Origin of the sequence: Paenibacillus pseudetheri, from assembly GCF_924513355.1 — a bacterium.
GTDB lineage: Bacteria > Bacillota > Bacilli > Paenibacillales > Paenibacillaceae > Paenibacillus_AQ > Paenibacillus_AQ pseudetheri.
On the sequence record NZ_CAKMAB010000009.1, the window covers coordinates 1 to 56,546 of the forward strand.

Sequence of the window (56,546 nt, forward strand, 5' to 3'; positions counted from 1 at the left end):
TCCGGCTTCCTTCAGATTCCACCTCACGGTGGACACCCTTGCCCTTGGCTAACGGTAGGCGCTCGCCAGCCCCCGTTCGGGACTTTCACCCTAAAGATAACGCCCATGCTGGGCGTACTAAAAAAGAACCCATGAGGCTTACCTCACAGGTTCTTAATATTGCTATCATTTTCTTTGGTATCAAAAACAACTTGGTTCCGACCATTATTCTTAGCTTTATACAGCGCCATATCCGCTCGATAAAATAATGACTCAACACTTACTCGATCGTCCATCCAGCTCCATTCCGCTATTCCGCAGGATACCGTTACACTAGGTTCAGTTTCTTCCATAACGCGTTTGCGTATACGCTCAGCTACATAACCCGCCTGCTGCATTCCCATTAACGGTAAATAAACGGAGAGCTCCTCCCCACCCCACCTCGCGGCAATATCACCTTGACGGATGGAAGATTTCACAATTTCACTAACCTCTTTTAGAATCTTATCGCCTTTTTGATGACCATAGGTATCATTCACGATCTTGAACTGATCAATATCCACAACAATTAAACAACCGCAGAAGTCCGTAGACTGTCTTTCTTTTATCTCTTCGTCCAAATAATGACGAGCATAGAGACCTGTTAGGCTATCTCTATTCGCAAGACGTCTGACTTCAGCATGTAGCCTGGCGTTACCTACTGCTAGACCTATATGTCCCGCCATCGCCTGCAATAGCCTGTAGTTGTCATAGGAAAAATAATGAGAATCTCGATGTGCCAACATAATCGCACCTCGCACTTCTCCACCCACACTAAGAGGTGTGGCAATCAGCGACTGCGAACCGGTAGCATTCATTAGTCGGGAAGTTGTCTTAGGATTATCTATGTAGTCAGACATGATCAGTGACTCACCTGTGGAATACACCTTTCCACCTAAACCTGCCCCTACTTCTAATACTTCATTTTGCAATGAGGAATGGTTGCAGGCTATAACTTCTAGGCCACCCTTTTCCTCATTCATATGTAAGATACAGCAGTAATCTGCACCAAACATTTCAAGTAGCTCTTCAAACGCAAATTGAAAAATATCACCTAAACGCAAGCTTTGATTCAAACGCTGGGTAAGCTCATTACTCATGCGAAGCTCACGGATTAGCTGATTGGAGCGCTCATAAAGCTTGGCATTCTCAAAAGCAGTCCCTGCCGTATCGGCTACCATTGTGAGAAACCGTAAATCAACGTCAGGAAAGATTGGATTATCCATCACCATATGGAATACCCCATAAACCCCCTGCTTACCACCTAACGGAAGCCCTATTTCTACATTTCGGTGATCTTCATCACTAGTGTGCAGTGCAACACGTCCATCCTTGAACGCCCTGGCACAGACATCATCACTGGACATATGGAAAGGTAAGGGTTTGACCTGCGGATGAGTGCTGCGATGATCTTGTGACATATACAGGTCGAGTCTGGCTCCAGGATACATCGCAGAGATGCTATCAATGACTTCCGAAAGTACAGCATCCACATCAATATTGTCATGCATCCGCTGGACAATCTGAAATAACAATGAACGACGATTGCTTTCACGTTCTGCATGAATATGGGTACTTGCAAGATCAGCTACAAATATATGTTCAAATTTATGATAAAAACAGGTACGGTAATGCAGCGACATGGCTTCTGCAGTATCTCGTCCGCCCATTTCATATTGCTGGGTAGGCATTGAACAGCCCAAAAATGCAAAAATTTCATTGTCGACGCGAGTGAATAGCGGTATGGTAAAAAAACTCAGATCCTTACCTTCTACGGTTAACTGAACGGCAGAGATTGTTTCTGAAATCAAGCTAGAAGCCGCTGCCTGTTCCCACCGCTGTATCCATAGTTCTTGTTGATCCAAAATATTGTTTAAATATTTACCTTCAAAATTCAGTACACACCATTCCCATGATCTGGAGAATGGAAGGACATCGAGCCCACCAAACCATTCGTTGAAACTGTCTGCAATCAGATTTGCTAGATAAGGGAAGTCATGCGTTACTATTTCCGTTTCCCTAAGCCAGGCGGTGGGATCTTCGGAATCTCTACTAGCGTGTATATTGTCCTGTAACAGCATACGGCTGTCTTTATGGACGTATGCTTTCTGCTCTGACATAACGAAGATCCCCTTTACATCTTGATTAAGAAAACTATCTTCCCTAGTAACTACTAATTAACTATATTTTACTCCCTTTCTTTGTGCATTGCATTATATTTTCATCATTTCCGGGACTTTTTTTTAGGACCAAAGAACTATCGACAAAGATTGACAAAAACTCTTTTAATAAGCGCTTGACTTTATATACTGTATTCATATAATATTTATTGTTGAACAAGACTGTAACAAGTCTTACTTGGGCGTAACGTTGTGTCACCCTCACGCATTTCGTTACTGCCAGGGCAGCGGCTGAACTTCCCTGGCAGTGTGGAAGCCATTAATGCTAATCACGTATACGAAATGCGGCGCAAATAGGCCCTACCCTGAAATTTCAATTATAAAGGAGTCTACTATAACATGGCACGTTACACCGGACCTAAATTCAAACTCAGCCGCCGTCTGGGCATTTCCCTTAGCGGTACAGGAAAAGACTTGAAACGCCCTTTTCCACCAGGACAACACGGAGCTAACCAACGCAGAAAAGTAAGTAACTACGGAATGCAGCTTTTGGAAAAACAAAAACTGCGTCACATGTATGGTTTGGGAGAGAAACAATTCAAAACTCTCTTCACTAAAGCACAAAAGCTTCCAGGTCTTGCGGGCGAAAACTTCATGTTCTTGCTTGAAAGCCGCTTGGACAACCTAGTTTACCGTCTTGGATTTGCTAACTCCCGTGCTGGTGCACGTCAGTTGGTATCCCACGGACACGTAACTGTTAACGGCAAAAAAGTTGACATCGCTTCTTACCGTGTAAGCTTGGGCGACGTTATCGGTCTTCGCGAAAGAAGCCAAAGCATGGCTTCCATCAAAGAAGCTCTTGCTAACCGTTCCCACCTTCCAGCTTACCTGGAATATGCTGAAGGATCTTTCGAAGGTAAATACATTCGTTTGCCAGAACGTTCCGAGCTTTCCCAGGATATCGATGAGAAACAAATCGTCGAGTTCTACAACCGTTAATATCTCGCTTATAGCGAGTATGGCCAAAGCCTCCGGATTTATCCGGAGGCTTTTTGTTATTCTAATAGGTAATGAACACTCCGACTGCATTCAAAATCGCCAATTTGTGCTATAATAATTCCGTTAAAAGGAGGAATTATCGTCGATGGTTCAAGAGAACAAGAAAAAAAACGTAAAGAAGCCTTCACCCCGCAGATCTGGGCTTAGCAGGTTCGGTTCTGTAGTTAAGTGGATGTTTATTCTTGGCATAATAGGCATTCTGTTCGTCGGTGGTGCAGCAGCAGGATATGTCACTTCCATGGTGAAAGATGAACCTGTTCGCTCTGAGGAAATGATTCAACAACAAGTCGGACAAAATGCGATCACCGGATTCGCATACTTCCGTGATGGCGCACCGATCGGCCAGCTTCGTACAGAAGAAGATCGAAGGCTCATTCAATACAACGACATCCCCCAGATTATTATTGATGCAGTTCTCGCTATAGAGGACAATAATTTCAATGAGCATAATGGTGTGGATTTCAAAGGCACCTTACGTGCCGTCAAACAAAAGATATTAAATGAATCCGTTCAGACCGGAGGCAGTACACTTACTCAACAGCTCGCAAGACGTGTATTTCTCAATCTGGATCGAACGGAAGATCGCAAAGCAAAAGAAATTCTACTTTCACTTAGACTAGAGCGCTTCTTGACCAAGCAAGAGATTTTAACGGCTTATCTGAACAAGGTTCCGTTCGGTAATGGCTCGAATGGCTATAACGTGTTTGGGATTAAAGCTGCATCCAAAGGTATATTCGGTCTGGATGATCTAGACAAGTTGAATATTGCCCAAGCGGCGTATTTGGCCGGTCTTCCACAGCTCCCATCCGCTTATTCAGCATTCAATGGCGTTGGAGAATTCAACGCAAAGGCGTTCAATAGAGCTATGGATCGTCAACAGCTTGTACTTCGTCGTATGCTAGAGGAGAACAAGATCACTACCTCCCAATATGATGAAGCACTCAAGTTTGATATTAAAAGTTCTCTCGCTCCTCACACTAAGAAAGCCTATGCTACATATCCATACCTAATGATGGAGACGGAGCGTAAAGCATCTGAGATTCTTTTGTCACTAAATGAAAAGAAAAACAGTACAGATGATACCACTAGCTCTAGTGATAATGCGGTACTTCTTGAGGAAGCAAGACAACAGTTAATGACCGGCGGTTACCGAGTCTATACTACGATTGATAAGAAAGTATACAGTGCAATGCACAGTATTTCCGAAGATAGTAGTAATTTCACCAAGGACAGCAAAACAAAAGGTGTTGAACAGACGGCTGGCATATTGATCAACAACAAGACCGGAGCCATTCTCGGTATGATTGAGGGTCGCGATTTTAATATCGAGCAAATGAACTACGCAACCCAAATGGTCCGGCAACCCGGCTCAACGATGAAGCCGATTTCAGCATACTTACCTGCCCTAGATGCAGGACTGATTCAACCTGCCGGAATCGTAGATGATGCTCCAATCATTTTGAAGGATGGTGGGAAAGGCTTCCATATCCCTAAAAATGCTAACAATCGCTATCAGGGTTTAGTTACGGCTCGCTATGCACTTAATAAATCCCTCAACCTACCGGCGCTTAAACTATTTAACGAGAAGGTCGGAATAGAGGATGCTTGGACCTTTACTAAAAAGCTAGGGATCACTACACTCACCGAAGATGATTACAGAGCGCAGACTGGAGTTATAGGTGGTCTTCGATACGGTACATCCGTTGAAGAATTAACCAATGCCTATTCCGCCATTGGCAATCAGGGGGCATTTAATGATGCTTACATGATCGAGAAGATTGTGGATTCGGAAGGCAAGATCGTTTATCAGCACAAGGTTAACCCTGAACAAGTATTCTCTAAGCAAACTGCTTATCTAATGACCGATATGCTGCGTACAGTAATCACAGAAGGTACTGCAAGTACAGTAAGAAGAAATTATAAACACTTTAAAGACGTTCCGATTGTCGGTAAGACTGGTTCTACTCAGAACTATGGAGATGTCTGGTTCATGGGCTACACCCCTGATGTCACACTTGGCATGTGGGTTGGTTATAAGGAACAAATTAATACCCTTACAGGAGATACACAAAAACGACAAGCACAGACCTTATGGGCTAAAGTCATGAATGCTGTTATCGATAAACAGCCAGACTTGTTCGTTACAGACAAATTCACACAACCTGAGGGAATTGTTAAAAAGACAGTTTCCGCATACAGCGGTAAGCTGCCAACGGCTCTAACTGACAAATTTACAACGGATCTTTTCAATACGAAATATGTACCTAAAGACAGTGACGACGGTATTTCTAAAGCTAAGTATATTACTTATAACGGCGTGAATTACCTTCCTCTGGAAGGAACACCAGAGGATTTCCTGAAGGAAAAAATCGTCGTTAAACGTGATAAGCCGATTCAGGATTTAGTCAAGGAGCTCTTAGCAGCCTTCCCTAAGATGAAGGATCATAAATCGCTGGAGTATTATATGCCAGCCGATGCTAAGACAGATTTCCCTACTGAAGTCGATCCACGTGTTGACGATGGTGCTGCCCCTTCTGCTCCTAGGAATGTTAGTGTCTCATACAGTACTGGAAAAGCTGTGATCAGCTTCTCTCCAAGCGGCTCTCCAGATGTAGTCGGATACCGCTTATACCGTTCTTTAAACGGCGGGGCATTCCAGAAGCAAGCTGTAATTATGGCTGACGAGAGCAAGGTATTCTCGCCAGGAACGCCTGCGAGTGCCAATGCAACATTCTATGTAAGTGCTGTTGATGTCGCAGGTAATGAGACAGGTTCTGGTAGCGTTGCTGGAGGCATTACACCAACACCGGAAGCAACACCAACTCCGGATCAGCAACCGGAGACAACGCCTCCTACAGACTCTGAGAGTACACCAGGAGAGGATATCGAGATTCCAGGAACCATTCTACCTACGCCTACTTCAACGCCAACTGGCGAAGGTAGCAGTAACGGAAACAGTAATAGTGGCACAGACGGCAATACGACTGGAAACCATTAACCGGTAGTCAACAGAATAACTTCACACAGCAAAACACCGTTCCCTTGAATTCATTAGGGAACGGTGTTTTTTATGATCCATTCTAATCTTCTATCGTTGATAAATCACCAGTTGGGAGATGGAGCTCCCAAGCCTTTAATACACGCCGCATGATTTTACCTGATCGTGTCTTAGGAAGTTTATCCTTAAATTCGATCTCTCTCGGTGCAGCATGTGCAGACAGCCCGGCTTTAACAAATGCCGCGATTTCCTCTTTGAGAGCAGCTGTAGGAGTATAGCCTTCTCTCAGCGAAATGAAAGCCTTGATAATTTCCCCACGCACCAGGTCTGGTTTACCAATTACACCCGCTTCTGCCACAGCTGGATGCTCTACCAATTTACTCTCCACTTCAAAAGGTCCAATACGCTCACCAGAAGAGTTGATAACGTCATCAATCCGTCCTTGAAACCAGAAATATCCATCATCATCCATATAAGCAGAATCACCAGAAATGTACCAACCAGGAATACGGAAATACTCCTCATACTTCGCCTTATTGTTCCAGATCGAATTCATCATGGATGGCCAAGGCGTCCGTATTGCAAGATTCCCCATTGAGAATGGTGGGAGAACATTGCCCCGATCATCTAAAATCGCTGCTTCAATGCCTGGCAACGGACGGCCCATAGAGCCTGGTTTGATATCCATTCCAGGATAATTGCAGATCAGTTGCGCTCCCGTCTCTGTCATCCACCAAGTATCATGAATGCGCTGATTGTAGAATTTATCTCCCCATCGCACCACTTCAGGATTCAACGGCTCACCAACAGACAGAACATGGCGCAGGCTGCTCAAATCAATTCCCTGAATTGAACTCTCTCCTGCCCCCATCAACATACGAAATGCTGTAGGTGCACTGTACCAAATACTAACCTTATTTCGTTCAATCGTCTTATACCAATCCTGAGGGCTAAAGCGTCCCCCTCTCACGACATTAGTCACTCCATTTAACCAGGGAGAAAATATTCCGTAAGATGTTCCAGTCACCCAGCCCGGATCAGCTGTACACCAGTAAATATCATCTGGACGTAGATCCAGCACCACTCTACCTGTATAATAATGTTGAATCATTGCTCTTTGCACATGATAAACGCCTTTAGGTTTTCCTGTAGAACCAGATGTATAATGCATGATAAGGCCATCGTCCAGATCAAGCCATTCCAATTCAAGCTCAGAAGATGCGTTAGCCATCTCCTCTGTAAAACCTAAGTTACCTTGCTCGATATCAGTGGTACCGCCTACTAGAAAAATATGACGCAAATTCGGAAGCTCCTCTCGCTTCACACGATGAAGGAGTTCAGGCGTAGTAACCAAAGCAACGGCACCGCTATCTTCCAGCCGGTCCTTAACTGCTGTCTCCATGAAAGCTTCGAACAGAGGGCCAGCAATTGCCCCAATCTTCAGAATGCCTAGTAAACTAAAATATAGTTCCGGTTGACGAGGCATAAAAATAAATACCCGATCTCCCTTACCGATACCGTATTTACGCAATACATTTCCGAACCGATTCGACCGTTCCTGCAGATCGGCAAATGTATAGGATTCATCCCGCACCGCATCACTGTAGAGCAGGGCCGTTGCCGCTCCCCGTCCTTCTTGAACGTGGCGATCCACTGCTTCATGTGCCATATTAACCTTTCCAGTGTCATACCATGAGAAGTTACGTTCAACATCCTCCCACTTAAAATTGGCTACTGCCTGGGTGTAATCAGACATATTGGAGCTCTGCACACGGCCAGGCAAAATTTCGCTATGGACTTGACCCATCACTCTTGCCTCCCTCACTCGTTTGATTTAAGCTTTAAGGGTAAGACTCTTCTCTTAGATAATGATGTCAATGCAATGAATGTGAATTTTTTATGTCTGAATTAGTATAACATAGCAAACGTTTACATTCCATATTTTATAATCCGAAAGGAGCACGGCTATGGAACATCGTAAAATTCCTGTTTCCCATATGCTTTCATATAAAGGTAGAACAATAACAGTAAGTGGCCCCCGATCACCAGAGGACCTTAAAGCCCTCCACATGCATCATGATCTTGATGCCTTCCGCAAGCCGATTGAACAGCAAGAAGCTCTCATAGAGATTGCTAGCCTGCCAGAAGGACGTATAATTACAGCTGTAGAAGATGGCACTATAGTAGGCTATGTAACCTTTCATTATCCGGATGAAATGGAGCTTTGGTCTCAGGGTGGAATGATGGATCTAATTGAGCTTGGGGCTATTGAGGTGAGTAATGATTATAGGGGAGCCGGACTAGGCCGGCTGCTGATTTCCACTGCTTTTGAACAAGAGCAATTGGAGAATTGTATCGTCTTTACAACAGAGTATTATTGGCACTGGGATTTAAAAGGAAGCGGGCTTGATGTGTGGGCTTATCGTCAAATGATGGAGCGGCTAATGAAAACTGTAAATATGGTTTGGTATGCTACGGATGATCCCGAAATTTGTTCACATCCAGCAAACTGCCTTATGGTTCGTATTGGACAAGAGGTCCCTATGTCCTCACAGGAGACTTTCGACAGGGTTCGCTTTAGACAGCGTTTCATGTACTAAACGAGTATTAAAGGTGCTGTAGCATATATTCTAATATAGAATGTGAGCGCCCCGAGGCTTCCACCGTAAACTCCTTAAAACTCACATTTGCTGACCCGTCAGACTTATCAGACATCGAACGAATAATAACAAAGGGAGTGGCGTTCATCACACATACTTGTGCAACCGCCGCCCCTTCCATCTCCACGCACGCTCCGTCCAATTCCTCTCTTAATTTGGCTACAATCTCCGCATTAGAAATGAATTGATCACCTGAAAGTACTTTGCCAACCAAGTACTTTTGGCCTATCTCGTTACACGCCCTTTCAGCAAGGAGTACCAATGAAGGGTCTGCCTGAAAGACAGAATTATCCTGATAAGGTATTTCACCTTTTGAAAAGCCAAGTGCTGTAGCATCCATATCATGCTGAACACAAGTAGACGATATAACAATATCTCCAATATTCAATTCAGGGTGCACAGCTCCAGCAACCCCAGTAAACAACACACGTGACACACCAAAGGAATCTATTAGAATTTGTGTCGTAACTGCTGCATTCACTTTACCTACCCCAGATTTACAGAGCACTACAGGCTTTCCCAGTATATTTCCTATGTAATAATGAATTCCTGCCTTGACCTTCGTCTCCTTATTCTCCATCCGTTCTAGTAGTAGCTTAATCTCTTCATCCATCGCACCAATTAATCCGATCATTTCAGGCAAAGATAACGCCTCCTCCGATGATTTACTCTGTAAAAAACATAAAAAGCTCCAAAAGGAGCTTTTTACGAAAATACTGTTTAGTTCTTAAATTACTTATTCAGATGATTAACAGACAGGCGGAGAATCGTTTCATGAGGCAGAATAACCCGCGGATTCTCAACCGTCTCTTTCTTCATGAGTTTCGTCAAAAGTCTCATCGCTACCGCACCAAGGTCATACATAGGCTGGGCTACAGTTGTCAACAATGGACGAACCATCGAAGCCATACGGATGTTATCCACACTAATAATGGAGAAGTCATCCGGTACCTTCAGGCCTTCATCCTGAATACTGTGAATTGCACCAATAGCCATCTCGTCGGTTGCGGCAAAAATAGCGGTTGGCTTCTTCTTGAGTCCAAGGAAATACTTCATGGCTTCGACACCAGATTCATAGCGGTAGTTACCGATGCGCACCAAGTCTTCTTGATACTCGATTCCAGCCTGTTCAAGTGCCTTCTTGTAACCATGGAAACGTGCATATCCATTCGCAGGATCCTGGAGTGTACCACTGATCATTGCGATTTCACGGTGACCGTGACGAATCAGAGTATTCACTGCATCAAAAGCAGCGGTTTCATGATCGATGTCAACGGAAGGATAAGTTCCCTTCTCATCCCGTGTAGCACATAGGACAATCGGAACTGCAGAGGTCTGGAAAGCTTGAATATGTTCTTCGGTTACCGTACCACCCATGAAGAGCAGACCATCGACCTGTTTCTCCAAAAGGGTATTGATGACACGGATTTCCTTTTCTTTACGCTTATCCGCATTACACAATATGATATTGTAATGATACATGTTCGCGATATCTTCAATCCCGCGTGCAATTTCTGCAAAAATCGAGTTTGAAATATCTGGGATGACAACCCCAACGGTTGTCGTTTTCTTGCTGGCAAGTCCTCTCGCCACGGCATTGGGACGATATCCCAAACGCTCAATCGCTTCAAAAACTTTCTTCCGGGTCTGCGGTTTCACGTTAGGGTTATTGTTCACAACCCGTGATACCGTAGCCATAGATACGCCTGCTTCTCGAGCTACATCGTAAATGGTTACCGTCAAATTACTCTCTCCATTGCGATAAATTTTATCGTTCGACTAATTAAAAATATGATACGACACTTTGTACAATTGTGCAATGATAACGCTTCATTTTCCTTTCAAAATTTCTTTCAAGGATGAAGACGCACCCCTAAATTACAATTTTTGACTAGTGTAGGTTTCCCTATTCACGAGCACAATAATGTAACTTCTATCTATCGTAACAAAAAGTGAGTGAAAAATCCAACATTCCGTGAAAGTTTTTCATTATTTTCACAGAATGTTTTAATAATTTGCGTTTTTAGTCGTTTGGAACGTTAATTGAGACAGTCTTCGACTAGTTTCTTCCATCCAATTCAAGTCTTTGAACCCCTCAGCTAGTCTGTATAGATCAAGTAACATATCCACTCTAGCCTGAATTGTCTCTCGGATAGCCAACTCTAATTCTTGAAATCCTCCGACAATAACCTCTGACAAAGATTCTTTTAGGACACTAGCTAATTCATTTCTTTCTGTAAACGAAAAATCTTGTCTTGGCACATCCGCGTTCAATTCTTTCACTAACTTTCCTAGATCTGCTTTAATAAACGACAAGGGCTCATAACTAGTACATTCCGGACAAGTATAAACAGGGACATGTGTAATCTTCACCCTCGTATTAAAAATCAATGAATGCATATGTAAGTTCATGAGGCCACCACAGCTGCACAACTTCTCCATTAAGTTATCTGTATACATCTTCTACACCTCTTGCAAGAAATGAATTAAGCACAAAGTATGACTTTTCAATTTCTATATTCGACCTCCCTCGATTAAAACCCTCCTTATTAATTGCATATAATGATTAAATTGGCAATTCGTCTATAATTTACAACCCTCCAGATGACTTCGTATTTTAAATTTGATAGAATATGAAGGATCATGTGATATGAAAGGAGCTTAACAAAATGAGACTAGCCAACAAAAAGGTCATAGCACTCGTAGACGATGAATTTGAAGATTTGGAGCTCTGGTATCCCGTGTACCGAGTAAGAGAAGAAGGCGCTGAGGTTCACTTGGCAGGTTTGGAAAAAGATAAAACATACATCGGCAAATACGGTGTACCTGCAAAGGCAGAGTACTCCTGGGACGATCTTAATGCCGCAGATTATGATGGGATTTTGGTTCCTGGCGGCTGGGCTCCTGATAAAATCCGCAGATATAGCGCTGTTCTAAAGCTCGTACAGGATTTTAATGCAGCTAAGAAACCTATTGGGCAGATCTGTCACGCAGGTTGGGTATTAATTTCCGCTAAAATTCTGGAAGGTGTAACCGTCACCTCCACACCTGGCATCCGGGATGATATGGAGAATGCCGGAGCTATCTGGAAAGATGAAGCCGTGGTTACGGACGGACATATTATTTCTGCTCGTCGCCCGCCAGATCTTCCACCTTATGGAAAAGCATTTTGCGATGCGTTAGCTGGGGAATAAAGTACTATACACATATATTGATAAAAAATAAACAAGCCCTGTTTCTCACTATTTGAGGAACAGGGCTTGTGATTTGATTCGCTCGACATCAGAGCTCCTTACTTAATCCGAATGGACGCTTTCTCCTTGATTTTGTTTGGATAAGAATTAAACCAGAAGGTCAACGGTTGGGGTAGCTTTTCCATGCCTACATTGAAGAGATAGGTTACTGTAGTTCCCTTACTATTTTCGTTAAACGCTTTATATCGCGAGTAACTATCTTTGACAGTTCTGAGCATATGCCCACTTCCAGTGCTATCTTCAAAATAATCACTCAATGCAAAACCTCCATAATCAAGCGACTCCTTATCTTCTTTAGGAATAAAGTAGTCCAATACCAGAATTCCCTGCTCTTCGTCCTCCATCCGCTTTGAAATCGTTAGATTGTTATCCGGTGCCTTTAGAATCTGCTGTGTTTCCGTGTTAATCACAAGCTCGACCTTGGATTGATCTAGAGCGAAGATGCCTTCAACTTCAAGCTTGATTGGATCGTCAGGTCTCATATTGTCATTGTGGTAGATATTCGCACCACTTGCCCATATTTGTTCCACTTGATGATCCCCTTTTCCGATAACCAGCTTAGGCGAAAGCAAACTAAAAATCTTCATGGTATTCTCTTTGCCAAAGGTTTCCCGCATATAAATCCCCGTAGGTCCAATATAGACATTATCCAAATTGATTTTCTGTCCGGCGACAGACAGACTTTCTTTCAGATCAATGACATCACCTTGAAAATAATTATAATCGACTTCCAGTGGAATGTTGACACTCATTTCTTTTATATCCTTGTTATTAAAAACTTGACCAAGAGCATCTGGAAAAAGCGATAATGTGATATTCAACTCCTCTGGTATCTCATCCTGATATTTATCCCAGACGATTTGCCTATACATACGAGTCGTTCCAGGAGACCCAACCTCTTGTGCATTAGTAGTGCTAAACCCGCTGTATCCACTAAGGTGGTATTTATCCTCTGAAGTCTTTCTCAAAGACAAGCCAAAAAGCTGCATCTTCTGATCCGTATTATTCTGAATGGTATAGAGCACAACAATCCCTCTTCGATCGGCCATAATTCCGTTAACCGTCCATTGTATTCCATCTACCTCTGGAGAAGAGATATTCACCTCTTTCAACATACCTGCATCAAGTGCTGATTTAATCGACAGATCATTAGCAATAATAGGTCTAAACACCTCAAGCTGCCCCCAGCTTTTTGGAGGTAACTGTGCGCGTACAGGATTCGCCATCTGATTTGCCCAAGGGACAATAATCAATAAGGCGATAGCTAGGACCGCCAACGCAACAACTGCGTATCTTTTTCTAAAAGACAACCTTTTGCGGTTACCTAGCTGCATCCCTTTGCGAATCGCTGCGTCCAGCTTAACATCCGGGATTTCCTCAGCCTCGACATTGATTTTTTGAAAAAATTCGTTTAGCAGCTTTTCTTCAGGCTCAGCCATGAAATAGATCCCCCTTCCGTTTCATTCTGTCACGCAGTTGTTTCAGACCTTTATTGAGCCATGTCTTCACGGTGCCCTCCGGTTTATCGAGCACCTCCGCAATTTCTGCAAGGGTCATATCCTTGTAATATTTGAGTACAAGTACCTGGCGATACTTCGGCTTTACCCCGTCCAGCGCTTGTTCCATGTCCAATCTGCGGTCGCTTTTCATCTCCATGATCCCTACATCACTTCGTTCAGCTTCTGTGACTGTATTCCTCTTTCTGCGCTTCAACTCATCGTTACAGCAATTGATCAGAATTCGTGTTAACCAGGGAACAAAACGCTCCGGGTCTTTCAAGCTTTTACGTTTAATCCATGCGCGGCAGGTTGCCTCCTGTAGAACTTCCAACGAATCTGCTTCGTTTCGCAAATAGCTGTAAGCAATGCTGTAAAGCTTTCTTTTCTGCCCAGCTACCAGCTCGTAAAATATGTCTTCATCCGTAGCGACAATTTCCATTTCGTCCTTAATAATGTGTTCCATGCTTGTTCCGTCCTCCCCCCTTGCCATCACGCATAAATCATTCCTGTGCAACTCGCTCTATGTATAGACTGCGCCGAAGCGCAAACGGTTTTGTTTTTTTATAACAAACTAGTACAAAAGAAAAAGGCTCGGCAAGAATGCCGAACCTTGATGTGGACTTGATGATGTAGCGCTTGATAGCTATGAAGAAGCTTTCTCCTTTGTTTCCACGTTCGTTCCAAGCGTAATACCGCTTTTCTGAGCATAAGCACTTAGGATTTCTTCTGTCTCTGAGCTTGTACGATGATGGAAGCAAGCTTTGGCAACCCTTGTAGCATCTATAGCCAGTGTATTCAGGGTACGGTGTTTAACCTTCAGCAGTGCCTGCGGCGACATGCTAAGATCACTGATCCCTAGCTCCAGCCAAAGTGGCAAAGAACGCTCATCTGCCGCCATTTCACCACATACACTTATATCTATTTTTGCATTACGGGCTGCTTCTACCGTCATACGGATCATTCGAAGAACCGCTGGATGATATGGATGATACATATGCGCAATTTGTTCATTCATACGGTCTACGGCTAGTACATATTGCACCAAATCGTTCGTACCGATACTGAAAAAATCAACTTCCTCCGCCAGTAAATCCGCAATCATAACCGCAGCTGGAACTTCAATCATAATACCGACTGGGATATTCCGATTAAACGGTATGCCCCGTAGCTCCAGTTCAGCCTTCACTTCTTCCAATAGAGCTTTTGCTGCCTGTACTTCTTCTACAGAAGATATCATAGGGAACATTAGCTTTACATTCCCGTATGCACTCGCCCGCAAAATGGCGGTTAGCTGAGTTTTGAACATATCTTGTCGATTCAAGCTGATTCGAATGGCACGATAGCCAAGAAACGGATTCTGTTCTTCTGGTAGCTGGAAGTAATCCAGATGCTTGTCCCCGCCTATATCCAGCGAACGGATCACAACCATATTGCTGCCTACCTTCTCGACAACCTGTTTATACACTTCAAATTGTTCATCCTCCGTTGGAAAAGAACTGCGATCCATATAAAGAAACTCTGTACGGAATAGACCTACACCCTCGGCTCCATACTTGAGCGCTAAATTTAGTTCTTTAACTGAACTGATATTACCGGCCAATCGCAGATTAACGCCATCTTTAGTGACGGCATCGACGGTAGCGAGCAATTCCAGTTGTTCTTTCTTTTTATGCTGCTTATTCCGAAGTGTAACATATTCATTGATCGTTACTTCATCAGGATGAATTTGCACAGATCCGGTGTCTCCGTCTATCACGAGCATATCTCCGGTCTGAATAGGGTTAGACAAATTATTCTCCAAACCTGCTACGAGCGGAATGCCCAGTGCACGGGCCATAATAGAGGAATGTGAGGTTTTACCGCCCATCATAGTAACAATACCTAGAACATAAGTTGGGTTCAAGTGAGCTAACTGGGAAGGAGACAACTCCTTCGCAACGAGAATATACGGCTGCGTATCCGATGGCAATGTGACCTCAGGAGCACCTAAAAGATGCTTTAACAGACGGTTGCCGACATCCTTGATATCAACCGCCCGCTCCTTCATGTATTCATCATCTAGCAGATCAAACATCGCTACAAAATGATCAATTGCTTCCTTAACAGCCACTTCCGCCGCCTTATACTGGCGTTCAATAATCCCCCGGATTTCGCTCATGAACACCGGATCATCCAATATCGCCAGATGAGCATCAAAAATGCTGGATTCCTCCGGACCGACTACTTCTCTGAATTCTTTTTTGATGAATTCAATCTCGTCCTTAGAGGTACGGATACCTTCGTATAAACGCTCAAACTCCTTAGCTAGATCCACTGGGTTCACTTGTGTGTCTGGTAAGCTCCACTCCCAGTTCGGTAAGACAAAGGCCTTCCCGATAGCTACACCTGCTGCTGCGCCTATGCCTTGTATCATCCTTCTATCCCTCCAACGTTACTTTCATGTAAGACTACGGACATTACTGAAGATTGCCCCTTCTTAACATTTTTAAATGGAGCATAGCTCCATGACTTTACTCGATCAGGATTCGTAATCACCATTGGTGTAGCCAGTGAAGCCGCATGCTCACGCAAATAAGCGAGGTCGAATTTAACCAGCAATTGACCTGGCTCCACACTGTCGCCTTCTTTTACAACCGCCTCAAACGGCCCTTTAAGCTGCGAAGTGTCGATCCCAATATGCATAAGTACCTCCAGCCCCTCCGGCGTAGCAATACCAACGGCATGCATTGTAGGATAGACGTGCATAACCTTTCCGAATACAGGTGAAGTAAGCTCCCCTTTTTCCGGCAAAAATGCAACTCCATCACCCACTAGCTTCGCTGCAAAGATGTGATCCGGTACTTCCTCAATGGGCATCATTCTACCCTGCATCGGAGAACTGAACAGCACCTGCGGCAAATCACGAAGCATTAGTTTATTAATCTCCTCTCGGATCAGCTCTGAATACGTACCAAATACTACCTGAACATTCCCGCCACCGAGTTTGATAATCCCAGCAGAACCAAGACCTTTAAGCGCCCCTGTGTCAATAAATCGATCATTATGGACGGTAAGCCTCAAACGAGTGATACAGGATTGTACTTGTACGATATTCTCCTTGCCACCAAGCGCCTCCAAGATCAGTGGTGCCTGATAAGGAATGTTACCTGCCCAATCACCAAGTTCCGAACCTTCTTCACGCCCTGGTGTCGGGATCTGAAAACGACGAATCGCCCAGCGGAACAAATTATAATATACAATCCCATAACCAATACCGATCGGAATCAAAAGCCAAGCCCTCTGCGACAGATGCATATTCAAAAAGAAGTCAATGGCTCCTGCCGAATAAGAGAACCCGTGATGAATCCCAAGCATATAGGTCAGCACCATAGCGAGACCGGACATTACAGTATGTACCGCGAATAAATACGGAGAAGCAAACAAAAACGCAAATTCGATCTGCTCCGAAACTCCGGTTAGAAAACAAACCAACGCCGCCCGCATGAAAGTCTTTTTAATCTTAGGCTTCAAATCCTCGCGCGCTTCCTGAATAATTGCAAAAGCAATCGCTGGCAGTGCGAACATCATAATCGGAAACAAACCTGCCATAAAAATGCCCGCTGTAGGATCGCCTGCAAAAAAACGTGGCAAATCCCCCTGAACGACAGTGCTACCATCAGGAGTTGTAAAGTTTCCAAACTGAAACCAAAACACATTGTTTAGAATATGGTGAAGTCCGAAAGCTGTTAGTACTCTATATAGTACTCCATAAATAAAAACGCCAAAACCGCCTGTCTGCAATATTCCCTGAAAAAGATTATTCAGCCCAATCTGCAGCAGCGGAGATACTCCTAGCATTACCCACGCGAACCCAGCGGAAAACAAGCCCATGAACAGCAAAACAAAACGCGACCCTCCAAAAAACTGGATCGCCTCTGGAAGCTTAATATTTTTAAACCGGTTTTGCGCGATACCGGCAACGATCCCCAGCAAAATTCCGATTAGTGTTGCAGGTTGTACAAGCCCGTCTCCCATTTGGGTGACAATCCGGTCGTAAGTGAACATCCCAGCCAGCGCTGCAAGACCCGCCGTTCCGGCTTGATTGGATAACCCCCATGCTACACCTACAGCGAACAAATAAGGCATATAATAAAATATCGCCTGCCCCGCGTAAGTAGCCACTTCAGACACCGAAGAAAGTCCCCATGCAGACCAAGGTAAGCTGCCCAAACTAAGCAAAATGGCTGCCGCCGGCAGTACCATGGTAGGAAGCATTATGGCTCTGCCCAATTGCTGCAATGATCCGAGCCAATTCAAGGCTACCCTCTCCTTTCTTTCTATATTGAATGGTAAGCGCTGCGGGGGTTTTTGTCAAAATAAACTGAAGGAAAAGATCAGGGTATATTTAAAACAAACACTCTCTCACTCCACAATAAAATCGCATTTAAAAAACATTTTTCCGGGCATAAGATTAGAAAGAACTGATGTAAACAATGCTAAAGTTGGTAAAACCAATAAAAAGTTACTCCGTATGGATGTGCATCTCATAATGCTCCAAGTGAATGAGTTATATTTATTGAATTAAGATTAGTCTGCTGACTGAGTCTCTTTCTTTCGCTGCCACTGATTAATAAAGTGGTTAAATGTACTTTGTATTTATATCTTAGAAACACTGAGATCCATATAAATGTACTTTGTGCAATTATTTTTAATCATTTCCCCCTTTTCCTACCTTTGATGTGTAATAAGTGTACAAAGTACAACTAAACCACAATAGAATAGAGATATTACCAATATAGATGTATAAAGTGCAATTATTTTCCCACTCCTACCATATTTGATCTGGCCGCATAGCTTTCACTTCGTATTGTCGAACCCGTTTCCCCGTAATTACAGGCTTTAACAGCCCTTTCTCACTTAACGAGTGTAACAATCTGCGTGCCGTCCGAAAGTTAATTCTGAAATGCGTGGTCACATCCTTTGGACGGATCGCCCTACCCAGTCGCCAAGCCAACCGCAGAACCTCCTTCTCCTCAGACAAAATATCCACGCCTGCAGATTTGCGCGCCAAATGAGGTGCCAGCACCAATTGCAAAAGCATCCGGCACACCTCGGGGCGGTGCTGAAGATCATCAACAGAAAAATGAATCATTTTCCACCCCATTCCGGTCAGAAAAGTGTCCCGATTAACTGCATAGTTGAATCTCTCGCGGTCCATGTCCTTCACATGGCTTTGAAACCCGTCACACTCAATCCCGAGACTGCCGCCGCTCTGCGGAAGAAAAGCGAAGTCCAGAAACTGAGATTTACGGTTCCAGTCGTACACTTCGTATTCTGGATGCAAATCATCGAGGCTTTCAAACAATGGCCACCATACATTCTGCAAGAACAGTTTCTCAGCATAATTATGCCCTCTAACAAGCCTCCCCCTTCGTTCTCCTGATCTTTCCGACAAGTGCTTGTCAATGAACATACCATGTGCTTCTTCAAATTCCATAATAGTATCCTCCCCTGTAAAAATAAAAAAAACGCCCCTCACCGCAAATCATGCGGATAAAGGACGTTCTTCGTCTAACTTTAGTATAACAAGCTCAGTTAGTGATTTGCATTAAAAATTGTATAACCTGAACAGCCAATCGTAATCAAACGATGCTTTTGATCTTGGCTGTTCTTTAACAGTAAAGTTGCAACTACTTCAACGTCAAAAAATTTAGTTCGCTGGTTTGTTTAGTTCGTTCTTTTGTCTGTCGGCTCGTATGTTCGTCGGTTCGTTCGTTCGAAATCCCTTGACACACTCTCTGATCATCACTTTATCGGTAGTCAGAAAAATGTTTAACCACCGAACACTACGTCCGATTACGCCCATGCATCGTGATTGCTTCTTCGACCTTGATACAACGGTCCATAATCGCCGTCATACCGTGCTCAGCGGCGATTTCAGCGGCCTCCTTGCTGATTATGCCCTGCTGGAGCCAGAGCACACGTGCGCCGATTTCAGCGGCCTCCTGTGCGACCTTAGCGCAGTATTCACTTCGGCGGAACACATTGACAATGTCCACCGGCTCTGGAATTTCAGCTAACGTATGATAGCACTTCTCTCCCAGTATTTCACCATCAACCAATGGGTTTACAGGAATGATCCGATATCCCCGACTTTGCATAGCTCCCGCGACCATATAGGAGGTACGGTCTGTTTTGTCAGACAGGCCAACAACTGCAATATTACCTGCAGAAGCAAGGATATCTCCGATCTGTTCCCGGCTTGGATTCTCAAAGCTCATAGATAGTGCCCCTTTCCATAGTTACACTTTATGATCCTTAATTAACTGAAGCTAAATTCGCTAGCTCCCTTACTTTTATTGTACCCACTCCACATTCGCACCAAGCGCACGCAGGTGATCAAAATATTGCGGATACGACTTAGCGACATGGTGAGCATCTTTGATCAAGAGTGGTTTACGCGCTCGTAAACCTACTACTGACAGCGCCATAATTACACGGTGGTCATAATGCGCGTTAATGGTCACACCACCTTCGACGCCTTCAGGCATGCCGTGAACGATAATTTCATCGCGGCGTTCCTCAACATTGGCTCCTGCACGGGTCAATTCTGCCAAGTAATCAGTTATACGATCACATTCCTTATACCGAAGGTTCTCAACGTTATAGAATCTTGAAGTGCCTTCAGCAAATACTGCAGCAGCTACCATAGCCAGCACTGCATCGGTGGCAGCATCTCCGTCGAATTCAACAGCTTTTAGAACGCCGTTCCCTTGTACGTGAACTGTTCCCTCTTTATGAGTAAGCGGTACTTCCATCATACGCAACACATCAACAATGGCTCTTTCTCCCTGCTTACTCTGTTCCACAAGCCGATGTACCTTAATATCTGACTTGGTAACAGCAGCTGCTGCTAGAATAGCCGCAGAGCCAGGATAGTCACCTTGAACGGTATACGTTTTTGCCGCATAGGCTTGACGACCTGGCACTTTAAAGGACATATAATCATCCGCCGCATGAACCACAATTCCAGCCTGCTCCAATACTTCTAGCGTCTGACCTACGACAACCTTTGATTTCAAATCATCAAGGACAATAATTTCACTATCTTCTTCTAGCAATGGTGTCAGGAATAGTAGAGCGCTTAGGAACTGGGAGCTGACAGCACCTGAAACTGTAATTCTACCCCCAACAGGTTTGCCTCCGCGGATTGTGATCGGCAACTTACCTTCATTATGCTCTACCTTCACACCAAGCTGTTCTAGAGATACGATCAGGTCGTCATGTGGACGTTTGCCCAATGAGTCAGGATACGTATTTACAAAGGTAACCTCAGGGCTTAAAGCAGATACAGCCATTAGAAAACGTAATACTGCGCCAGCATTCCCCACATTAAGTTCCTTAACATCCTTAGGTTTGCGTCCAAAGCCTTGAATCACAATCTTCTCATCATCTTCTGTGAGTACAGCTCCCAAATCTGCAATACAACGACGGATGGCATCGCTATCTTCACTATGTGCCGGATGATAAATCGTACTTACGCCTTCTGACAATGCGGCAACCAGCAAATAACGAGTGGTATAGTTTTTGGAAGAGAGGGCTCCAAATTCTCCTTGCAGGGATGGCGTTGGCCTAACAATAACGTCCATAATATAAACTCTCCTTAGTAGATATAGTTGTATGTAGCGCTCGTTTGACAGGGTATTCCATGCCTGTGTTATCATTAAACCATTCTTCTGATGAAAAGAGGTCACTACCATGCATAATGTTCCACAAATCACACCGCAAGAATTGCGGCAGTGTCTAAAGACAGGGGAAGACCTTGTACTCATCGACGTTCGTGAAGACGAAGAGGTTGCCTTCGGGATGATTCCCGGTGCTCAACATATCCCCATGGGAGAAATTCCACATCGCACAGAGGAAATTCCAAGCGGTGCCAAAGTAATCTTTATCTGCCGTTCCGGTGCTCGTAGCCAGCGTGTCTGCGAATATCTACAGCAGTTTGGCATTCATGCTACAAATTTAAACGGCGGTATGATTGAATGGAATGAGACACTCTCTTAAAAGCTCAGCCGCGGTAATGCATTAAAATATGTTGCGACACTTCTGCCGCTGTCAGTCCCGTTGTATCGACCGTGTAATGCGCGAACAGGTAAGCTTCATGGCGGTCTTCCATGATACGTCTAACCCGTTCTTCTGCATTGCCGGCGAGCAGCGGACGATTCTGATCTCCACTAACACGGGCAATAATCTCTTCTTCCGTTGCCGTTAGCGCAACCACATGCCCTTTACTCAGCATTAACGCTTTATTCCCCGGCGCCAATACCGCGCCACCACCAGTAGATATTAATTTATTCTCAGACTCTAGCATACGCTTTAGTACTGCTGTTTCCACGCTTCGAAAATATTGCTCTCCATCTTCCGCGAAAATTTCTGCAATGCTTCGACCTTCAGTTTCAACAATGACATGATCCAGATCAACCAGCTCGTAGCCTAGTTCCTCGGCCAAAATAGCACCTACTGTTGACTTCCCCGTTGCCATCATCCCTACTAAAATAATGTTCTTATTTCTTTGCTCTTCGTTCAACTTTTTAAATTCTTCTGTATCCCCAGCCATGTCTATCCTCCAACCGCGATATTTGTCATATCATAACACAGGGTCAAAACATTAGACAATCTGCTTCACATAGTAAATACACATCAAAACTTCAACAAAAAAGGCCCGAAAGCCTCCCCATTTCTGGTGAAGCAATTCGGGCCACTTTTTTAAAATATAAGAAAGTACAAGTTTCACGTTATACATTAACCTTATATTTCTCGCATAAACGCTTCTTACCGTCCTTTAGGGACGCCGAAGGCGTTTTTGCTTGTAACTGTAACAAATTAAATTATTCAGCTGACATCCAGTTGTGGTGGAAGACGCCTTCTTTGTCTACACGTTTGAACGTGTGTGCGCCGAAGTAATCGCGTTGTGCCTGAAGCAGGTTCGCAGGCAGTCTTTCTGTACGATAGCTATCATAGTAAGCCAATGCGCTGGAGAATCCAGGTACTGGAACACCCATCGTTACAGCTGAAGCGATAACTTTACGCCATGCGGATTGGTAATTATCCATAACATCCTTGAAGAAAGGATCAAGCAACAGGTTCTTAAGATCTGCATTGTTCTCGTAAGCATCCGTGATGTTTTGTAGGAAACGGGAACGGATAATGCAGCCACCGCGCCAAATTTTAGCCAACTCGCCATATTTCAGATCCCAACCGTATTCGTCGGAAGCTACGCGCAGTTGAGCGAAACCTTGAGCATAGGATACGATCTTGCTCGCAAACAATGCTTTACGCACGTTCTCGATGAATTCAGCTTTGTCACCATCAAATGGTGTAGCTTCTGGTCCGTTAAGCACTTGGCTTGCTTCTACGCGCTCATCCTTCATTGCAGATAGGAAGCGTGAGAATACGGATTCGGTAATCATAGACAAAGGTACACCAAGATCCAGTGAGCTTTGGCTTGTCCATTTACCAGTTCCCTTTTGGCCAGCGGAATCAAGGATCACGTCAACCATTGGTTTACCAGTTTCTTCATCATACTGGGCAAAAATATCTGTAGTAATCTCGATCAGGTAGCTGTCGAGCTCACCGCTATTCCACTCTTTGAAAATGTTGTGAAGTTCTTTTGCATCCAGACCTAGAACGTCTTTCAACAACTGGTAAGCTTCACAGATTAATTGCATATCACCATATTCGATACCGTTGTGCACCATTTTAACATAGTGTCCCGCACCGTCTGGTCCGATATATGTACAGCAAGGCTCACCGTCTACTTTAGCTGAGATTGCCGTTAGGATTGGTTCTACTAGCTTATATGCGCTTTCTTGACCGCCAGGCATAATGGAAGGACCTTTTAGTGCTCCTTCTTCTCCGCCGGAAACGCCAGTACCGATAAAACGGAAACCTTTGTCTTCCAGCTCTTTGCTGCGACGAACCGTATCAGGGAAATAAGCATTTCCTCCGTCGATAATAATGTCGCCTTGATCAAGATGCGGAAGCAGTTGCTCGATGGTAGCATCAGTAGCTTTACCAGCTTGAACCATGATCAGAATTTTGCGCGGTGTTTCCAGCGAAGCTACAAATTCCTCAACGGAAAATGTGCCTTCTAGGTTTTTACCTTCCGCCTCAGCAAGAAGATCATGTGTCTTCTCCGGTGAGCGGTTAAACACGGATACGGAAAAACCTTTGCTTTCGATATTTAGAGCCAAATTCTTGCCCATTACCGCCAAGCCAATAACGCCGATTTGTTGTTTTGCCATCTGGTCCTCCACCCTTTGCACCCTATATTTTTGGGAAATCCATTTCTCGCAGTATAAGAATACCACCCTTTATCAGAGACAGCAAAGCCTGCCCTGCGAATAAAGATCAAATTCATCGACAAAACCTTTGCCAATATGAAAATGATCACAATGACTATTTTAACGTTTTTAGCGCCAGAAGTGAACCCCTGTCTGCAAGTTCTCAAACAAATATAAGACACCCCGAAAATTCGGGGTGCCCCTAAGCAACTTATTTCGGCACCTTGTTTACCATTCTAACATATACAATTCCTTCGTCAAAAAGGTAAGCTGAGCTCGGCATTTCTCGGTGCGAATCATATCCTCAGCCTTAAGTGCATCATTTAATCGATCCAGCTGCTCATCCACTTCAATCCTACGCTGGCGAATTCGTTCCTCTCCTTCAACAGAATAATAGAGCTTGGTCAGCTCCTCATCCGTGAGCATAGGACCCTTCTGGTATAAGACTCGCTGCTGATAACCCGAGATTTCGACAAGACGAATCACTTCGCCGAACAAAATATTTTCAATAATAATCTGGCGATCCCGGAAGCGCTTTACAATGGCATGGCCTCGCATGTCCCCAATTAATTTCTCCATCCATTCTGACAAGCGCGCATCACGAATCATATAGTCACCCACGAGTTTATAGCCATCTCTGATCCTTTGAAAACGTAATTTCACCAGTTTACGACCCGTACGGACCGAAATTACAAAGACCTGTTCGTTCTCGCTCCAATATAGGGAATAACCTTTTTGAATCAAATCCTTGATCAGGTCCTGGATATGCTGTCTGTCGAAACGCAGCTCCAGGTTACAATACTCCACCTCGTCGTTTTTGTTCACGGCACTCCCCCCTAACTGCTTCACATCTGCAAAGCCAACAGACTTGTTCAATTCTAGAGTATTTATGGCAGCCGGACCTCTTCAAGTAGTAGTTACTTTTGCGTTCGTCTTAGTCTTATTTTATACTCCAGTTTATGTAGCGGTAACTTGGTTTATTGACTATTTTTACCCGCAACAGACTTTCTCCAAACGCTGATTGAATTTTTTTATTTCTTTTAGTCCTTTAATTCCTAAAAAAAGCCGCTGACAACTAGTTCTCAGGTTGTCAGCGGTTTTCACATCTAAGGTCAACTAGTTTTAAATTTCAACTTCGTTCTGTGCACAATTAGTAAATGCAGCCCAAAGAGTATCAACATTACAATTGCACTCATCAGAAACGGAACACCGTGACCTACATGGTCCCATAGTCTCCCTGATATCACTGGTCCTGCCACCATCCCTGAGCCTTGCAAGGTCAAGAAAATCCCCCACACAGTCCCTCGTTCCCCCTTAGGCACTTGCTTAGCCAGAAAGGCATTCCATGCCGGGAGAATAAGCGCGTAGCTTATACCGACCAATGCCACCGCGATAAAAGCAAGCGGGAGCCAGCGTACCTGTGAGAACAGGGCAAGGGAAAAGGCGGCGAGCAAAAAGCCAATGTTCAGAAACACAGTTGTTCCTATTCGGTCCACCAGCTTACCTGCTGGAATTAGAGCAAGCACCGTAATTCCCCCACCTGCAATCAGAAGCAGACTAAACTGATTTGGACTCACATGAAGCTCCGTACGTGCAAACAAGGTAACCACAGGCGTCATCAAGCCAATGGCAAAAGCCTGAAGAAATAATGCGGGATATAGTATGCGACTAACTTTAAGCGTTGTTCTGACCTGATGCAGTGTTCTTTTTATACTTTCTAACGGACTAATTTTTTTACGTTCAACGACTCCACCAAGCCCCTGCATGTCCCTAACAACTGCATGTGTGCCACTCGAGGAAATTCTCTTAGGTAGAAATAGGGCAACTACAACTACTACAGCAGCACAACCAAGCAGGACCAAAAAGGCTACACGATAGCTTTGTCCCCCCTGATCCATCAAAAAATTCACTACAATCGGACCGATTCCCGTTCCCGCGAGCGATGCCATCTCTACAGCACCCATAGCTGCACCACTGCTGCCGCTTTTAGTAGATCCCGCCAATTCCGTTATTCCGGTCATCACACAAGGCCAAAGCGGGGATGTCCCGATTCCAAGAATAAGACAGGCAATCGAGAGCGTAATTGCTGTTTTGGCATATATTATCATTCCAACAGCTACCAGGATCAACAACAAGGCACTTGTCATGGTCCAGCGAAATCCAATGCGCTCCATAACCCAGCCAGAAGGACTGCGGAATAGATTATCCCCCAAATACTGGAGTGCAAAGGCAAAGCCTACTACCGTAACAGATAGACCCAAAATATTCTCCATATATACGGGTAACAAAGCGACAAGTAGCGACCCTTTTACAAACTCAACTAAAAAAATAATAACCCACATCTCCATGATAAATGGCGACGTCAAACTGATATGTGTACGTTGCGCAGCTTTCGTGGACATTATATCACCTCCAAATCCTAGTATTCTGTAGATTGTTTTGTTATACTGATGCTTGCCTTAAATTTTAATATTCGCGAAAGGTTGTGACAGTATTAAATGAATCAACACCGTACTCCCCTCTTCACAGCTTTAAAAAAGCATGCCGCCGGCAATCCCGTTCAATTTCATATTCCGGGGCATAAGAAGGGGCTAGGAACCGATGCCGAATTCCGTGAGTTTATCGGCGATAACGCTCTATCCATCGATCTAATCAACATCGCACCGCTTGATGATCTACATCAGCCAACTGGAGTAATCCAGGAAGCTCAGAAGCTGGCTGCGAAGGCTTTCGGTGCCGACTATACGTATTTTAGCGTACAGGGCACGAGCAATGCCATCATGACGATGATCCTCTCTGTCTGCTCACCTGGTGATAAAATAATTGTGCCGCGTAACATTCATAAATCTGTGATGTCGGCCATTATCTTCTCCGGAGCCAAGCCTGTGTTTGTCTCGCCTGTTCAGGATGAGAATCTCGGGATAGATCACGGCATAACGACCAGTTCGCTGGAACGAGCGTTAAGGCGTCATCCAGACGCCAAAGGAGTTCTAGTAATCAATCCAACGTACTTCGGTATATGCGCCGACCTACGTTCGATTGTCGACCTGGCTCACCGTTACGGTGTACCCGTATTGGTGGACGAGGCACATGGAGTACTGATTCATTTTCATGAGGATCTGCCGGTATCGGCCATGCAGGCCGGAGCGGACATAGCTGCCACTAGTGTGCATAAACTTGGCGGCTCCATGACGCAAAGCTCGGTACTGAATCTTAATGCTAAGACGGGTCTGATTAACCCGCAACGGGTACAGACCATAATGAGCATGCTGACTACAACGTCTACCTCATATATTTTATTAGCGTCTTTGGATACATCAAGACGTAATCTCGCACTGAACGGTCATGAAATGGCAGAAAGAACCATCAGACTGTCCAACTACGCACGGGAAACGATCAACACGATCGAAGGCCTGTACAGCTTTGGAAAAGAAATCCTTGGGACAGAAGCAACATTTGATCATGACCCAACTAAGCTCAACATTCATGTGCGCCATTTAGGGATCACAGGATACGAAACCGAAAACTGGCTGCGCGAGAAGTACAACATCGAAGTAGAACTAAGTGACATGTATAATATTCTTTGCCTCATTACCCCAGGTGATACTCAAGAATCAGTAGATAAATTATTAGCTGCACTTCGGGTTTTGTCCGCCATTCATTATAGCAAGGGTGAAATCTACGAACTTAAGGTTCAGGTTCCGGAAATTCCACAGCTTGCTCTGATTCCAAGAGATGCTTTTTATGCGGATACGCAGTTAGTTCCATTCCGTGAATCTGCAGGCTACATTATTGCAGAATTTATATATGTATATCCGCCTGGAATTCCTATTCTTCTCCCTGGCGAAGTGATCACTCAGGATAACATCGATTATATTATCGACCATGTGGAAATTGGACTTCCGGTTAAAGGTCCTGAAGACCGCAGCATCACTAACATAAAAGTGATTGTAGAAGCCGATCCAATATCCTAAGATCCATCATTTCCCTAAAAAACTTCATTGATTTATACAAAAACCCGATACCATAATAAGTATCGGGTTTCTGTATATAAACATCAACTGTCATATACACAATAGAACAGCTAAATTTAGTCGCTAAAATCTATTCTTGCTGAGCAAGCAGATTGTTGTAAGCTTCTTCAACAGCTTTCCATTCTTCTTCATCTTCGATATTGTACAATACCATTTCTTCGTCTTCTTCTTCCATTCGCAGAATAATGCCATCTGCTTCAGGATTTTCCTTTTCTAACAGCAGCGCGTATAGTTTCTCACCGATGTCGAAAGTTTCAACTAATACCATCTCAACATCTTCGCCCTGCTCGTTCGTCAAGGTCAGCACAAACTCCTCGTGCTCATGGTCGTGATCATGCCCGCAACCGCATGCTTCACCATGCTCATGTTTGTGATCGCTCATTGTAATACCTCACTTTAAATTGTATTATCCTACATCTGGTATACTACCACGTTAGATTAGTTCAGGTCAATTTAGAACCCTTAATTAAGAGCTGTAATTACCTTTTCTGACACAAGAACGTAATCCGCATTTTTGGAAGCTTTCATGTAGAATCCTACCCGATATTTGCCGGTTTCTTTAAAATCATAAGTAAACTCCGAAGTCGGAAACCAGAAATTATCCTTCTGCGAGCCTTCAAGCTCCTGCGACTGAATATCCTTAACATTACCAGATGGGTCCGTGATGGCTACTTTTACAGCTGAAACCTCTTCTGTTAAGCTATCTACCTGTGTTAATATTTTAATCTTAAGTTTGCCTACGTTTACGTTACCAAAGACCGTATTATCCTTAAAAAGAACAATGTGTACATTAGGCTTAAGAATCGTCACTTTTCCAGATCCATCCCAATTCACTACCCCGCCTGCTTCTCTAGCGGGAATATATGTTTTTCCATCAATCAAATAACCGCTGTCCACAATTTCCGTCCCGTTGTTCCATACCCTGATTTTCTTACTCACAGAATCGGCGAACAATAAGGAGCCACCCATCAAGGAAAAAGCAAACACACATAAAGTGACTTTTTTCCATCTATTCATTTGAAACCCTCCAAATAATTCATGCTATTAATGTATACTTACTTTGTCTCAGCAAGTTGCGCTAATTGTAGGTAAATATTTCATTCATCTTCCGAAAAATGATATTATGTACTTGTTTAAAGTTGATATATTAGCTAACAGCGATTTCGGGAGGGTCCTTCTTATGAGTCTGAGCCTACAAATGCTAGGAACTGGTAACGCTTTTGCAAAAAACTATTTTAACAATAATGGTTTGCTACTAGCTGATGATTATTCCCTACTGATTGATTGCGGAATTACTGCTCCGCTTGCTATGCATACCATCGGGAAATCCTTCCGCCACGTAAACGCTACTCTAATTACGCATATTCATGCGGACCATGTTGGAGGTCTGGAAGAGCTAGCACTTACGCTAAAGCACGTATACGGGAAAACAATGAGATTACATTTACCTGAGACGCTTATTGAGCCACTTTGGAACAACACCTTAAAGGGTGGATTATATCAAAAAGATGCAGTAGCCTCCCTGACCGATATCTTCGAGGTTACACCTATGAAACCCGGAATTACGTACAAGCTCGCTCCTTCTCTTTCGCTCGAGATCATACGTACGCCGCATATTCCTGGCAAAGATAGTTATTCCCTTCTAATAAATAACGAGATTTTCTACAGTGCGGATATGACTTTTCAGCCGGATCTGCTTATAAGCCTTGTCCGTGAGCGCGGCATCCGAATGATTCTGCATGACTGTCAGCTTGGTGGTGCGGGTGTTGTTCACACCACGCTGGAGGAGTTAATGTCTTTACCTGAAGATGTTCGACGTATCATCAAGCTCATGCATTATAGCGATGAACAACCTCAATTCGTCGGGCTTACTGGAGAGATGGAGTTTATTGAGCAGCATGTAACTTATAAACTTTGACTATGATTAAAAAAAGACCGTACATTGACGTCCGATGACGTATGTACGGTCTTTACCTTTAGAACTATGAGAAACTCGGAAGATTATCCAAATTGTTGGTTGGATCCCCATCCGCGTCACCGCGAATATAAGTTTCTCCGTCTTTACCTTTAAAAGCATTCACTCCGGCAATATTTCCGGCCTGTACTTCTTGAAGCGCTTGGTCATACGCCAGGACACGTCCTGTAGAGGTCTGGAAACTGGTTAAATCTCCGTCCCCATTTTTCTGTACAGCTACGAAACTTTCGCGTTCGTTATTTGGCACTTCAGCTCGCCCCTTACACTTGGATTTGCCATCATAAGGCACATCCTAGCTTGCGTAATGAGACGGTAAATTATGTGTGCAAATCTTAAAGTGTTTTCTGCATCCGTACATGTAGAATACCTGCGTCATAAAAAGGTTCCGTAGAAATCACTTCATATCCTAGCTTTTTGTAGAAATTCTCAGCTTGGCACTGTGCATCAAGAATCGAAGCTTCCAGTCCAAGCTCCCGAGCAAGCTCTTCCATAGCTAGCAATAAGACACGTCCATATCCTTTAACTCTATAATCTTTCAGTACGGCGATACGCTGCATTTTGGCTGTACCTGTTTTGTAGTAAATCAATCTTCCAGTAGCCACAGGTACTCCTTCATCTATAATCAGAATATGGTGCGCATTCGGACCGATAACATCGTATTCATCAATTTCTTCCTCAACCGGTACCATTTGTTCCTCTACAAATACTTTAGTACGAATATCCAGCCCCATTCGAAGCTGTTCCTCTGTAGTTACCTGTAAAATTTCTGCCGCCATGTTAGTCCCAAGCTCCTCTCTCTATGTATCCAACGATAGTTGTCTATTATATAAAAATTTGACTAGAAAGAAAAGCCTGAGCATGAAAAAGTGCCTTCTACGCTGCTCTAATCTACAGAATATACTTCTTCAAGAATCGAACGATTGTATGTGTCTTGCATCACTGGTGACAATGGAGGGTACTGACCTTTCGGCTTTCCATCTAGGTTAGTCATTTCTTTGATTTCCATGACTTTTGCTGGCTTCGCCTCTGAACATCCTCCCAAAACCATCAGTAACAGCAGACAAACGCCGACTTCCCATTTCAAAAATTTAGACATGGTTTTACTCCTTTCACCGTTCAACTGCGGTTATTCTCATTACAGCTTTGACGGTTCAGGAGTTTTATAAACCATTGGGTCACTTCATTGCCCGATTCTAACCCTTATAGATTCACATTTCCAACAGCATGGACCAGATACATCATTCCTGCCAGAAAGCCAGCTAATACAAAATAAGCGATACCGTATTTCCAGCGTGAGCTAGCCGGTACATCGTAATACTTATCGTTCTCGTAAACCGAATAGCTGATATCACAATTCATCTTAAGATGAAGCCCATCCTCTAAGGTCACAGGCTCTAGCTGCGAGATACGTACCTTTTCAATGATGCATTGCTGCGGAAGCGTAGCTCTACCAATGTAGTTCAGTTGATCCCATCTCACCCCTACATACTGCTGTCTTTCCAAATCACTGTAAGTAGTAAAAGGTAAATCTCTTCTATGTTCTGGTCCTGGAATCATGTAGCCTGCATCACTAAGTGGCTCCACTGGAATTAAGAAACCCTTCGTTACAGAATAAAGGCGGTTGTTAGTGCGTCTCTTGACATATTTGTTATACAAATCGTAAGCAAATAACGCCCAAATAATAAAGAATAAGATCGAACGCATATAGATGATGATGGCTAAACCGCCCACTAGACCCACAAGCCACAGCCAACGTGTAACCGCAGTAGCAATACGACCACCGTCAAGCGGGTGAATCGGCAGCAGATTGATCAGATTAAGCAAAAAACCTATATAAGCCAAGGAATAGAGAAGTGGACTATCCATGTAATAAGCCGCCCCAAAAACGGCTGTTGCCCCAATGGTTCCTAAAATCGGTCCTCCAAAAGCAATATAAGCTTCCGTCTGGGCATTCAGCGGCTGTTTTTTCATTGTAATTAAAGCTCCCAAAAACGGTATAAATAGTGGAGCACTTACTGGAAGCCCGATCCGTTTCGCTGCTATTACATGTCCTAATTCATGGACTAGCAAGAGCAAAACAAAACCCACGGCAAACCCCCAAGGATAAATCAAAGCATAGGCCCATATTGAAATCATCATTGATATTAACGGCCCGGCAATTTTACCTATTTTCAGTACAGACAAAATCGCCTTTCCTTTAAACAGGAGCATCGCCGCCCCACCCCCCAACCATTTCCATGGCGTGGAAGAATTCTTTTTCTGCTCATTTTGCGGCAAGATCTCAAGCTCCTTTTTCTTTCAATTTTTATCTAACTGCTGTGCATTACCATCCATTTTATCATAAGCGCTTAAGGAGTATTTCCATAAAAAGCACTTGGCTAAGTATACGTCGCAACTTTTAAAATCGTTTCAATGTCAAACAAACAGATAATGGATGATTTTCACTACTACTCAAGAAAAAAAAGTGATTCCGCTTCAATATACAACCTCCACCTCAGACAAAATACCTAAATTTTATGGTTACCCTATAGGCTAACGCCGTGAACGTTATAGGCTACGGACCATAGACTGTTATTAGAGTTATTCAATTGAGGAGGTTATTTATGGATACAAATACAAATTTACATCAACAGGTCAGTTGGAATTGTATGAACAAATACGTTGGTATTACAACGACTGACGGTCAGTCCTTTGATGGCTTTATTGCCCATGTAGATCAAAACTATGTTACCCTTGCGGTTCCCAGCAACGAAATGGTAGAACGTTTAAACGGAATGCCTACACACGAATCAGCTTATAGACAATTTGGCTTCCGGCCTGGCTTTTTCCCAAGACGTCGCTTCTTTCCACGACGCATCCCTTTTTTTGCTATAAGCGATATATTTTTGCTCCCGTTCTTTATCTGACGTGGTGCTAGGGGATGGAGGGGCATCCCCTATTTTATTATTCTAAAGACTATGTAAACTATCATCCCTAAACATTGTAAAAAAAGAATTGCCATCCTACTCTATCGTATGGTATTATGAAATTCGTCGCAGGACGGTAGCTCAGCGGGAGAGCACTATCTTGACAGGGTAGGGGTCATGGGTTCGAACCCCATCCGTCCTATAGAAAAAAGCCTTGAGATTCAAGGCTTTTTTTGTTTTCTATCAACTTATCATTCAAATGGATTTCCCCGTGATACGAATTTGATACGAATCGTTATTTGTTTTTTGTATCAGTTCGTCAGATCCTCTGGGAAAATATCATCACTTCTACCCTCTAACCAATTCCTGAATACCGCCTTACTGATATATAATTCCCTTCCTGCCTTTGCAACATGAAATGGTGCGTCCCCTAAAAACTCATATAGCTTAGCTTGACTCAATTTCATTATTTCCTTTACATGCTTCGGGCGGAGTGTCATTGGGAAGCTTCCCCAATTAAGTTCTTGGTTCTCCGTTGTCTCTTGCAATATTTTCGCCCTCCTCCTTACGTTCTCTTTCCACTACCAAATTCAGTTCGAGTGCCAGTTTATAAAAAGCTCTCCACCTAATTTTGATGTACGTGGGTGCGCTTATCGGTGGCTTAAATGAAAAGTTATAAACTTTCTGATCAGTGATGTAATCATGCTCAGTTGTCATATAGCGTTCTTTGATTAGAAACCCTTCCATTTTAGGCATGCGGTTCACTACACGTTCAATTCTTTCACAGAAGCTTTTTCGATACGATTGAGAATCCACATTATAGATGGCAATATTGGCAGTCTGGTCACTCGTGATATTTGTAGGTCCACTCGGCCTATCCTCATAAGACCCAGTAACGTTTGCCTCCCTTTCCTCGAAGGTCAAAAACTTATTCTCCCTGTATTTATATAGCGCTGCTTCAACCGCAGCCTGCGTCCGCTCTCTATCTATCTCAGGCAGGAAGCTTTGTTGCACCTGCTATCACCTCACTGTAAAAGAATCCCCCGACCGAAGCCGGGGCGTGTACCCTCTTAGAACGGCAGATCATCGTCACCTTCAGGTATCGGCGGACCGTTTTCACCAGCAGGAGCTATCTCCTCCATAGTGAGTTGATCCTTGTCTTCTAGTTCAATCGTACCGTCTGGATTAACCTTGCCTCGTACGTCCTCTCTTGGCTCTTCACGATCCTCTTCATCGTCATCACCTCGGAACTCTTCAATGCTCATTTGAGATTCAGCGATTTCCAAGACTACATCTGATCCAGCCTTCCGATAGAATTCATAAGAATGTTCAGAGGATGTATCACCCTTGACAATAAACTCCAACACAGTTTTCTTAGCATCCTTCGTACTCTTGCTGAACTCAGTGCCTGTTCAACACCTTCGATGTTCAATACAACCACCGATCTCGTCATAGCATTAAGCTCTGGTTTACTCTCGTCATCACCCTTTACATGGAACTGCACAAGCTCCTTTTTGGAGTCCTTTGTTTATTGAAGTGTGCTGCTATTTGAATTTTCATTTATTATTGCTCCTCTCAAATTTGGGTTTATACTGTTCCAGTTCCGCTCACTAGAAGCGCTCTGTCATTCACAAACTCTACTGCCCTTATACTTGTTACGATAATCAGCTTGCCATTTTGATTGATACCAAACCCAATTTCGATCTTCTGGGGTGACTCGATAACAACACTGAATCCAATTTTTCGGCTCATGCTCCCCCTCCTATGGTGTTATTGGTGTGCCAGAAATCATTATCGTTCCGCCCGTCTTGCTAAGAATCGAAGCACGTGTTTGTTCTTTATCTTCCTCATCTTCAGCACCCTCAAAACTTGCATTTCCATAATCCATAACTGAGTTAATCAAATCTATCTCCTTGGCGGAAAAGTAAATTTGCCTTCCCTTCATCTCTTATATCCTCCTTGTATAGGGAGAAAGGATTGTTATTACCTCTCTAACCCTCTTATCCGGCTGCCGCTACGCTGGGTGGTTCGGTCTGACTCGATGGCCTAACGGCCTAATTAAGTACGTTTCCTTCCGAATTTGACATTTCAAGAAGTGCATCATATTCAGTCTTTTCCAGCTCAACAACAGTTCCTTTGAATTGTCGTTCTATATTTTGAGTTTGACTTAACAGCATAATTCCAGAGTTTGTTTGAAAGAGTCCTATTAAATCGCCGTTTGGCATAACAGCTTTAAAATGTCTCACCGGATTGTCTATATCCTCTCACCCCTTACTAGAATAGTATTGTGGTGTTTCTTCGAAGTGTAACGTAGTGCTTTAACCAAAATCGCTTTCTTTAATTCGAACGTACATTCGTGTATATTTAATACATACCAATTAAAGGAGGATAAATTATGAACTCAATTGATTTAATTCTTTTAAATTTCAATGAAGTACGAAGAAGAAGTATTAAGGTTTGGACATCTATTCCCCAAGAAAAACTAAATTGGAAACCTGATGACGAGGCAATGACTTGTATAGAGATGATTAGGCATGTTCTAGAAGGTGAACATTATTACCATCTAGCTATCCAAAATCAAGGCAGTCTGGCTGCATTTGATTCTCCTTTCGAAAACCAACCTTTTTCCACTGTAAATGCAGAATTGGAATTTGCAGAACCATTTAGAAATCACTTCATAGAAACTATTAAGTCATTTTCTGAAGAAGATTTAACAAGTATCAAAATTGATCGTTCTGATTCAGGTTACATAAGAAGTTTAGGTGACATGTTGCTAAGAGTCGCCTATCATGAATCAGTCCATACTGGTCAATTGCTGGATTACTTAAGAATGGCAAGGGTTCCAAGAGTACGAGTTTGGGATTAATTTATCTCACAGGTGTAATCACTTAGGTGTTATGCCTTTTCTTTTTTTGTTACTACGCGTTTTGCGTCTACTGCTCAGTATCTTCGTACTGTGCAATACTTAATTATTTTGTGTTAAACTTAATTTAGATTTTTTTGGTGATTTTAATTGAAAGGAATGAATGAGTTGAAAATATCTGCCCGAACATTCTTTATCACTATGTCTTTAGTATTTGTAATAACCATCATAACAAAGAGCTTTCGAGTAATTTTTTCATCTTCAGTACTTGATAAATCACTAAATATTGTAGTAATTGTTCTTCTTTCTGGTTTTGTTGGCGCCTTTATAAGAGAATTACTTCTGCCAAAAGAGAAATAGGCTACTATATAGATGGCATCTTTATTTCGCAGTTTGCGTCTACTGTTTATCTACTTGGTATGCCTGTAGTGTCATATATGCAGACTACTGGTGTACCTGTAACTGTGTCATGACTTCTTAGCTCCTTCCTCAAATACCGCGTCTGGACCTTCGTTATTATCCCTCGCGCATCTTGCTGAGTCAGGCATATATAAAAGCAGGTGTCTCCGGTAACTTCGCAGTACCATCTGTTTTCCTCATCATCAAAATGACTTGCTGATTTACATGCCATCTGTCTTCTCCCCTTCCACATATCCCATCGAAACACCTGCAATATCTACAGTATTTTCATCTGTACTGTAAGCAATTATTTCGTTTAAAGCTGTCTCGTGCCGGGCTATGGTCTGCTGTGCCTCTATCAATACTTCGTTCAGGAAGAACGCCTGTTTATAGTGCTGATTGCTAATTACAATAGCTTCGTCTCGGGATCGAAAAGCCATATCTCGGGATTCACAAGCAGATCGATTGCCTTCCTGGAGTTCCTTAATTTGTGACTCTTCTAGGAGGTGAAATAAATACGCAATGTCTGCCTTTTCAATCGTGAACCACCATGGAGAACCTACTTTAAAATTTTCCTCTTTATCTCTTCTACTCCGTTCTGGTGTCGGTAAGGAAACTTTTCCTGCTTCGCTCATTTGCCCCATACCTCCTTATGGCATGCCTTGCAAACTTCCAGTTCATTGCCGTTGAACTTATTTTTCATGACCAGTTCTGAATGATGCTCATTACAGAGTTGGCAGAGTGGACGACCACATCCGGGACATTTCTTGAGTTCAGTCATGAGTGCGATCTTTCCCAGTTCCAGAGTCCTTGCTGCCCCTTTGCTGGGATGGGTAGAGGCAGTTGTTTAACGTTAGTCATTTCCCATGCATATCGTCCAGGAGTGAAGTCCCCAAATTCATATTCAGGGGAGTAAATAAGCTTCCCACCCTCAAGTTCATATCCGTCTGTCCAGGTGTCTACTGATTTCAAATATTCGGACAATTTGCATATTGCCACCACTGCACCAGTAGGAAGGTTATCTTCCGTATATCCATGTCGCTCCAGCGCTTTGCGGATTTCAGGGTCCCGACAGGCTTCCTTATCAATCTTCTTACCAGCGTGTATTGCCAATTCTCCTCTATGCTTTGTAGCCCAGCTACATGTTTCAAATTGTTTCTCACCATGAGCTATAAGCGTTGCCCAGGGCTGTATGATGGTTATAGCTTTCATTTCCCCCTCTCCTTTCATTGGTAATAATCACTAAATTGGCGAAAGTAAGTTAGTTTAGTGATGAACCGAAATAGACTAATGCACATATATTAAATGTAAAATAAATGTTATTGAGGAGATGTTCATTTAAAATGAGTGTTAATATTTCTCAAGATATAAACTTAATCGGATCATATCCAACGCCTGATCAAATCAATCAACGAAATTATCTAAACTCTCACCAAGATTTGATGCTAGACTTTGTAACAAAACAACGCGCAGGTCAAAACCCGCCTCTCCCAGATGATCCACATAACTTTAATGGAATGAAAAGAGATTTACTCCCTAGTCAAGTTCAATCTTTAGTTAACTGTGCAAATGTTCCAATAAATTTGCAGAGTTTTGGATTTGTTTTTGCAGGGCCTTCCCAATTTGGTCCATTCAAAGCAGAATTAGTGAAGATAACATTTGTTGATGTGCCGCATGGGATTTTTGGAACATTAATGATGATGGACTCCGGTCTAATACAACCTGTGGTATTTAAGTTTTATCAAGTTTGGGCCGTTTCACTAACCTGCTAAAGGTGTTATCTTTATTATTTCTCGCAACAAATGGGAATTTTTTATATCGAGAACTCCATTTGTCCTATAGCTGATTTGTAACGTTCCAAAGCCAATTGATTTCCAGATCCAACACATATTTCTGGAAGATTAGCTATAACCAGTGCTTTAGCAAAAGGTGGAGGTACAGCATTACCACATCGGGCAACCTGTGCGCTTTTGGAATACTTCTTGCAATCAGCATCAACCTCAATAATGTAATTGGATGGGAATCCTTGAGCTGCGAACTGTTCATGTGGCTCAAGCATTCTCATACCGATATCTACAATCTGATATTCCACACCATGGATCGTCACTAGCCCAAATCTATCTTTGGTAACTACCGTTTGCAGGGGATCTAATAAATCCTGTCCAACGCTAGAACCGTAATAAGCAATCAAAAAGGCTCTAACTTCTCCGATATGCAACCCTCCAGCGGTCACTGTATGGACTGGTTCATCTGTTGCATGTCCGATATTAGTTCCCCGCAACTTAATCATGTGGCTTGTAACGATAGCATTATGATCTACCGTTGTGACTATGGAAAGCGGTTCGTCTACTGCGTTACCCGGTCCTTTATATCCGCCATCGTAGTGCTTAATCAAGCAAGCTGCGGCAAGAGCGAACTTGTTTCCAGCTGTTGTAATCGTTCCGATCGGTTTATCAAGATCAAGAGCTCGTGGAGCTTTCCCCTCCCTTTCGGTGTAGCCCATTTGAATTAGCGTAGGACTAACAAGCAAGTGCTCTGCTTTGGTAGTGATCGTAGTTAGTGGGTCTTCCACATCGTATTGCAGGCGGTCACCACCAAATCCAGTCTGACCAATACGAGCAATATAAGGAGTTACTGGACCCCAACCATTCTTTGACGTGATGCTCTTAAATGGCTCTTCGATAGAATCGCAATAATGATGATTAGATCCACTATGGTTCACCCGCACTATAAACGGATTAGCATTATTGATTACGAACTTCTGAATACCCCGAGCGATTCGACGTAAAGTGTTATCTGCCAATGGCTTTTTACGTTCAAAAATGGATGGGCAAGGAAGCGACCAACCATGGCATGATGCACACAGTGACTGCTAGTTCTTTATATCCCAGAACAGCCTCATATCTGTTCACTGCGAAGAGCAGGGTGAGGATACAGCAGCTACAGTAGTCGATCACATCATTCCGCATAAGGGCACATTGGGTTATGTCGAAGATATCTAATGCGAGCGAGTCTCCACTTATGATCATAACCACGTTGTTATGATGTACCTCTCTGCTGCTCTCTAAGTTTGGTGTGCTTGCTGCAGTAAGTACCTGACTCTATCAGTTCAGGACAGCGTGGATAGGAGCACGGACGCTTAAGTTAGCGGGGCACATTATAACCCTCCCTCGACCACTGTTCTCACCCTGTCCATACCTGCCTTGATCTGGGCTTGAATATCTTTGACTTGCTTCAATGCTTCAGTCTGATCAACTCTTGGGTTCTGAAGCTTAGTCTGTACCCGTCTGATCTTTGCCTGTAATTCCCTTACTTCCATATCTGTATAGAAGGCTACGTACTCATGCTTGCAATGTGGGCAAGTGAAGTACGTCTTCTCTATGGCTCCTGGTAGCCTTGCTGTTTGAAAGCCGTTCACCTCAAACTGTTTATTACAACCTTCGTTACAAATGGCTGGCATGGTCTTATTATTTCTTTCAGTACTCATTGACTTCACCCTTTCTTTGAAATACAAAAAGACCACTCTTTTATGAGCAGCCTTTATACATGTTTTTATGTGGTTGTATATTCATAAGAATATGTGTCTCTTATATATCTTTATATATTACTTTCTTTAATGTTTCTTTTAGTTATCTTAGGGGGAGAACTCTCCCCCACTAATGGTGGAGAATCATACCCCACGGTGGTGGAGAACTCTCCCCCAAGAGTATTCATGATGTATGTATATCGTGTATATTCATCCATTGGTAAAGGCATAGAAAAAGCACCGACTAGGGTGCTTATATATTTCCTTTTGAGAAGTCTTCTTGAACATCAACTTTTGAGGTCACCTTAATGTACGCGTCTTCCTCGTCATCGCCATAAGCATTTTCACAGAAAGCTCCCTTTGTTGCAGTTACTTCCCATGTTCCTCGAACGCGTTTATATTGGATATTCCAACCACGATATGTTTTCTCTGCTGCCAAAACACTCACCTCCCAGCATCAAATTTCGACACTAGGTGACTGATTCCTTTATTTGCAACTCAACTAAAGGAAAAGCACCTGTTAGGGTGCCTTATCTTTGTAGCATTATGCTGATTTCTTCATTAATATTTTCCAGCATTATTTGGCGCTGCCATTGCTCTTTTTGAATTCTTGAAAGTTCTGCATTCTTTTCATTGAATGCTCGTTGTATCGGTTGTACAAATGATTCCATGAAATCAGAATGTTCAGGTGTTCCGATCAGTCTCATTTCCACTCTACTAACAACCTGGAGACGGGTGAACATTTTGTTGATTTCTTCTTGCAGGGCATCAATCTCAGTCGAGTCCGCTAATTCAGCCTCAATTTCTTTTTTTCATTTTAAAAGTTCGTCATTGTTTAACTGTGCCATAAAGAACCTCCTACCGCCATAATTCGACGCTTGGAAAATAACCCCCTTATTCCATTAAATCCCTCAAGAGTCTACTGCTTCCAAATCTCTAACTTACCTATCAACCCGCTTGATTCTGTCGCTATAACACAAAGTCGTATGCTACCAACTTATAATAATTATTATTTCGTTACTATGTTTCAATTTTTAAATTTTATATTTATCACTGTATTTTAAATTGAAGAGAAGATGATCAATTACTGCGCGATATACAGTCATAACGAGTAAGGAAAAAGTAAAAATATATAATACCAATAGCAAAGGATCGGCAGGATGAATATTCGTAGCACTTTGATCTTTTGTGAATAAGCTTGGAAGAATTATTTCAAGAGCTTTATAAATAATACTCGGAATTGTGAATATCGGTGCTACGTATGCAGAAGCTGTTTTAATTTTATTTAGATGCTCTTCAATTTTTTTCTTATCATCTTCTCTACTAACCTTATTTTTTAATTGGGCTACTTTCCATTTCTTTTTTATACTATGGTTTATCACATTCAAATGGATCACTAAGAAAAAGACTACCTCTTCAAAACAGAACACCAACAAAAATTTGTTGAAAAACAACTGCAAAGGTTCGAAATCTCCCTGAATTATAAAGGCAACACTTCCAGCTATAAAAGTAAATATAATAACCGAAGGCACCGTAAGAACAACAATTATTCCACGTATTTTCTCAGTAGCTAAATCGTCAAAATAAAGAATTGATAAACTTAGAAAATATAATATAAGTGATATCCATATATTTGCCCTTACATTAAAAATAAAGTAGAAACTAAAAAACAAAGATGCAAGAATAAGAAGAGGGAAAAACAAAGGCTTTTCTTTTGCTAACCGTTTAAAACGCTTCAGTACCTGCTGCAACATTGCATAACCCCTTTATATCAAAGTAAGCTCAATTCTATCAGAAAAAACTAAATTTCCCATACAAATAATTACAGAAAACATCAATTATTTTATGATTATCCAGCATCAGTATAGATGACTATGTTTGCATGAAACATAGCTTTGCTCTGTACCTCCAAAAGGAGCGGCTTCTTATCTATTCGTGAATGATAGAAACAATACACGCTGAGTAATAGCTCAATAACAATAGAAGAGGATTCGAACCTCCACTATCGACCGTTACCAGCCGAGGTGCTACCGTTACATCAACCACACATATAATACCTTGCTCAAGTGTAATCCTATTGCCTTTGTTGTATCATTAGGTTAAAGAGGTGGGAAGTAATGAAAATAAATAAAAGTGGACTTATTTTTCTCTCCTGTATCATCTTGTTCTTTGTGTATGGTTACAATTCCCGCAGTACAGTAGCAATTGTTAGTGTATCCGAGATTAAAGAAAACAGTATTGTTTTAATAAATCAATTGGGTGAAAAAACTAAGGTAAACGTCCCTTCTCGATTTGATACAAGCAAGTTGAATGAAGAATCTGATTACTTTGTTAAATACGATTCTAGTATTTTTCGTCGGAATACTCTTAAGAAAATTGAGGAATCAAAATAATCCTTCTCTTTAATAGAAAACAAAAAGAACAGCTATCCCGCAAATGATACCCTTGCGACTCTTTGTAGGCTTTACGCTCTTGGCTACCTATCGCCGTCAAACAGGTACTGGTTTATGTCGGGTGCTGCTCTTTCTTGATTTCCTACACTACTAATATAACTGATCAAAAATCTAATGGCTGATAAGATTCTATTATTTTTTTAGAAATATTTTAGCTCTTTTTTATATCATTTTCAATGACGTTAGTATTGGATTGCTTCATTGGTACAAACTTTGTTTATGCGTGCAGATTATTTTACCTAATAGGCATGGGACCTCCCCCTACCGGTATATCTGGATCATTAATCATTGGAAGTACTTCAATATCAGAGTGTCTAACGCCTATGATAGAAACTGAAGTGTCTATTGCTGTATTTCCCATTTTGGGGAATCCAACCCAACCTAGAGGAATCGAAGTATCAGTTGGGGTCCCATTTGTATTTAGGGCTGTTATTGATGTCATGATATACGTGTTTCTATCTTCTGAATTATTTATTTCAACCCCTCCAGCTGATGGGAAAAATATTCTATCTGTTAAATTCACTTGTGTACTATGCTCCTGCTTTTTAACGTAGTTCTCAATACTCCCATTCTTTTTAATCCCTATACAATACCCAGTTAAATCCCAACTGCCTAATCTCTCCAAATCAGTTCCATTAAGTTTAATTTCCCAAGTAGATTGATCCTTTGGAAAATTAGCTATCAACCCAGTTCTGTAGTCTTCTTTATTTAATTGCTCTGAGCTGTACTCTCCTCCTATTATTTTTAACTCTACTCCACCACCTACAAGTAAATAATCTGGTTCTGGTGAACATGTGAGTCCATCCTCTCTACGAACAGTTTTATTAAATATCTTTATATCCCACTGATCATGCGGATCATATACAGTGATAAGAGATAGATAGAGTCGTTGCTTATGATCACTAGTGTTTTCATCAATTTTACTTGAGAATTTAACAGTCCAAGTATTACGTGATGAGGGGTAAGATGATGTTGGTATGCAACTTGTTTGACCAAACTGACCTCTACCAAAACCGATATTGTATCCTCCACCAATTATTTTATAACCTTTTGGTAACTCTTTTTTATAAACATGCGAGTATGGTGTTATATCTAATGCATGGATAAAAACCCTTAAAAAAAGAGCATCTAATACATTTGTAGTAAAATGGATATCCAAATCCTGTTTATCTGTGGCGATTAACAAAATGGCATCACCATTGGATACTTGCCTTACTGTGATCGTTTTCTCATCGCTTATCACTTTACCAACTTCAAGTTGACCACTAATAACTTCTCCACCAATAATTCGGAAAGACTCAACTGTAGGATACGAATCATTTGCTCCTGTAGGAAGATAATAAACTTTAATTGTTGTTAAATCCCCTTCATTGGTCATGGTATATTGCAGACCATAAATGGGTTTAACAACTACAGGAGAACCGGTTGGGTCATTTCGGTCAGGTTGGTCAGTTCGATCATTGGGACCGGGGTTATCAGGAAAAAAAACAGCCGAACAATGCGTTAACACCCTTGCCATCGTTTGCTCCCAAGCACGAACTATATCAGGGCTTATATTTTCTTGCAGAAACTCAACAGTTCTAGACATGCTCATTTCTTGTACCTCTTTACGACTTATGTGACCCTTAAGTTCATTAAATTTTTCCTCAGAGTCTGATCCGCCAAAATCAAAAGGAACTGGAATACCTTTAATGGGAATTGTAAACTTAAATTTAAATCCTTTTTCCGTTTCTTTTTTCACGTCTTCATAGCTCGACTGCTCAAACCAACTGATAAGATTGGTGTGTAACGTTTCACTTTCATTTCGAATAATTCTATTCATGATCCCGTTACTTTGCGTTAGAATTTTATTACATTCCTCCATAAGACCCTGACAATAAGACATCGCTGAATCACTCCTAATAATCTTTTTTAGTTATTATTTATCAAGAGTATTCTTATTATTCACAACAATTTTCTTATCAAGCTATATATTATAATAACTTCTTGATCATTCCCATAAACCTCTATATCCACTAATCATTAGGAGGATGATAACGTGATTGAAAACAAATTAAGTGAGATTATGGGACGTAAGCGTCTGAAGATATCTGATATTATTGAAAAAACCGGATTAGCCCGTAATACGGTAGCTGAGCTCTATCACGGTCGAGCTAAGCGTATAGATTTGGAGACTTTAGATAAACTATGTAAGGCTTTAGAATGCGAGAGTCTAAGTGAAATTATAGAGTTTCGACAGGAGGTTGAAACGAAGATATGACTGCATTCAAAGATGATTCGCTGAAGAAAAACAAATGGTATTTTGTCATTGAGGATGGTGTGGGCAAAGATCGCAAGCGTATTAAACGTAGAGGTTTCAAGCGCAAGCTAGACGCTGAAGAAGCTGAACGTGAACTACTCAGCCAGTTGAAGGGTGGCCTTGATTTATAAGCTTCTAAAACACTGTATAGCAAATTCATGGAGGATCATTTAAACGACAAGAAGACCAGTGTCAAAGAGAGTACTCTTAAGATGTACAAAGCGTTGGTAAACAATCATATTTTACTAACTCTAGGCGATTTAGAACTCGGAGAGATCAAGCCACGCCATATTCAAAATTTATACAATGAACTCTTTGAATCTGGGAAACTCTCTTATGTGAATATTCAGAAGGTCCACTCCATCATCAACGAATCTCTAAATAAAGCTGCTGGACACGACATGATTATTAAGAGTCCTGCTTTGGCCGTAAAACGCCCGAAAGCAGAGAAAAAAGAAATGCTTTATTGGTCAGAGGAAGAATCACATAAGTTTCTCCAGTCAGCAGCCAATGACCGATATTATTACCCTTTCTACTTGCATTGACTACCGGCATGCGGCAAGGTGAAGTTCTTGGCCTACGCTAGAAGGATGTTGACCTGGACAAGCGGACTATCTCTGTCGTGCAGATTCTAAGCCATGATGGAAAAACTTTTCAGACGGGAGCTAAAACGGATGCTGGAACACGGTCCATCGGTATCGATATTACGACCGTTACAGCTCTGAGGACGCTTAAGCATCGTTGTAATGAGGAGAAGATCGGAGATAAGCACATTTACCAGGATCATGATTTGGTAATATGGTACTCCAGTATCTCCCCGTAACCTTAACCGTTCATTCAGTAAACTGGTTGAAAAAGCAGAGGTCAACCAAATCCTTTTTAAAAGTTAGTTATATACTATAATTTTTGAACAAAATATGTTTAAAGAGCATTAAGCAAGCTTTTTTGTCCATCTTTGTATGATGCGCTTAATTAGTTTTTTGCTTAATTGTATTGTAACACCCCATTGAGACAGAAGGAAACATTGTGAAAAAAAAGCTCATCTAGAGTACTATAAATACGGACAGCTAGATCTTACTGGCAGGGCATATTTTTATTTAAAGGAATCAAAATCCTATCTACCAAGCCTCTCTCTACTTACCTCAAATAAATGATTATTCATTTGGAAACCTTTTATCAAAGAAAATGTATCTTGAATAGTATTCCAACTCATAGTTCGTTTTTTAAGCTCAGCAGAATCCCAAAACACATACTTATTATCCAGGTCTTCAAGGAGTTCCCTAAATTTTTCCTCTGCAGATTGATAATATTTTTAATTTATCGATGTTAATAGAAACTAAATTATTTTCATCAACCATTCACTCCAACTCCTTGAGTAATAATGAACCTACGTTTTAATTATACAGTTCAGAATAATAAGGAAAATAAAAGAAATATAATTCTAACAGATATCGAAAATACCCCACCAGTATATTCACTGACGGGTTTTATTTATCCAGACCGGACCTATTAATTTTTTTGAATATGCACAAGCATTCGATCCTTCCTCTCATAAAATATATTATCTCCTAAGAGAGGTTAGGTGTATTTAATGAGTATTCAGTTTTTGGATATGCGCATCTCACAGACTAGTGTAGTGGATACACCTGGTATTGATTTGGTCCGTTCGGGTGCAATTTTCGGTGACATTGGACTCCAAACCTCAAGTGCTACACCTGCAAATGCACACTTAGTAAGAGTCACATTAAATGCTTATGTAAGGCTTAGTGTTGATGTTAGCGTTATAGTTCAAAACGATGTTACTTTTAGCATTTACCGCAACAATGTATTAATCTTTAGTACAACCTACCCAGGAAACATTAATAATACAGTGACCCAATATGAAATGGTAGGAATAACCGCTGTAGACTTCCCACCGGCTAGTGATGTGCTTGCAGGCCAAATTCAATATACTATCATTGCATCAGCCATTAGAACTGCAACTCTAGGAGCACGAAGTTTTAGTGGGATTGCAGTAGCAGGTAATGGATAAATAACAATCGTTCAAAGTAGTGTCCCCGGAAACTTCGGGGATGCTTTTTCATCCCATTAGATGACCTTTAAGAATCCCACCGAGCTCATTAGTATATTTAGTCAATCTTAAGCTAATTTCGATGCGCATTACATCACGGGTTAGTCCAAAGCGTTCCTGATAACCCCAGCATAAGATTTTGTAATACGTGATAAATTCGTCTTGCTCATCCGCCAACATTTTTATATTCCGCTGCTTCAGCTCTTTCTGCAGTCGATAGGTATCTTGCACGATCTTGCGCTGTATGCGTCTGATTCGTCATAACCTTTGTGAGAGTAGGAATACTCCTACTCCCTTAATGATCGTATCTTCGTACTATTCATTACTACTTTTTAATAATGAAACCTATCTTTGGGATAATTCGTATTAATTTTTAAATATTTTTTTGAGGATGGTTATTATGAATCAAGAAAACTTAACTTGTAAAGCTTGTGGAAGTACTACCTTTGCTAAAGGTGAAGTGAACGCTGTGGATGCTAGAGTAATGCCAATCGGTAAATTTTTTACTTTAGGCTCCCCGGTTATATATACATTTTGTAAAAAGTGCGGAGAAATCGCCGCAATTAAAATTACAAAACCCGAAAAATTTTAAGCCTACATAACAGCCTCTTTTCAGAATTCTCTAATGAGCAGTTTCTACTGCGACACTGTTCTACTCACACTCTGTCGTAATTCTACTTGGTACACCAAGCATTGTGATTGCATGATAGCATAAGATAAGTCCAAAAAGAGGAATTTAAAAACCGCGAAAATCCTTGAATATACAAGGATTTTCGCGGTTTTTTTGTTTTTTAAAAGCCCCATATGGGCTCGCGGCAATAACCCAAAAAGAAGTCTTTTTATATGTTAGAAAGAACCCCGATATTTATCTATTTTGAACGCATCAATAGATATAGAAAGTAAGGCACACTCAGCATTGTTACAATAATCCCTGCGGGAATATCCGACTTAAAGCTGACCGTCCGAGCAATCGTATCCGCTACAAGCAGCAATAGTGCACCAATAAGCGCTGAAGTTGGTAGAAGTACTTTGTAGTCGTGACCTACCAGCTTGCGAGCCACATGCGGACTAATCAATCCAATAAAAAAGATCGAGCCCCCGAGCGCTACACAGCCAGAAGCAATGCCTACAGCCGCGATCGCCAGTCGCAAAAATTTCTGCTTTACAGCGACTCCTAATCCTATCGAAATGTCGTTGCCTAACACCAAGACGTTCAATGTCCTGAAATTGGAAAGAATATATGCGAATAGCAGCAATACCCAAGGTGCCAACAAGCTGATATAAGACCACTTGTCCCCCCATAAATATCCAGCTTGCCAACGCTGCGCAAACTCATACTTCTGGTCATCAAGCTTTAAAGTCAGGAATAACGACAGCGCACTAAACCCCATATTGATCGCAACACCAGTCAAGACAAGTCGTGTAGAAGAAATCATACGACGTTTTCTATAGGCTAGAATATAGATCAGAGCTGCTGCCAGCAAACCACCTAAGAATGCCATAGACGGCAGTAATAATGTTATAGCGGTGCCTTGAATGCTTACGGTTGAGATCATCAGCAACACCATAAGACCTGAACCTGAGCTAATACCAAGCATGCCGGGATCAGCCAGATCATTACGCAGCAACGCTTGCATAACTGCACCTGCCAGTGCCATCCCAAATCCAACAAGTATCGCTAATACGATCCGAGGAAGACGAAACTTATAAACAACGAGATTATGCTCCTCTGGACCTTGTCCAAGTAATACTTGAAATACTTCAAGTGGATTAAGAGATACCTTTCCCATATTAAGACTAAGAATAGCTCCTGCAATAAGCAGTATTATGAGAGATAGAATCCATATTGAAGCCTTATGCGATTTAACAACATTCATTTGAAGGCTCTCCTCTCTTTGCTCGCAATTAGCAAGAAGAAAGGAACACCAATCATTGCAAAAATAATGCCCAGTGCTGTCTCTGCCGGACGATTAATCAGCCTTCCCGCGATATCCGCCACAACCATAAGTGCGCCGCCGTAAATGGCTGATGCCGGAATAATATAACGATAATCTACACCTACAAAAAAACGCATAATATGCGGTATAATCAACCCTACAAAGCCGATTGGCCCTACAAGTGCAACAGCTACACCCGCTAGTAAAAGGACCGCAAGCGTAGCTATCATCTTAACAAGAACGATCCGTTGCCCGAAACCTTTCGCGATCTCTTCCCCCAAGTTTAAAACAGTGATAGAGCGTGCAATGAATAATGACAAAGCCAGTCCACCTAAGAACCAAGGAATAACTAGCTTAATTTCCATCCATGTTGCTCCAGCCACACTACCCGAAGTCCAATAAGCAAGTGCACGACCAATTCCATAGTTTAATGAGATAAATGATCCCACAGCTCCAAATAGCATTGTAATTGATATTCCAGCTAGCACCAATCGTTGAGGTGTCATTCCTGAACGATTCAATGAAGCGGCAAGATACGTTAATCCTGCACCAAGTCCTGCACCAATAAAGCTAACCAGCAAGGTTGTTGTCTGCAGTTGCCCTGGAAGAAAAACTAGTGTAACGGCCATTGCAAGAGCTGCTCCTGCATTTACTCCCATTAATCCGGAATCTGCTAAGGGATTTCGCGTATAGCCCTGCATAACCGCTCCTGCTACCGCGAGACACATACCAGCAATAATATCAGCCGCCGTACGCGGAATACGAAGGGCATGAATAATCTGATGCTCGGTCAGTTCAGGATCAAAATTAAAAATCGCTGTCCATGCTATCTTCAGGCTCATGGAAGCAGAGCCAAAAGAGATAGAGGCTGCCACTGAAAACAGCAGCAGCAATATCCCTAGGAGTAAAAACAGACCGAAATACGATTTCCCTCTTAAATTAGGAATAACAGTTGTTCTATCATCTAGCTTTCTATTTTTTTTCATACGCTGACACTAGCTTCTCAACTACAAAATCTAGCTGCTTATCAAGTGAGTAGATATCGGAATAATATGAAAAGTCAAACCCAATTTCGATCAATCTACCTTCTTTGATTGCTGGAATGCTGTTCCAAATGGGATTGTCCGACAAATCATCAGCCCCATCCCATACAGAGCGAAATACGAAATCTCCTATATACTCAGGTAACACCTCTAAGGAAACAAACCCTCCAGTAGCCTTCTCCCTGCCATCAATCTTCTTCTGAAGAATCTCTGGTGCTTTGAGTCCTAAATATTCATAAATGATCTGAGAGCCCCTTCCGTAAAGCTTGCTATCGATCACCGCCATCTCTTTTTTGCCGCCCTCGATAATGGTTACTGTCTTATCTAAAATTCCAAGTTCATCAAGCTTCTGCTTACTTTTCTCCAACTTCTCGTGGAAATTATCTAATAAAGCTTGTGCCTCCTGCTCCTTGCCAAATACCTCGCCAATCTTCATTATACGTTCATCCGTCGCCATTTTTTCATAAGGAATTGGAATAGTCGGTGCAATATCCTTAAGGATTTCGTAAGTTTCTTCAGAAGCAGCTATGATCAAGTCCGGCTTTACTGCCATAATAGCCTCTGGATTAGGCTCATACCATGAGCCAAGATCTTCAATACCCCCCAGCTCTTCTGCAAAGGCCGCTCCTTCAAAGACACTCGAAGTACCTACTGGCTTAATGCCGAGGGCAACAAGATCCCCTTGAAGGTATAACACGACAACCCTCTTTGGATTAGCTGGAACGACAATATCTCCCTTTACCGTAGAGATGGTTCTTGTCTGAGCCTCTTTATTGTTATTGTCAGTTGCAATTGAATTATTGGCTGATGATGATGTAACTTCAGAAGCTTTGGATCCCTTAGAATTCGTGGCATTAGAACCAACGTTTGCAGATCCGCATGCACTTAAAAGCAAGGTAAAGCTAAGCAGCATCGCTACTATAAAACTTGATGTCTTTGTTATTCGCATAGGTGAAGACCCTCCGGTTATTTTATTATGATAACGGTAATGATAATGATTATCATATTCAACAACATTATATCGGGAGGATATGTTCTCGCCAATGGAGAATCTGGCGGTGGTAAATGGACGATTCTCCGATGAGCTCACCTGCCTGCTTTCCTTGCGGAATCGGATGGGAGCTTGACCATTATATTTACTGAACATACGGCTGAAGTAATATACATCGCTATATCCAACTTCTTCTGCAATATCGCGAAGTGGAGCATCGGTACATCGTAATAGCTCTTCTGCATGTTCAAGCCGGTATCGTATCAAATATTCTATCAGGCTGAACCCCGTCTCCCCTTTAAAACGCGTTGATAAATGACGAGGACTATAATTAAATTGCTCCGCTATAGATTCTAGTGATAAATTGTGACGATAATGCACTTCAATATAACGGACAACCTGCCCAATGACATCCGGTTGCCTGAGGTTAATTCCATCCTTTGTAAACTGCTTCAATAATTCATGTATAAACTGATAGAACAAACCTTTAACTTGAATTCTGTCCAATAAGCTTCCTTGTGCCCAAAGTTGTTCCATTGCCATTAGTTGATAGTGCAGTGGCAATGGCTCCAAAGACTCAAAGCCATACTGCATCCGAAATGGATTGCTTCGTTCCAAAAGTCTTGCTAAATCCTTTCTTCCTGGTAAGGAGGCTCTATAGAATAATAAATAGTATTCAAAAATCTTCCCTGCCTCTATGCTTAGTCTCATACCCTTTCCACCATGCACAATAAAATGACGGTCTGCGTCGTAATCTATGCCGTTGAGATTCAAGCTGGCCGCACCCCGCACACAGTAGATAAATCCACATGCAGGTAATATATAGTCTTGCAGCTTGTCCCCAGGCTCCATCACAGCATGTCGAATATCCAGCACTTTCACGGCAGCATAATTCCATGCGGCAATATGATCTTCCAACTTCATTTTGCATTTCACTCCGATCCGTTTCACAATCTATTTAAGTTATAACATCCTAAACAATGATAATGATTATCAATTAGTATTAGGCAGCTCTTCTATTTTGTCAATCGCTGTTTATTTGAACTAAACAGGAACAATCTCTCAATATTGCATCCCCTATAATTTAGCATTAATATAAAATAATGATATTTGTTAAAAATAGGTAATGAGTATCGTTTTGAGCATTATTGCATTTTCGCAAACTCACTAAGGAGTAGGAGTGTTTTTTATATGTTATAGGGGAAGACGAATATTGGGACCAATGACTGAAGCTGATGCTCTACGTGAATGGTTTACTCTTTCTGGTACAGTAAAGGACATTTACATTATTGAGGTTGATGAGAACAATAAAGTAAGACGCCAGATCGGACCCACAAAGAAGAAAAAGAAATAAGCATAGCCTGCAGCAACCTACTATAACTTGGTTGAAAAAAAGAAAACGTAAAAAAGCCCCACCGACCTTTATAGGTTGATGGGGTATTTTATTAAAAAGGAAATTTAGTAAGAGAGAATATTAAGAGTACAATCCCAACAATCGAAGACAGAGCAGCCACTTTATCTTTAGTTCTAAAATAGGTAGCTCCTCCATTAAAAATCAGTGCTCCGAACAGCCTTAGTGCTTTCAGCAAAAAATCCCCTCCCGAAATTAATGGGCTAATGAATTTGCAGCTTACTCGATATTACAAGAAAAAATGTAGCCAATGGGCCACAAAGCAATGAAATTAAAAACCAGTTTAATCCACTCCTATTTTTACCTTGCGCTAACCCGGCATTTATTAATGCTAATGTACCCCATCCAACAAAATACCCGTTATCCATCATGCACACGACCTTTCAGCATCATTTTATAGGAATACGAATATCCAATATAATGGTTTCATTATACATAGATTACCATTCCTGTATCTGGTAGAATTAATTAGTATTTACTATCAGATTTAGGGGGATATAAGATTGAAAATAAAGGCTTATTTATGTATCGTTGCAACTATTGTACTTCTTACAGGATGTGGTAGTTCCAAATCAAATTTAGAGGAAAAGAATACAACATCTACAGAAGTTACTCAGTCTGAAGCAACAACTGACTCTTCAAAAACAGCTGCTGCAACACCAGTGCCAGAGAAGAAACTTTCAAAATCCGAGAAATTAGCTCTCGATTATGTGGAAATTTTCCTGAATGGTTCAGATATCGAAGCGAAAAAGAAGTTCGTATCCGAAAATATACTTCCTGATGTACAACCAATTTTTCAAATGACTGAATCTACCGAAACACCTGAGAATAACAAACTTAAGAACGCTTCAGTTATAGAATCAGCTGATTATACAAACAAAGATGGTGAAAAAGACAAAATCGTCCTAATTAAAGGTGAAAAGTCGTCCTCGAGTAGTGAACTTATAATTTTTATTAAGGATGATAAAATTGGTTGGGGATATTCGTCTAATGACAAGAATAAAGAACCCTTTAACGAAATGAGAAAATTCTTCAAAGAGCCTGTAAATAATACCTCTGATTCAGCTACAACCGAACAGTCTCCTGAAGTGACACTTAAAGAAATTAGTAATTTTGTCATTTCAGATATTTGGAATGTTGGATTTGTTGATATTAGTTGGTATGCAAGTTCAGGAACTAGCTCGACAGGTGAAGCCATAGATATAGATTTTACAATTGAACAATTAGGAAAAGCGATGAGTACAAAATTAGAATACGATAATTACATCAACAACCTGGATACAAAATACGATTCAATTAAAAACATCTGGTCTAAGCTCTCTGGTGAAATTGATCGTATGTACAAGCAAATCCAAGACACTCCTCCTATAGCAAATGATGCTACCACCAAATTAGATACAGGAATATTCAATCAGTACATGGATGCTTTTAGTGATGAGGTAGATAAATTATCCAATTCTTAGATTAAAACAAAATCCCTGCCAACCACCCAGGTTGCAGGGATTTTTTATACATGCTGAGATTTCAACAACTACTTTATTCTTGTGGCAATAAAATGTTTGATATTTTATTAACTCTTTCAAAATAGCTCATAAATTCAACTCCTCTGATCAAGATAATAATCCATTTATCTTCTGTGGATTATTAATAATTCTTTTTAAATCTGCTTCCAATAATCATTTAGCACTTGGTTCTATTGAAGTTAAAAAAGGTTTTTGCCCTATTCTACTATTATAAGAAACAAAGTACTCCTCATTTATATTAATTAACTTAAATATTCCTTTTGGGATTGTGACTGTAGTTTGATCACCACTCATATTTTGTACTACTATTTCTCTTTTATCTACTGACACTACATTAACAACAGCAGATGTACTTGCCATCAAAAAGTACCATACTATAAATAAAAAAATGATCAAAGGAAGAAATGAGAATACTCTACGATTATTCATATCTATCACCTCAGAGTAAGGAGCATCAAATGGACATGATCGTTACCTCCTATCCATTTCCGAACAATTCTTGTATGTATTTTTCCGACATATATTCTCTAAACTCTTTATCTAATAAGTGTATTTCATCTTGTTTTATCCACTGGTAGTTAAAAACAGTTCCACAGTCCTCTCCTTCACCCTCTCCAGTGAATCTCCACTTTTCGGGTAATCTTGTTTCTAGAATTAGAAGATAGTCATGTCTTTCGACATTTGCATCTATATAATCCTTATAATAATTTTGTGTTCCTATTTTCTTTACTAATTTAAATTGTTTAAGTCCACTTTCTTCTTGTACATTAAGATAAACTAATAAGGTCTTTTCTCCAGCTTCATTGTCTTGCAAAATAAATCCGTATACCTTCTTTCTAATCGGTTTCCCTTTCCTCATCGTATCCCCCTATTTCGCTTCTCATAAATGAAAAATAAAAAAGTACTTGATATTTGATCAAATACTTGATTAGTCGTACGGCGTTATGAATATATGTTCCCTTGTAGTCATCTGCGTTTACGCCGTTCAAAAATACCATAAATTTACTTTATTGTATTCTGAAAACCTAAATTAAACAAGAGTGCTCTCGTTTTTAGTCCATACACTCCTCGGATAATATCCAACTGATTTGCTAATGCCAACCAGTAAACGGCTGCTTGTCGCAGACACATTTCACTGATCCTTACTTCCTCCCACTCACTCCGCTTCTGTTTAGCACATTACAATCTATTGTGCATTTTATATAGAGAAGCTAAATAAAGAGGGGTGGATCAGAATGGCAACTCGTCAGCCTGATTTAGTATTGATCACTTGGAGCAGAAATCCTTTGGTTCGTGGCTCTGCACGTAGGATTATTTCTGTCCGCATCATTGGAAATGCTGAGCCTTGTCGACCTAGCTTAAGACCCAATGGGCTACTTGACACCGCCTTAGCTTGTTTATTAGATAATGACGTTGGTTTTAAAGTGGTGTTTCGTAAAAAAACCTCAAGGATTAGCGGCTATTTGCTGCTACAACGCCATTAATATTTTTCTAAGAGCAGTGAAATTACTGCTCTTTTTTTAGCGGTGTATATATATTAAATGGAACCTGAATCTGATTGAAATTAGGTGAGCCCATGAACCTACAAGATGTAAAGGAGTGCTATGATTTAATTGTAAGCCTAGGTATGTCTTGTGCTCCTGCTATAAATATGCAAAGAAATAACTTGAGAACATTCTCCATGCCTCTCGACTGGATGATTTCTTATTCATTAACTGATGTAAACAGACTTTATAAGAATAGATTTCAGAATTTCATGGAGTTAACAAATCTGCAAATGCTTGAAGAGACACACTTTTTTCTAGAGGATGGAGTACCTGCTTATCCTAATGGGGACAAGAATGCTTTAGTGCAATCATATTTTATTCAGGATACCTTTTATAACATTATCTCGGTACACGATTTTCCAATCACCTTGGGTAAACATTGGTCTACTACCTATCCATCTTATAAAGCAAAGCTGGATTTACGAATTAAGAGATTTTGGGACAAATTACTATGCAGTAAAAAAATTCTATTCATTAGATGGTTCGCCACATACGAACAGGCTGTAGAGCTGCAAGCGATTTTGTTTGATATATTAAAGCCGAACGAATTCAATGTCCTTATTGTTAATCCCGTTCGTGAATTAACATCAGTACGAGAAATCAATTGGAATATTAATCATATTTGTGTATTAGAATTTCCTGATGATATGAACGATTATGATAGCTGGGATTATATTTTAAAAGATATACAAGTAACTAACCCTTAAAATTTCACATAAAAAAATGGCCCTCTTCTGGGTCATTTTTGTTGTATAAGACTACATAAAGATATCCCAGAACATTAATTGGGTAGGTGCATAGAATACCGTATAAAATATTGGGAGGTAATACATTGAATAATTATCAAATGCATCAAATGAACCAAATACCCCAATCCATTATAGTCTACCCAGTCGATGCATATGTCGTAGAAACTCTAAAGAGCGTAATGGGCAAACAAGTTGTTCTTGAAACCACTCGTGGTGGAATCAGTGGATGTGTCGTTGATGTTAAACCAGACCATGTAGCTTTAGATACACGAGGTAGAAGATTTTTTGTACGGATTTGCGAGATCGTTTGGATAATGCCAGAATAAATCAACGACTATGGGAGCTGGAAACAGCTCTTTTTTACTATCAGAGATGCTTCGATTTTACCGAAACTTAATACGTTCCTTTCTAATACGGTTTTATAATTTTTGAATAATGATTTGATTACCAGGACGATCGACCCAGAAAATTGAATTCCCGACCTTCTCTACACCTTGCCCACTTCCATAGGTAGGAGGTTTAATTCTCTCTATAAACTTGAAAGAATAACCATCAAAAAAAATGCCTTGATATCCACCTTCATCTCCAAATGTTTCTGAAAGTGAGTATCTTTTTTGCAGTCTGAAATTGGCATCAAATCTTCTAATCTCATTTTTGTCATGATATATTATCCAGAAAAACCCTTTAAATTTCGCTAAAGATTCTGCAGTTCCATCACCGATATCGAATACTTGGACTTGTTTTAAATCCGGCAATCTGTACTTGACTATTCTACTAATTCGTTCATTTTCTGGTGGTGCTGAATTGAAATTATAGACTGTGGCATATAGAAAACCACTAGAAACATAACAATCTCCAAATGACATAAACCGATTATGACTGTCCTTTC

Annotated in this window: 66 protein-coding genes, 1 tRNA gene and 2 pseudogenes (1 of these 69 running past the window's edge); 24 read left to right on the forward strand and 45 right to left on the reverse strand. The window is 41.6% G+C overall.

The window, feature by feature from the left end; all coding sequences use genetic code 11:
- Nucleotides 1-143 precede the first annotated feature (143 nt).
- Nucleotides 144-2,138: a sensor domain-containing diguanylate cyclase gene (locus L1028_RS10305; protein ID WP_234533507.1), complete on the reverse strand. Its 1,995-nt coding sequence runs from the start codon at nt 2,136-2,138 to the stop codon at nt 144-146.
- A 399-nt stretch (nt 2,139-2,537) separates the two neighbouring features.
- On the opposite strand from L1028_RS10305, the gene rpsD reads away from it, so the two are divergent.
- Nucleotides 2,538-3,137: a 30S ribosomal protein S4 gene (rpsD, locus tag L1028_RS10310; RefSeq protein ID WP_042126823.1), complete on the forward strand. Its 600-nt coding sequence runs from the start codon at nt 2,538-2,540 to the stop codon at nt 3,135-3,137.
- Between the two features lie 145 nt (nt 3,138-3,282).
- Nucleotides 3,283-6,195 (forward strand): transglycosylase domain-containing protein, encoded by a 2,913-nt coding sequence (locus L1028_RS10315; protein WP_234533510.1) that lies wholly within the window; start codon nt 3,283-3,285, stop codon nt 6,193-6,195.
- 82 nt (nt 6,196-6,277) lie between these two features.
- Here L1028_RS10315 and acsA read toward each other — a convergent pair whose 3' ends face one another.
- Nucleotides 6,278-8,002 (reverse strand): acetate--CoA ligase, encoded by a 1,725-nt coding sequence (acsA, locus tag L1028_RS10320; protein WP_234533512.1) that lies wholly within the window; start codon nt 8,000-8,002, stop codon nt 6,278-6,280.
- A gap of 160 nt (nt 8,003-8,162) precedes the next feature.
- On the opposite strand from acsA, the gene L1028_RS10325 reads away from it, so the two are divergent.
- Nucleotides 8,163-8,795: a GNAT family N-acetyltransferase gene (locus L1028_RS10325; protein ID WP_234533515.1), complete on the forward strand. Its 633-nt coding sequence runs from the start codon at nt 8,163-8,165 to the stop codon at nt 8,793-8,795.
- A gap of 7 nt (nt 8,796-8,802) precedes the next feature.
- Here L1028_RS10325 and L1028_RS10330 read toward each other — a convergent pair whose 3' ends face one another.
- From L1028_RS10330 to L1028_RS10340, 3 genes are all read right to left on the reverse strand, one after another.
- A complete protein-coding gene (locus L1028_RS10330; RefSeq protein WP_234533517.1) occupies nt 8,803-9,498 on the reverse strand; it encodes a 5'-methylthioadenosine/adenosylhomocysteine nucleosidase in 696 nt (231 codons plus the stop codon).
- An 89-nt stretch (nt 9,499-9,587) separates the two neighbouring features.
- Complete coding sequence (gene ccpA, locus L1028_RS10335) at nt 9,588-10,598, reverse strand: catabolite control protein A (RefSeq protein ID WP_042187330.1); 1,011 nt, start codon at nt 10,596-10,598, stop codon at nt 9,588-9,590.
- A 264-nt stretch (nt 10,599-10,862) separates the two neighbouring features.
- Nucleotides 10,863-11,315 carry a hypothetical protein gene (locus L1028_RS10340; protein WP_234533519.1) on the reverse strand — a complete coding sequence of 151 codons (453 nt, stop codon included), beginning with the start codon at nt 11,313-11,315 and terminating at the stop codon, nt 10,863-10,865.
- 209 nt (nt 11,316-11,524) lie between these two features.
- Between L1028_RS10340 and L1028_RS10345 the strand changes: the two genes are divergently transcribed.
- Nucleotides 11,525-12,049, forward strand: a complete 525-nt coding sequence (locus tag L1028_RS10345; RefSeq protein ID WP_234533521.1) for a type 1 glutamine amidotransferase domain-containing protein — start codon at nt 11,525-11,527, stop codon at nt 12,047-12,049.
- 98 nt (nt 12,050-12,147) lie between these two features.
- Here L1028_RS10345 and L1028_RS10350 read toward each other — a convergent pair whose 3' ends face one another.
- The 7 genes from L1028_RS10350 to aroA form a co-directional block, all read right to left on the reverse strand.
- Complete coding sequence (locus tag L1028_RS10350) at nt 12,148-13,548, reverse strand: hypothetical protein (protein ID WP_234533522.1); 1,401 nt, start codon at nt 13,546-13,548, stop codon at nt 12,148-12,150.
- On the reverse strand, nt 13,541-14,071 hold the full coding sequence (locus L1028_RS10355) for a sigma-70 family RNA polymerase sigma factor (protein WP_234533524.1): 531 nt from the start codon (nt 14,069-14,071) through the stop codon (nt 13,541-13,543). Before L1028_RS10355 ends, L1028_RS10350 begins: the two co-directional genes overlap by 8 nt.
- Nucleotides 14,072-14,251: 180 nt before the next feature.
- Nucleotides 14,252-16,021 (reverse strand): phosphoenolpyruvate--protein phosphotransferase, encoded by a 1,770-nt coding sequence (gene ptsP, locus L1028_RS10360; RefSeq protein ID WP_234533526.1) that lies wholly within the window; start codon nt 16,019-16,021, stop codon nt 14,252-14,254.
- Nucleotides 16,018-17,904, reverse strand: a complete 1,887-nt coding sequence (locus L1028_RS10365; RefSeq protein ID WP_234533528.1) for a glucose PTS transporter subunit IIA — start codon at nt 17,902-17,904, stop codon at nt 16,018-16,020. Before L1028_RS10365 ends, ptsP begins: the two co-directional genes overlap by 4 nt.
- 511 nt (nt 17,905-18,415) lie before the next feature.
- On the reverse strand, nt 18,416-19,084 hold the full coding sequence (locus L1028_RS10370; RefSeq protein WP_234533529.1) for a PDDEXK family nuclease: 669 nt from the start codon (nt 19,082-19,084) through the stop codon (nt 18,416-18,418).
- Nucleotides 19,085-19,433: 349 nt separating this feature from the next.
- Entirely contained in the window at nt 19,434-19,868 is a 435-nt protein-coding gene (locus L1028_RS10375; RefSeq protein ID WP_234533531.1) for a CoA-binding protein, read from the reverse strand.
- A gap of 75 nt (nt 19,869-19,943) precedes the next feature.
- Nucleotides 19,944-21,236 (reverse strand): 3-phosphoshikimate 1-carboxyvinyltransferase, encoded by a 1,293-nt coding sequence (gene aroA, locus L1028_RS10380; protein WP_234533533.1) that lies wholly within the window; start codon nt 21,234-21,236, stop codon nt 19,944-19,946.
- Between the two features lie 109 nt (nt 21,237-21,345).
- Between aroA and L1028_RS10385 the strand changes: the two genes are divergently transcribed.
- On the forward strand, nt 21,346-21,651 hold the full coding sequence (locus L1028_RS10385; protein WP_234533535.1) for a rhodanese-like domain-containing protein: 306 nt from the start codon (nt 21,346-21,348) through the stop codon (nt 21,649-21,651).
- A gap of 4 nt (nt 21,652-21,655) precedes the next feature.
- On the opposite strand, the gene L1028_RS10390 is transcribed toward L1028_RS10385, so the two are convergent.
- From L1028_RS10390 to L1028_RS10405, 4 genes are all read right to left on the reverse strand, one after another.
- The gene (locus L1028_RS10390) at nt 21,656-22,204 is read right to left on the reverse strand and encodes a shikimate kinase (RefSeq protein WP_234533537.1); all 549 of its coding nucleotides are present in this window, start codon (nt 22,202-22,204) and stop codon (nt 21,656-21,658) included.
- A 271-nt stretch (nt 22,205-22,475) separates the two neighbouring features.
- Nucleotides 22,476-23,891 (reverse strand): NADP-dependent phosphogluconate dehydrogenase, encoded by a 1,416-nt coding sequence (gene gndA, locus L1028_RS10395; RefSeq protein ID WP_234533539.1) that lies wholly within the window; start codon nt 23,889-23,891, stop codon nt 22,476-22,478.
- A gap of 267 nt (nt 23,892-24,158) precedes the next feature.
- Nucleotides 24,159-24,755: a hypothetical protein gene (locus L1028_RS10400; protein ID WP_234533541.1), complete on the reverse strand. Its 597-nt coding sequence runs from the start codon at nt 24,753-24,755 to the stop codon at nt 24,159-24,161.
- Nucleotides 24,756-25,042: 287 nt separating this feature from the next.
- Nucleotides 25,043-26,332 carry an MFS transporter gene (locus tag L1028_RS10405; RefSeq protein WP_234533543.1) on the reverse strand — a complete coding sequence of 430 codons (1,290 nt, stop codon included), beginning with the start codon at nt 26,330-26,332 and terminating at the stop codon, nt 25,043-25,045.
- A gap of 96 nt (nt 26,333-26,428) precedes the next feature.
- Here L1028_RS10405 and L1028_RS10410 point away from each other — a divergent pair, with 96 nt between their 5' ends.
- Nucleotides 26,429-27,904, forward strand: coding sequence for an aminotransferase class I/II-fold pyridoxal phosphate-dependent enzyme (locus L1028_RS10410; protein WP_060622234.1), 1,476 nt, complete (start codon nt 26,429-26,431; stop codon nt 27,902-27,904).
- A gap of 130 nt (nt 27,905-28,034) precedes the next feature.
- On the opposite strand, the gene L1028_RS10415 is transcribed toward L1028_RS10410, so the two are convergent.
- Together L1028_RS10415 and L1028_RS10420 are read right to left on the reverse strand one after the other, a co-directional pair.
- Entirely contained in the window at nt 28,035-28,346 is a 312-nt protein-coding gene (locus tag L1028_RS10415; protein WP_042187300.1) for a DUF1292 domain-containing protein, read from the reverse strand.
- A gap of 80 nt (nt 28,347-28,426) precedes the next feature.
- The gene (locus tag L1028_RS10420; protein ID WP_234533545.1) at nt 28,427-28,981 is read right to left on the reverse strand and encodes a copper amine oxidase; all 555 of its coding nucleotides are present in this window, start codon (nt 28,979-28,981) and stop codon (nt 28,427-28,429) included.
- Between the two features lie 163 nt (nt 28,982-29,144).
- Between L1028_RS10420 and L1028_RS10425 the strand changes: the two genes are divergently transcribed.
- Nucleotides 29,145-29,882, forward strand: a complete 738-nt coding sequence (locus L1028_RS10425; protein WP_234533546.1) for an MBL fold metallo-hydrolase — start codon at nt 29,145-29,147, stop codon at nt 29,880-29,882.
- Between the two features lie 64 nt (nt 29,883-29,946).
- Here the strand turns inward: L1028_RS10425 and L1028_RS10430 are convergent, their stop codons facing one another.
- The 4 genes from L1028_RS10430 to L1028_RS10445 form a co-directional block, all read right to left on the reverse strand.
- Nucleotides 29,947-30,186, reverse strand: a complete 240-nt coding sequence (locus L1028_RS10430) for a DUF3892 domain-containing protein (protein ID WP_234533547.1) — start codon at nt 30,184-30,186, stop codon at nt 29,947-29,949.
- Nucleotides 30,187-30,271: 85 nt separating this feature from the next.
- Complete coding sequence (locus tag L1028_RS10435) at nt 30,272-30,715, reverse strand: GNAT family N-acetyltransferase (RefSeq protein WP_234533548.1); 444 nt, start codon at nt 30,713-30,715, stop codon at nt 30,272-30,274.
- A 107-nt stretch (nt 30,716-30,822) separates the two neighbouring features.
- A complete protein-coding gene (locus L1028_RS10440; RefSeq protein WP_234533551.1) occupies nt 30,823-31,035 on the reverse strand; it encodes a hypothetical protein in 213 nt (70 codons plus the stop codon).
- Between the two features lie 104 nt (nt 31,036-31,139).
- Nucleotides 31,140-32,216 carry a site-2 protease family protein gene (locus tag L1028_RS10445; RefSeq protein WP_234533553.1) on the reverse strand — a complete coding sequence of 359 codons (1,077 nt, stop codon included), beginning with the start codon at nt 32,214-32,216 and terminating at the stop codon, nt 31,140-31,142.
- A gap of 326 nt (nt 32,217-32,542) precedes the next feature.
- Here L1028_RS10445 and L1028_RS10450 point away from each other — a divergent pair, with 326 nt between their 5' ends.
- Entirely contained in the window at nt 32,543-32,845 is a 303-nt protein-coding gene (locus L1028_RS10450; RefSeq protein WP_234533556.1) for a phosphatidylinositol kinase, read from the forward strand.
- A 130-nt stretch (nt 32,846-32,975) separates the two neighbouring features.
- A tRNA-Val gene (locus L1028_RS10455) sits at nt 32,976-33,047 on the forward strand.
- A 109-nt stretch (nt 33,048-33,156) separates the two neighbouring features.
- Here L1028_RS10455 and L1028_RS10460 read toward each other — a convergent pair.
- The 6 genes from L1028_RS10460 to L1028_RS10485 form a co-directional block, all read right to left on the reverse strand.
- Nucleotides 33,157-33,393: a hypothetical protein gene (locus L1028_RS10460; RefSeq protein ID WP_234533557.1), complete on the reverse strand. Its 237-nt coding sequence runs from the start codon at nt 33,391-33,393 to the stop codon at nt 33,157-33,159.
- Nucleotides 33,362-33,859, reverse strand: coding sequence for an ArpU family phage packaging/lysis transcriptional regulator (locus L1028_RS10465; protein WP_234533559.1), 498 nt, complete (start codon nt 33,857-33,859; stop codon nt 33,362-33,364). Before L1028_RS10465 ends, L1028_RS10460 begins: the two co-directional genes overlap by 32 nt.
- 56 nt (nt 33,860-33,915) lie before the next feature.
- The gene (locus L1028_RS10470) at nt 33,916-34,212 is read right to left on the reverse strand and encodes a hypothetical protein (RefSeq protein ID WP_234533561.1); all 297 of its coding nucleotides are present in this window, start codon (nt 34,210-34,212) and stop codon (nt 33,916-33,918) included.
- A gap of 220 nt (nt 34,213-34,432) precedes the next feature.
- The gene (locus tag L1028_RS10475; RefSeq protein WP_234533563.1) at nt 34,433-34,597 is read right to left on the reverse strand and encodes a hypothetical protein; all 165 of its coding nucleotides are present in this window, start codon (nt 34,595-34,597) and stop codon (nt 34,433-34,435) included.
- Between the two features lie 10 nt (nt 34,598-34,607).
- Nucleotides 34,608-34,790, reverse strand: a complete 183-nt coding sequence (locus tag L1028_RS10480) for a hypothetical protein (RefSeq protein WP_234533565.1) — start codon at nt 34,788-34,790, stop codon at nt 34,608-34,610.
- 109 nt (nt 34,791-34,899) lie between these two features.
- Nucleotides 34,900-35,070 (reverse strand): hypothetical protein, encoded by a 171-nt coding sequence (locus tag L1028_RS10485; RefSeq protein WP_234533567.1) that lies wholly within the window; start codon nt 35,068-35,070, stop codon nt 34,900-34,902.
- A gap of 170 nt (nt 35,071-35,240) precedes the next feature.
- Here L1028_RS10485 and L1028_RS10490 point away from each other — a divergent pair, with 170 nt between their 5' ends.
- Nucleotides 35,241-35,711 carry a DinB family protein gene (locus L1028_RS10490; RefSeq protein ID WP_234533569.1) on the forward strand — a complete coding sequence of 157 codons (471 nt, stop codon included), beginning with the start codon at nt 35,241-35,243 and terminating at the stop codon, nt 35,709-35,711.
- A gap of 617 nt (nt 35,712-36,328) precedes the next feature.
- Here L1028_RS10490 and L1028_RS10495 read toward each other — a convergent pair.
- A complete protein-coding gene (locus L1028_RS10495) occupies nt 36,329-36,742 on the reverse strand; it encodes a hypothetical protein (RefSeq protein ID WP_234533571.1) in 414 nt (137 codons plus the stop codon).
- A gap of 142 nt (nt 36,743-36,884) precedes the next feature.
- Nucleotides 36,885-37,319 carry an ASCH domain-containing protein gene (locus tag L1028_RS10500; RefSeq protein WP_234533574.1) on the reverse strand — a complete coding sequence of 145 codons (435 nt, stop codon included), beginning with the start codon at nt 37,317-37,319 and terminating at the stop codon, nt 36,885-36,887.
- Between the two features lie 131 nt (nt 37,320-37,450).
- On the opposite strand from L1028_RS10500, the gene L1028_RS10505 reads away from it, so the two are divergent.
- Entirely contained in the window at nt 37,451-37,879 is a 429-nt protein-coding gene (locus tag L1028_RS10505; protein ID WP_234533576.1) for a hypothetical protein, read from the forward strand.
- 41 nt (nt 37,880-37,920) lie between these two features.
- Here L1028_RS10505 and L1028_RS10510 read toward each other — a convergent pair.
- Nucleotides 37,921-38,952 (reverse strand): annotated as a pseudogene (locus tag L1028_RS10510) (DNA cytosine methyltransferase); the annotation flags it as partial.
- On the opposite strand from L1028_RS10510, the gene L1028_RS10515 reads away from it, so the two are divergent.
- A complete protein-coding gene (locus L1028_RS10515) occupies nt 38,910-39,056 on the forward strand; it encodes a hypothetical protein (protein WP_234533578.1) in 147 nt (48 codons plus the stop codon). The pseudogene L1028_RS10510 and the gene L1028_RS10515 sit on opposite strands and share 43 nt — an antisense overlap.
- Nucleotides 39,057-39,264: 208 nt before the next feature.
- Here L1028_RS10515 and L1028_RS10520 read toward each other — a convergent pair whose 3' ends face one another.
- From L1028_RS10520 to L1028_RS10535, 4 genes are all read right to left on the reverse strand, one after another.
- Complete coding sequence (locus L1028_RS10520; RefSeq protein WP_234533579.1) at nt 39,265-39,594, reverse strand: hypothetical protein; 330 nt, start codon at nt 39,592-39,594, stop codon at nt 39,265-39,267.
- Between the two features lie 292 nt (nt 39,595-39,886).
- Nucleotides 39,887-40,072, reverse strand: a complete 186-nt coding sequence (locus L1028_RS10525; protein ID WP_234533581.1) for a hypothetical protein — start codon at nt 40,070-40,072, stop codon at nt 39,887-39,889.
- A gap of 91 nt (nt 40,073-40,163) precedes the next feature.
- A complete protein-coding gene (locus L1028_RS10530; protein WP_234533583.1) occupies nt 40,164-40,340 on the reverse strand; it encodes a hypothetical protein in 177 nt (58 codons plus the stop codon).
- A 327-nt stretch (nt 40,341-40,667) separates the two neighbouring features.
- Entirely contained in the window at nt 40,668-41,387 is a 720-nt protein-coding gene (locus L1028_RS10535; protein ID WP_234533586.1) for a hypothetical protein, read from the reverse strand.
- Between the two features lie 363 nt (nt 41,388-41,750).
- Here L1028_RS10535 and L1028_RS10540 point away from each other — a divergent pair, with 363 nt between their 5' ends.
- The gene (locus L1028_RS10540; protein WP_234533587.1) at nt 41,751-42,026 is read left to right on the forward strand and encodes a hypothetical protein; all 276 of its coding nucleotides are present in this window, start codon (nt 41,751-41,753) and stop codon (nt 42,024-42,026) included.
- A gap of 295 nt (nt 42,027-42,321) precedes the next feature.
- Here L1028_RS10540 and L1028_RS10545 read toward each other — a convergent pair whose 3' ends face one another.
- Nucleotides 42,322-43,908: a ligand-gated ion channel gene (locus tag L1028_RS10545; RefSeq protein WP_234533590.1), complete on the reverse strand. Its 1,587-nt coding sequence runs from the start codon at nt 43,906-43,908 to the stop codon at nt 42,322-42,324.
- Nucleotides 43,909-44,124: 216 nt separating this feature from the next.
- Here L1028_RS10545 and L1028_RS10550 point away from each other — a divergent pair, with 216 nt between their 5' ends.
- The 4 genes from L1028_RS10550 (at nt 44,125) to L1028_RS10565 (ending at nt 45,208) form a co-directional block, all read left to right on the forward strand.
- A complete protein-coding gene (locus L1028_RS10550; RefSeq protein ID WP_234533592.1) occupies nt 44,125-44,346 on the forward strand; it encodes a helix-turn-helix domain-containing protein in 222 nt (73 codons plus the stop codon).
- The gene (locus tag L1028_RS10555) at nt 44,343-44,516 is read left to right on the forward strand and encodes an Arm DNA-binding domain-containing protein (RefSeq protein WP_234533594.1); all 174 of its coding nucleotides are present in this window, start codon (nt 44,343-44,345) and stop codon (nt 44,514-44,516) included. Before L1028_RS10550 ends, L1028_RS10555 begins: the two co-directional genes overlap by 4 nt.
- Nucleotides 44,517-44,543: 27 nt before the next feature.
- Nucleotides 44,544-44,930 carry an N-terminal phage integrase SAM-like domain-containing protein gene (locus L1028_RS10560; RefSeq protein ID WP_234533596.1) on the forward strand — a complete coding sequence of 129 codons (387 nt, stop codon included), beginning with the start codon at nt 44,544-44,546 and terminating at the stop codon, nt 44,928-44,930.
- A gap of 77 nt (nt 44,931-45,007) precedes the next feature.
- On the forward strand, nt 45,008-45,208 hold the full coding sequence (locus tag L1028_RS10565) for a hypothetical protein (RefSeq protein WP_234533598.1): 201 nt from the start codon (nt 45,008-45,010) through the stop codon (nt 45,206-45,208).
- Nucleotides 45,209-45,548: 340 nt separating this feature from the next.
- Here the strand turns inward: L1028_RS10565 and L1028_RS31655 are convergent.
- Nucleotides 45,549-45,637: pseudogene (locus L1028_RS31655) on the reverse strand (group-specific protein); the annotation flags it as partial.
- A 339-nt stretch (nt 45,638-45,976) separates the two neighbouring features.
- On the opposite strand from L1028_RS31655, the gene L1028_RS10570 reads away from it, so the two are divergent.
- Nucleotides 45,977-46,417 (forward strand): hypothetical protein, encoded by a 441-nt coding sequence (locus L1028_RS10570; RefSeq protein WP_234533600.1) that lies wholly within the window; start codon nt 45,977-45,979, stop codon nt 46,415-46,417.
- A 48-nt stretch (nt 46,418-46,465) separates the two neighbouring features.
- Here L1028_RS10570 and L1028_RS10575 read toward each other — a convergent pair whose 3' ends face one another.
- Nucleotides 46,466-46,711 (reverse strand): YhjD family protein, encoded by a 246-nt coding sequence (locus tag L1028_RS10575; RefSeq protein ID WP_480247740.1) that lies wholly within the window; start codon nt 46,709-46,711, stop codon nt 46,466-46,468.
- A 145-nt stretch (nt 46,712-46,856) separates the two neighbouring features.
- Here L1028_RS10575 and L1028_RS10580 point away from each other — a divergent pair, with 145 nt between their 5' ends.
- Nucleotides 46,857-47,048: a hypothetical protein gene (locus L1028_RS10580; RefSeq protein ID WP_234533603.1), complete on the forward strand. Its 192-nt coding sequence runs from the start codon at nt 46,857-46,859 to the stop codon at nt 47,046-47,048.
- A 277-nt stretch (nt 47,049-47,325) separates the two neighbouring features.
- On the opposite strand, the gene L1028_RS10585 is transcribed toward L1028_RS10580, so the two are convergent.
- The 3 genes from L1028_RS10585 to L1028_RS10595 are packed head-to-tail and all read right to left on the reverse strand — an operon-like array spanning nt 47,326 to nt 51,351.
- Nucleotides 47,326-48,333 carry a FecCD family ABC transporter permease gene (locus L1028_RS10585; protein ID WP_234533605.1) on the reverse strand — a complete coding sequence of 336 codons (1,008 nt, stop codon included), beginning with the start codon at nt 48,331-48,333 and terminating at the stop codon, nt 47,326-47,328.
- Nucleotides 48,330-49,379: a FecCD family ABC transporter permease gene (locus L1028_RS10590; protein ID WP_234533607.1), complete on the reverse strand. Its 1,050-nt coding sequence runs from the start codon at nt 49,377-49,379 to the stop codon at nt 48,330-48,332. Before L1028_RS10590 ends, L1028_RS10585 begins: the two co-directional genes overlap by 4 nt.
- Nucleotides 49,366-51,351 (reverse strand): AraC family transcriptional regulator, encoded by a 1,986-nt coding sequence (locus tag L1028_RS10595; protein WP_234533609.1) that lies wholly within the window; start codon nt 51,349-51,351, stop codon nt 49,366-49,368. The genes L1028_RS10590 and L1028_RS10595 overlap by 14 nt, the downstream gene beginning before the upstream one ends.
- Before the next feature lie 289 nt (nt 51,352-51,640).
- Between L1028_RS10595 and L1028_RS10600 the strand changes: the two genes are divergently transcribed.
- Nucleotides 51,641-51,781 (forward strand): hypothetical protein, encoded by a 141-nt coding sequence (locus tag L1028_RS10600; RefSeq protein WP_156113100.1) that lies wholly within the window; start codon nt 51,641-51,643, stop codon nt 51,779-51,781.
- A 91-nt stretch (nt 51,782-51,872) separates the two neighbouring features.
- On the opposite strand, the gene L1028_RS10605 is transcribed toward L1028_RS10600, so the two are convergent.
- Nucleotides 51,873-52,016 (reverse strand): hypothetical protein, encoded by a 144-nt coding sequence (locus L1028_RS10605; protein ID WP_234533611.1) that lies wholly within the window; start codon nt 52,014-52,016, stop codon nt 51,873-51,875.
- Between the two features lie 325 nt (nt 52,017-52,341).
- On the opposite strand from L1028_RS10605, the gene L1028_RS10610 reads away from it, so the two are divergent.
- Entirely contained in the window at nt 52,342-53,301 is a 960-nt protein-coding gene (locus tag L1028_RS10610; protein WP_234533613.1) for a hypothetical protein, read from the forward strand.
- Nucleotides 53,302-53,514: 213 nt separating this feature from the next.
- On the opposite strand, the gene L1028_RS10615 is transcribed toward L1028_RS10610, so the two are convergent.
- Both L1028_RS10615 and L1028_RS10620 read right to left on the reverse strand, forming a co-directional pair.
- Nucleotides 53,515-53,790 carry a hypothetical protein gene (locus tag L1028_RS10615; protein ID WP_234533615.1) on the reverse strand — a complete coding sequence of 92 codons (276 nt, stop codon included), beginning with the start codon at nt 53,788-53,790 and terminating at the stop codon, nt 53,515-53,517.
- Nucleotides 53,791-53,839: 49 nt separating this feature from the next.
- Nucleotides 53,840-54,220: an NUDIX hydrolase gene (locus tag L1028_RS10620; RefSeq protein ID WP_234533617.1), complete on the reverse strand. Its 381-nt coding sequence runs from the start codon at nt 54,218-54,220 to the stop codon at nt 53,840-53,842.
- 376 nt (nt 54,221-54,596) lie between these two features.
- On the opposite strand from L1028_RS10620, the gene L1028_RS10625 reads away from it, so the two are divergent.
- The 3 genes from L1028_RS10625 (at nt 54,597) to L1028_RS10635 (ending at nt 55,983) form a co-directional block, all read left to right on the forward strand.
- On the forward strand, nt 54,597-54,845 hold the full coding sequence (locus L1028_RS10625) for a hypothetical protein (protein WP_234533619.1): 249 nt from the start codon (nt 54,597-54,599) through the stop codon (nt 54,843-54,845).
- A gap of 92 nt (nt 54,846-54,937) precedes the next feature.
- Nucleotides 54,938-55,615, forward strand: coding sequence for a DUF1796 family putative cysteine peptidase (locus L1028_RS10630; RefSeq protein ID WP_279306848.1), 678 nt, complete (start codon nt 54,938-54,940; stop codon nt 55,613-55,615).
- A 149-nt stretch (nt 55,616-55,764) separates the two neighbouring features.
- Nucleotides 55,765-55,983, forward strand: coding sequence for a DUF2642 domain-containing protein (locus L1028_RS10635; RefSeq protein WP_234533621.1), 219 nt, complete (start codon nt 55,765-55,767; stop codon nt 55,981-55,983).
- 93 nt (nt 55,984-56,076) lie between these two features.
- Here the strand turns inward: L1028_RS10635 and L1028_RS10640 are convergent, their stop codons facing one another.
- Nucleotides 56,077-56,546, reverse strand: partial view of a hypothetical protein gene (locus L1028_RS10640; RefSeq protein WP_234533623.1) — the 3' portion only. Its footprint extends 259 nt past the window's final position; 470 of the gene's 729 nt are visible here — the last part of the coding sequence; the start codon falls outside the window, past its right edge; it ends in the stop codon at nt 56,077-56,079.

Bases quoted from the DNA above. Each gene is read 5' to 3' on its own strand.
- L1028_RS10305 (WP_234533507.1), bottom strand. From the start codon at position 2,138: ATGTCAGAGCAGAAAGCATACGTCCATAAAGACAGCCGTATGCTGTTA.
- rpsD (WP_042126823.1), top strand. From the start codon at position 2,538: ATGGCACGTTACACCGGACCTAAATTCAAACTCAGCCGCCGTCTGGGC.
- L1028_RS10315 (WP_234533510.1), top strand. From the start codon at position 3,283: ATGGTTCAAGAGAACAAGAAAAAAAACGTAAAGAAGCCTTCACCCCGC.
- acsA (WP_234533512.1), bottom strand. From the start codon at position 8,002: ATGGGTCAAGTCCATAGCGAAATTTTGCCTGGCCGTGTGCAGAGCTCC.
- L1028_RS10325 (WP_234533515.1), top strand. From the start codon at position 8,163: ATGGAACATCGTAAAATTCCTGTTTCCCATATGCTTTCATATAAAGGT.
- L1028_RS10340 (WP_234533519.1), bottom strand. From the start codon at position 11,315: ATGTATACAGATAACTTAATGGAGAAGTTGTGCAGCTGTGGTGGCCTC.
- L1028_RS10345 (WP_234533521.1), top strand. From the start codon at position 11,525: ATGAGACTAGCCAACAAAAAGGTCATAGCACTCGTAGACGATGAATTT.
- L1028_RS10350 (WP_234533522.1), bottom strand. From the start codon at position 13,548: ATGGCTGAGCCTGAAGAAAAGCTGCTAAACGAATTTTTTCAAAAAATC.
- L1028_RS10355 (WP_234533524.1), bottom strand. From the start codon at position 14,071: ATGGAACACATTATTAAGGACGAAATGGAAATTGTCGCTACGGATGAA.
- ptsP (WP_234533526.1), bottom strand. From the start codon at position 16,021: ATGATACAAGGCATAGGCGCAGCAGCAGGTGTAGCTATCGGGAAGGCC.
- L1028_RS10370 (WP_234533529.1), bottom strand. From the start codon at position 19,084: ATGGAATTTGAAGAAGCACATGGTATGTTCATTGACAAGCACTTGTCG.
- L1028_RS10375 (WP_234533531.1), bottom strand. From the start codon at position 19,868: ATGAGCTTTGAGAATCCAAGCCGGGAACAGATCGGAGATATCCTTGCT.
- aroA (WP_234533533.1), bottom strand. From the start codon at position 21,236: ATGGACGTTATTGTTAGGCCAACGCCATCCCTGCAAGGAGAATTTGGA.
- L1028_RS10385 (WP_234533535.1), top strand. From the start codon at position 21,346: ATGCATAATGTTCCACAAATCACACCGCAAGAATTGCGGCAGTGTCTA.
- L1028_RS10390 (WP_234533537.1), bottom strand. From the start codon at position 22,204: ATGGCTGGGGATACAGAAGAATTTAAAAAGTTGAACGAAGAGCAAAGA.
- gndA (WP_234533539.1), bottom strand. From the start codon at position 23,891: ATGGCAAAACAACAAATCGGCGTTATTGGCTTGGCGGTAATGGGCAAG.
- L1028_RS10405 (WP_234533543.1), bottom strand. From the start codon at position 26,332: ATGTCCACGAAAGCTGCGCAACGTACACATATCAGTTTGACGTCGCCA.
- L1028_RS10410 (WP_060622234.1), top strand. From the start codon at position 26,429: ATGAATCAACACCGTACTCCCCTCTTCACAGCTTTAAAAAAGCATGCC.
- L1028_RS10415 (WP_042187300.1), bottom strand. From the start codon at position 28,346: ATGAGCGATCACAAACATGAGCATGGTGAAGCATGCGGTTGCGGGCAT.
- L1028_RS10420 (WP_234533545.1), bottom strand. From the start codon at position 28,981: ATGAATAGATGGAAAAAAGTCACTTTATGTGTGTTTGCTTTTTCCTTG.
- L1028_RS10425 (WP_234533546.1), top strand. From the start codon at position 29,145: ATGAGTCTGAGCCTACAAATGCTAGGAACTGGTAACGCTTTTGCAAAA.
- L1028_RS10435 (WP_234533548.1), bottom strand. From the start codon at position 30,715: ATGGCGGCAGAAATTTTACAGGTAACTACAGAGGAACAGCTTCGAATG.
- L1028_RS10440 (WP_234533551.1), bottom strand. From the start codon at position 31,035: ATGTCTAAATTTTTGAAATGGGAAGTCGGCGTTTGTCTGCTGTTACTG.
- L1028_RS10450 (WP_234533556.1), top strand. From the start codon at position 32,543: ATGGATACAAATACAAATTTACATCAACAGGTCAGTTGGAATTGTATG.
- L1028_RS10475 (WP_234533563.1), bottom strand. From the start codon at position 34,597: ATGAGCCGAAAAATTGGATTCAGTGTTGTTATCGAGTCACCCCAGAAG.
- L1028_RS10480 (WP_234533565.1), bottom strand. From the start codon at position 34,790: ATGAAGGGAAGGCAAATTTACTTTTCCGCCAAGGAGATAGATTTGATT.
- L1028_RS10485 (WP_234533567.1), bottom strand. From the start codon at position 35,070: ATGCCAAACGGCGATTTAATAGGACTCTTTCAAACAAACTCTGGAATT.
- L1028_RS10490 (WP_234533569.1), top strand. From the start codon at position 35,241: ATGAACTCAATTGATTTAATTCTTTTAAATTTCAATGAAGTACGAAGA.
- L1028_RS10495 (WP_234533571.1), bottom strand. From the start codon at position 36,742: ATGAGCGAAGCAGGAAAAGTTTCCTTACCGACACCAGAACGGAGTAGA.
- L1028_RS10500 (WP_234533574.1), bottom strand. From the start codon at position 37,319: ATGAAAGCTATAACCATCATACAGCCCTGGGCAACGCTTATAGCTCAT.
- L1028_RS10505 (WP_234533576.1), top strand. From the start codon at position 37,451: ATGAGTGTTAATATTTCTCAAGATATAAACTTAATCGGATCATATCCA.
- L1028_RS10515 (WP_234533578.1), top strand. From the start codon at position 38,910: ATGGCTTTTTACGTTCAAAAATGGATGGGCAAGGAAGCGACCAACCAT.
- L1028_RS10520 (WP_234533579.1), bottom strand. From the start codon at position 39,594: ATGAGTACTGAAAGAAATAATAAGACCATGCCAGCCATTTGTAACGAA.
- L1028_RS10530 (WP_234533583.1), bottom strand. From the start codon at position 40,340: ATGAGACTGATCGGAACACCTGAACATTCTGATTTCATGGAATCATTT.
- L1028_RS10535 (WP_234533586.1), bottom strand. From the start codon at position 41,387: ATGTTGCAGCAGGTACTGAAGCGTTTTAAACGGTTAGCAAAAGAAAAG.
- L1028_RS10540 (WP_234533587.1), top strand. From the start codon at position 41,751: ATGAAAATAAATAAAAGTGGACTTATTTTTCTCTCCTGTATCATCTTG.
- L1028_RS10545 (WP_234533590.1), bottom strand. From the start codon at position 43,908: ATGAATAGAATTATTCGAAATGAAAGTGAAACGTTACACACCAATCTT.
- L1028_RS10555 (WP_234533594.1), top strand. From the start codon at position 44,343: ATGACTGCATTCAAAGATGATTCGCTGAAGAAAAACAAATGGTATTTT.
- L1028_RS10560 (WP_234533596.1), top strand. From the start codon at position 44,544: ATGGAGGATCATTTAAACGACAAGAAGACCAGTGTCAAAGAGAGTACT.
- L1028_RS10570 (WP_234533600.1), top strand. From the start codon at position 45,977: ATGAGTATTCAGTTTTTGGATATGCGCATCTCACAGACTAGTGTAGTG.
- L1028_RS10580 (WP_234533603.1), top strand. From the start codon at position 46,857: ATGAATCAAGAAAACTTAACTTGTAAAGCTTGTGGAAGTACTACCTTT.
- L1028_RS10585 (WP_234533605.1), bottom strand. From the start codon at position 48,333: ATGAATGTTGTTAAATCGCATAAGGCTTCAATATGGATTCTATCTCTC.
- L1028_RS10590 (WP_234533607.1), bottom strand. From the start codon at position 49,379: ATGAAAAAAAATAGAAAGCTAGATGATAGAACAACTGTTATTCCTAAT.
- L1028_RS10595 (WP_234533609.1), bottom strand. From the start codon at position 51,351: ATGAAGTTGGAAGATCATATTGCCGCATGGAATTATGCTGCCGTGAAA.
- L1028_RS10615 (WP_234533615.1), bottom strand. From the start codon at position 53,790: ATGAATAATCGTAGAGTATTCTCATTTCTTCCTTTGATCATTTTTTTA.
- L1028_RS10620 (WP_234533617.1), bottom strand. From the start codon at position 54,220: ATGAGGAAAGGGAAACCGATTAGAAAGAAGGTATACGGATTTATTTTG.
- L1028_RS10625 (WP_234533619.1), top strand. From the start codon at position 54,597: ATGGCAACTCGTCAGCCTGATTTAGTATTGATCACTTGGAGCAGAAAT.
- L1028_RS10630 (WP_279306848.1), top strand. From the start codon at position 54,938: ATGAACCTACAAGATGTAAAGGAGTGCTATGATTTAATTGTAAGCCTA.
- L1028_RS10635 (WP_234533621.1), top strand. From the start codon at position 55,765: ATGAACCAAATACCCCAATCCATTATAGTCTACCCAGTCGATGCATAT.